Source organism: Pseudomonas sp. P135 (assembly GCF_020312125.1).
Lineage (GTDB): Bacteria > Pseudomonadota > Gammaproteobacteria > Pseudomonadales > Pseudomonadaceae > Aquipseudomonas > Aquipseudomonas fragariae.
On the sequence record NZ_JAGPYR010000018.1, the window covers coordinates 1 to 57,671 of the forward strand.

Annotated in this window: 50 protein-coding genes and 2 pseudogenes (1 of these 52 running past the window's edge); 17 read left to right on the top strand and 35 right to left on the bottom strand. The window is 61.1% G+C overall.

Going from position 1 to position 57,671, the window contains the following annotated elements; translation table 11 throughout:
• Positions 1-303: 303 nt before the first annotated feature.
• The 3 genes from KBY08_RS21620 to KBY08_RS21630 form a co-directional block, all read right to left on the bottom strand.
• On the bottom strand, positions 304-798 hold the full coding sequence (locus KBY08_RS21620) for a copper chaperone PCu(A)C (protein WP_024640652.1): 495 nt from the start codon (positions 796-798) through the stop codon (positions 304-306).
• Positions 792-1,397 carry an SCO family protein gene (locus tag KBY08_RS21625; protein WP_003424002.1) on the bottom strand — a complete coding sequence of 202 codons (606 nt, stop codon included), beginning with the start codon at positions 1,395-1,397 and terminating at the stop codon, positions 792-794. Before KBY08_RS21625 ends, KBY08_RS21620 begins: the two co-directional genes overlap by 7 nt.
• 174 nt (positions 1,398-1,571) lie before the next feature.
• Positions 1,572-2,123: a TetR/AcrR family transcriptional regulator gene (locus KBY08_RS21630; RefSeq protein ID WP_003317850.1), complete on the bottom strand. Its 552-nt coding sequence runs from the start codon at positions 2,121-2,123 to the stop codon at positions 1,572-1,574.
• A gap of 177 nt (positions 2,124-2,300) precedes the next feature.
• Here KBY08_RS21630 and KBY08_RS21635 point away from each other — a divergent pair, with 177 nt between their 5' ends.
• Both KBY08_RS21635 and KBY08_RS21640 read left to right on the top strand, forming a co-directional pair.
• Positions 2,301-3,461 carry an efflux RND transporter periplasmic adaptor subunit gene (locus KBY08_RS21635; RefSeq protein WP_060400694.1) on the top strand — a complete coding sequence of 387 codons (1,161 nt, stop codon included), beginning with the start codon at positions 2,301-2,303 and terminating at the stop codon, positions 3,459-3,461.
• 33 nt (positions 3,462-3,494) lie between these two features.
• Positions 3,495-6,638, top strand: a complete 3,144-nt coding sequence (locus tag KBY08_RS21640) for an efflux RND transporter permease subunit (RefSeq protein ID WP_096135892.1) — start codon at positions 3,495-3,497, stop codon at positions 6,636-6,638.
• A 21-nt stretch (positions 6,639-6,659) separates the two neighbouring features.
• On the opposite strand, the gene KBY08_RS21645 is transcribed toward KBY08_RS21640, so the two are convergent.
• Together KBY08_RS21645 and sfnG are read right to left on the bottom strand one after the other, a co-directional pair.
• A complete protein-coding gene (locus tag KBY08_RS21645) occupies positions 6,660-8,252 on the bottom strand; it encodes a sensor domain-containing diguanylate cyclase (protein ID WP_024641312.1) in 1,593 nt (530 codons plus the stop codon).
• Positions 8,253-8,572: 320 nt separating this feature from the next.
• Complete coding sequence (sfnG, locus tag KBY08_RS21650; protein WP_225651257.1) at positions 8,573-9,673, bottom strand: dimethylsulfone monooxygenase SfnG; 1,101 nt, start codon at positions 9,671-9,673, stop codon at positions 8,573-8,575.
• Between the two features lie 323 nt (positions 9,674-9,996).
• Here sfnG and KBY08_RS21655 point away from each other — a divergent pair, with 323 nt between their 5' ends.
• Both KBY08_RS21655 and KBY08_RS21660 read left to right on the top strand, forming a co-directional pair.
• Positions 9,997-10,332, top strand: a complete 336-nt coding sequence (locus KBY08_RS21655; protein WP_003407971.1) for a hypothetical protein — start codon at positions 9,997-9,999, stop codon at positions 10,330-10,332.
• 206 nt (positions 10,333-10,538) lie between these two features.
• The gene (locus KBY08_RS21660; protein ID WP_011267558.1) at positions 10,539-11,576 is read left to right on the top strand and encodes an LLM class flavin-dependent oxidoreductase; all 1,038 of its coding nucleotides are present in this window, start codon (positions 10,539-10,541) and stop codon (positions 11,574-11,576) included.
• Between the two features lie 650 nt (positions 11,577-12,226).
• Here the strand turns inward: KBY08_RS21660 and KBY08_RS21665 are convergent.
• The 5 genes from KBY08_RS21665 to glnT all read right to left on the bottom strand — a co-directional run bounded on the left by KBY08_RS21665 (position 12,227) and on the right by glnT (position 18,407).
• On the bottom strand, positions 12,227-13,552 hold the full coding sequence (locus KBY08_RS21665) for an ammonium transporter (protein WP_024660483.1): 1,326 nt from the start codon (positions 13,550-13,552) through the stop codon (positions 12,227-12,229).
• 413 nt (positions 13,553-13,965) lie between these two features.
• A complete protein-coding gene (locus KBY08_RS21670) occupies positions 13,966-15,306 on the bottom strand; it encodes an FMN-binding glutamate synthase family protein (protein ID WP_010434814.1) in 1,341 nt (446 codons plus the stop codon).
• 15 nt (positions 15,307-15,321) lie between these two features.
• Positions 15,322-16,005, bottom strand: coding sequence for a protein glxC (locus KBY08_RS21675; RefSeq protein ID WP_003367221.1), 684 nt, complete (start codon positions 16,003-16,005; stop codon positions 15,322-15,324).
• Positions 16,002-16,922: a class II glutamine amidotransferase gene (locus tag KBY08_RS21680; protein ID WP_003408100.1), complete on the bottom strand. Its 921-nt coding sequence runs from the start codon at positions 16,920-16,922 to the stop codon at positions 16,002-16,004. The genes KBY08_RS21675 and KBY08_RS21680 overlap by 4 nt, the downstream gene beginning before the upstream one ends.
• 150 nt (positions 16,923-17,072) lie before the next feature.
• Positions 17,073-18,407, bottom strand: coding sequence for a type III glutamate--ammonia ligase (gene glnT / locus KBY08_RS21685; RefSeq protein WP_060400698.1), 1,335 nt, complete (start codon positions 18,405-18,407; stop codon positions 17,073-17,075).
• Positions 18,408-18,696: 289 nt separating this feature from the next.
• Here glnT and KBY08_RS21690 point away from each other — a divergent pair, with 289 nt between their 5' ends.
• Positions 18,697-19,302 (top strand): helix-turn-helix domain-containing protein, encoded by a 606-nt coding sequence (locus tag KBY08_RS21690; protein WP_003348330.1) that lies wholly within the window; start codon positions 18,697-18,699, stop codon positions 19,300-19,302.
• A gap of 48 nt (positions 19,303-19,350) precedes the next feature.
• On the opposite strand, the gene KBY08_RS21695 is transcribed toward KBY08_RS21690, so the two are convergent.
• From KBY08_RS21695 to KBY08_RS21710, 4 genes are all read right to left on the bottom strand, one after another.
• On the bottom strand, positions 19,351-20,517 hold the full coding sequence (locus KBY08_RS21695; RefSeq protein WP_003408090.1) for a DUF1624 domain-containing protein: 1,167 nt from the start codon (positions 20,515-20,517) through the stop codon (positions 19,351-19,353).
• A 140-nt stretch (positions 20,518-20,657) separates the two neighbouring features.
• Positions 20,658-21,218 carry a carbonate dehydratase gene (locus KBY08_RS21700; RefSeq protein WP_003408086.1) on the bottom strand — a complete coding sequence of 187 codons (561 nt, stop codon included), beginning with the start codon at positions 21,216-21,218 and terminating at the stop codon, positions 20,658-20,660.
• Positions 21,219-21,229: 11 nt separating this feature from the next.
• Positions 21,230-22,135: a GTP cyclohydrolase FolE2 gene (gene folE2 / locus KBY08_RS21705; RefSeq protein WP_003408083.1), complete on the bottom strand. Its 906-nt coding sequence runs from the start codon at positions 22,133-22,135 to the stop codon at positions 21,230-21,232.
• 174 nt (positions 22,136-22,309) lie between these two features.
• Positions 22,310-23,218, bottom strand: a complete 909-nt coding sequence (locus KBY08_RS21710) for a LysR substrate-binding domain-containing protein (protein ID WP_003408081.1) — start codon at positions 23,216-23,218, stop codon at positions 22,310-22,312.
• A gap of 206 nt (positions 23,219-23,424) precedes the next feature.
• On the opposite strand from KBY08_RS21710, the gene KBY08_RS21715 reads away from it, so the two are divergent.
• From KBY08_RS21715 to KBY08_RS21750, 8 genes are all read left to right on the top strand, one after another.
• On the top strand, positions 23,425-24,945 hold the full coding sequence (locus KBY08_RS21715; RefSeq protein WP_011267554.1) for an ABC transporter substrate-binding protein: 1,521 nt from the start codon (positions 23,425-23,427) through the stop codon (positions 24,943-24,945).
• Positions 24,946-25,047: 102 nt separating this feature from the next.
• A complete protein-coding gene (locus KBY08_RS21720) occupies positions 25,048-25,965 on the top strand; it encodes an ABC transporter permease (protein ID WP_096134882.1) in 918 nt (305 codons plus the stop codon).
• 8 nt (positions 25,966-25,973) lie between these two features.
• Positions 25,974-26,882 carry an ABC transporter permease gene (locus tag KBY08_RS21725; protein ID WP_024652363.1) on the top strand — a complete coding sequence of 303 codons (909 nt, stop codon included), beginning with the start codon at positions 25,974-25,976 and terminating at the stop codon, positions 26,880-26,882.
• A 16-nt stretch (positions 26,883-26,898) separates the two neighbouring features.
• Positions 26,899-27,900 (top strand): ABC transporter ATP-binding protein, encoded by a 1,002-nt coding sequence (locus tag KBY08_RS21730; RefSeq protein WP_111522613.1) that lies wholly within the window; start codon positions 26,899-26,901, stop codon positions 27,898-27,900.
• Complete coding sequence (locus tag KBY08_RS21735) at positions 27,897-28,919, top strand: ABC transporter ATP-binding protein (protein ID WP_010434796.1); 1,023 nt, start codon at positions 27,897-27,899, stop codon at positions 28,917-28,919. The genes KBY08_RS21730 and KBY08_RS21735 overlap by 4 nt, the downstream gene beginning before the upstream one ends.
• Entirely contained in the window at positions 28,916-30,343 is a 1,428-nt protein-coding gene (locus KBY08_RS21740) for a M20 family metallopeptidase (RefSeq protein WP_060408972.1), read from the top strand. Before KBY08_RS21735 ends, KBY08_RS21740 begins: the two co-directional genes overlap by 4 nt.
• Positions 30,340-31,491, top strand: coding sequence for a M20 family metallopeptidase (locus KBY08_RS21745; RefSeq protein WP_060408971.1), 1,152 nt, complete (start codon positions 30,340-30,342; stop codon positions 31,489-31,491). The genes KBY08_RS21740 and KBY08_RS21745 overlap by 4 nt, the downstream gene beginning before the upstream one ends.
• 118 nt (positions 31,492-31,609) lie before the next feature.
• Entirely contained in the window at positions 31,610-33,133 is a 1,524-nt protein-coding gene (locus KBY08_RS21750; RefSeq protein ID WP_111522612.1) for an amidase, read from the top strand.
• Positions 33,134-33,142: 9 nt separating this feature from the next.
• Here KBY08_RS21750 and phnP read toward each other — a convergent pair whose 3' ends face one another.
• From phnP to KBY08_RS26915, 15 genes and pseudogenes are all read right to left on the bottom strand, one after another.
• Entirely contained in the window at positions 33,143-33,895 is a 753-nt protein-coding gene (gene phnP / locus KBY08_RS21755) for a phosphonate metabolism protein PhnP (protein WP_024642918.1), read from the bottom strand.
• Positions 33,886-34,452, bottom strand: a complete 567-nt coding sequence (gene phnN, locus KBY08_RS21760; RefSeq protein WP_003403600.1) for a phosphonate metabolism protein/1,5-bisphosphokinase (PRPP-forming) PhnN — start codon at positions 34,450-34,452, stop codon at positions 33,886-33,888. Before phnN ends, phnP begins: the two co-directional genes overlap by 10 nt.
• Positions 34,452-35,597: an alpha-D-ribose 1-methylphosphonate 5-triphosphate diphosphatase gene (locus KBY08_RS21765; RefSeq protein WP_111522611.1), complete on the bottom strand. Its 1,146-nt coding sequence runs from the start codon at positions 35,595-35,597 to the stop codon at positions 34,452-34,454. Before KBY08_RS21765 ends, phnN begins: the two co-directional genes overlap by 1 nt.
• Positions 35,591-36,307, bottom strand: coding sequence for a phosphonate C-P lyase system protein PhnL (phnL, locus tag KBY08_RS21770; RefSeq protein ID WP_111522610.1), 717 nt, complete (start codon positions 36,305-36,307; stop codon positions 35,591-35,593). The genes KBY08_RS21765 and phnL overlap by 7 nt, the downstream gene beginning before the upstream one ends.
• Before the next feature lie 41 nt (positions 36,308-36,348).
• Positions 36,349-37,170 carry a phosphonate C-P lyase system protein PhnK gene (gene phnK / locus KBY08_RS21775; RefSeq protein ID WP_003403603.1) on the bottom strand — a complete coding sequence of 274 codons (822 nt, stop codon included), beginning with the start codon at positions 37,168-37,170 and terminating at the stop codon, positions 36,349-36,351.
• Complete coding sequence (locus KBY08_RS21780) at positions 37,167-38,039, bottom strand: alpha-D-ribose 1-methylphosphonate 5-phosphate C-P-lyase PhnJ (RefSeq protein ID WP_170855885.1); 873 nt, start codon at positions 38,037-38,039, stop codon at positions 37,167-37,169. The genes phnK and KBY08_RS21780 overlap by 4 nt, the downstream gene beginning before the upstream one ends.
• Before the next feature lie 11 nt (positions 38,040-38,050).
• The gene (locus KBY08_RS21785) at positions 38,051-39,130 is read right to left on the bottom strand and encodes a carbon-phosphorus lyase complex subunit PhnI (RefSeq protein WP_024638435.1); all 1,080 of its coding nucleotides are present in this window, start codon (positions 39,128-39,130) and stop codon (positions 38,051-38,053) included.
• The gene (gene phnH / locus KBY08_RS21790) at positions 39,130-39,726 is read right to left on the bottom strand and encodes a phosphonate C-P lyase system protein PhnH (RefSeq protein ID WP_057457582.1); all 597 of its coding nucleotides are present in this window, start codon (positions 39,724-39,726) and stop codon (positions 39,130-39,132) included. The genes KBY08_RS21785 and phnH overlap by 1 nt, the downstream gene beginning before the upstream one ends.
• The gene (gene phnG, locus KBY08_RS21795; protein ID WP_004418042.1) at positions 39,726-40,190 is read right to left on the bottom strand and encodes a phosphonate C-P lyase system protein PhnG; all 465 of its coding nucleotides are present in this window, start codon (positions 40,188-40,190) and stop codon (positions 39,726-39,728) included. Before phnG ends, phnH begins: the two co-directional genes overlap by 1 nt.
• 14 nt (positions 40,191-40,204) lie before the next feature.
• Complete coding sequence (gene phnF / locus KBY08_RS21800; RefSeq protein ID WP_111522609.1) at positions 40,205-40,924, bottom strand: phosphonate metabolism transcriptional regulator PhnF; 720 nt, start codon at positions 40,922-40,924, stop codon at positions 40,205-40,207.
• A 36-nt stretch (positions 40,925-40,960) separates the two neighbouring features.
• The gene (gene phnE / locus KBY08_RS21805) at positions 40,961-41,749 is read right to left on the bottom strand and encodes a phosphonate ABC transporter, permease protein PhnE (RefSeq protein WP_003403611.1); all 789 of its coding nucleotides are present in this window, start codon (positions 41,747-41,749) and stop codon (positions 40,961-40,963) included.
• Positions 41,750-41,777: 28 nt separating this feature from the next.
• Positions 41,778-42,788, bottom strand: a complete 1,011-nt coding sequence (gene phnD / locus KBY08_RS21810) for a phosphonate ABC transporter substrate-binding protein (protein ID WP_003403613.1) — start codon at positions 42,786-42,788, stop codon at positions 41,778-41,780.
• 44 nt (positions 42,789-42,832) lie between these two features.
• Positions 42,833-43,666 carry a phosphonate ABC transporter ATP-binding protein gene (gene phnC, locus KBY08_RS21815; RefSeq protein WP_104653194.1) on the bottom strand — a complete coding sequence of 278 codons (834 nt, stop codon included), beginning with the start codon at positions 43,664-43,666 and terminating at the stop codon, positions 42,833-42,835.
• A gap of 227 nt (positions 43,667-43,893) precedes the next feature.
• A complete protein-coding gene (locus KBY08_RS26910; RefSeq protein WP_370661143.1) occupies positions 43,894-44,658 on the bottom strand; it encodes a methyl-accepting chemotaxis protein in 765 nt (254 codons plus the stop codon).
• Positions 44,659-44,751: 93 nt separating this feature from the next.
• A pseudogene (locus tag KBY08_RS26915) lies at positions 44,752-45,783 on the bottom strand (cache domain-containing protein); the annotation flags it as partial.
• Between the two features lie 333 nt (positions 45,784-46,116).
• Between KBY08_RS26915 and KBY08_RS21825 the strand changes: the two are divergent.
• The 3 genes from KBY08_RS21825 to KBY08_RS21835 all read left to right on the top strand — a co-directional run bounded on the left by KBY08_RS21825 (position 46,117) and on the right by KBY08_RS21835 (position 49,550).
• Entirely contained in the window at positions 46,117-46,944 is an 828-nt protein-coding gene (locus tag KBY08_RS21825; RefSeq protein ID WP_024638442.1) for an HDOD domain-containing protein, read from the top strand.
• A 170-nt stretch (positions 46,945-47,114) separates the two neighbouring features.
• On the top strand, positions 47,115-49,085 hold the full coding sequence (locus KBY08_RS21830; protein ID WP_111522607.1) for a DNA topoisomerase III: 1,971 nt from the start codon (positions 47,115-47,117) through the stop codon (positions 49,083-49,085).
• Between the two features lie 63 nt (positions 49,086-49,148).
• A complete protein-coding gene (locus KBY08_RS21835; RefSeq protein ID WP_003403629.1) occupies positions 49,149-49,550 on the top strand; it encodes a RidA family protein in 402 nt (133 codons plus the stop codon).
• Between the two features lie 7 nt (positions 49,551-49,557).
• On the opposite strand, the gene KBY08_RS21840 is transcribed toward KBY08_RS21835, so the two are convergent.
• The 4 genes and pseudogenes from KBY08_RS21840 to KBY08_RS26925 all read right to left on the bottom strand — a co-directional run.
• Positions 49,558-49,869 (bottom strand): DUF6482 family protein, encoded by a 312-nt coding sequence (locus KBY08_RS21840; RefSeq protein ID WP_024638445.1) that lies wholly within the window; start codon positions 49,867-49,869, stop codon positions 49,558-49,560.
• A 178-nt stretch (positions 49,870-50,047) separates the two neighbouring features.
• Complete coding sequence (locus tag KBY08_RS21845) at positions 50,048-51,844, bottom strand: methyl-accepting chemotaxis protein (RefSeq protein ID WP_011267534.1); 1,797 nt, start codon at positions 51,842-51,844, stop codon at positions 50,048-50,050.
• Positions 51,845-52,006: 162 nt separating this feature from the next.
• Positions 52,007-52,870, bottom strand: a complete 864-nt coding sequence (locus tag KBY08_RS26920; RefSeq protein ID WP_373605097.1) for a methyl-accepting chemotaxis protein — start codon at positions 52,868-52,870, stop codon at positions 52,007-52,009.
• Positions 52,865-53,620: pseudogene (locus KBY08_RS26925) on the bottom strand (MCP four helix bundle domain-containing protein); the annotation flags it as partial. The gene KBY08_RS26920 and the pseudogene KBY08_RS26925, both read right to left, overlap by 6 nt.
• A gap of 205 nt (positions 53,621-53,825) precedes the next feature.
• Here KBY08_RS26925 and KBY08_RS21855 point away from each other — a divergent pair.
• Complete coding sequence (locus tag KBY08_RS21855; protein ID WP_003407890.1) at positions 53,826-54,770, top strand: DNA/RNA non-specific endonuclease; 945 nt, start codon at positions 53,826-53,828, stop codon at positions 54,768-54,770.
• Positions 54,771-54,867: 97 nt separating this feature from the next.
• Here the strand turns inward: KBY08_RS21855 and KBY08_RS21860 are convergent, their stop codons facing one another.
• Positions 54,868-55,788: a substrate-binding domain-containing protein gene (locus tag KBY08_RS21860; protein ID WP_111522605.1), complete on the bottom strand. Its 921-nt coding sequence runs from the start codon at positions 55,786-55,788 to the stop codon at positions 54,868-54,870.
• A gap of 18 nt (positions 55,789-55,806) precedes the next feature.
• Positions 55,807-57,671, bottom strand: partial view of a methyl-accepting chemotaxis protein gene (locus tag KBY08_RS21865; RefSeq protein ID WP_060409718.1) — the 3' portion only. It continues 121 nt past the right edge of the window; only the last 1,865 of its 1,986 coding nucleotides appear in the window; the start codon falls outside the window, past its right edge — the gene reads right to left on this strand; it ends in the stop codon at positions 55,807-55,809.

Consider the following 57,671-nt stretch of genomic DNA (forward strand, 5'->3'; position numbering starts at 1 on the left):
ATCAAGCTGAAGCTAAACGGCTTGAGCCCCGTAAAATACAGGGCTCAGGCGGCGAGCTAAAACTGTCCAACTTTCGGGGGGCAGTCCACCGGAGCGTGAGGAACGATAGTCGTCAGGCAGATCATATCGTGCCGACGCTCCGCGTGGGCATGCCGTTCTGGACGCTCTGCGTCCTCTCTTGAATGAGCAGCGTGGCACAGAGTTGTAACGCAGAGCGTCACGAGAGGAGTTCTCACGCTGGAGCGTGAGGAACGATAGTCGTCAGGTAGATCACTCGACGCTCCGCGTCCGATTCTGCAAGCCTCAATGGCCGCTGTGATCGCCGTGGCTGCTGTGCTCGTCGCTGGTCAGTGACTTGGCGACTGCGGTGACCTGGATCGATTGCTTCGCGCCCTTGGCGTCTTCCACGGTCAGGGTCAGAGGCACCTGGTCGCCTTCTTTGACCTGGGCGGCCAGGCCCATGAACATCACGTGGTAGCCGTCGGAATCGAGCATCACCGGTTTGCCGGCTGGCAGGTCGACCGAGTTGACGCGCTGCATGCTCATCACATCGCCTTTCATGCTCATCTCATGGATCTGCACGGTTTTCGCAACAGGTGAAGCAACGTCGACCAGCTTGCTGTCGGTGTCCGCAGTGATGCGCATGAACGCGCCCGTGGCTGACTGGCCTGGCACAGTGGCACGCACCCAGGCGTCATCGACGTGTGTTTCGGCCAGGGCCTGAGCGCTCAGGCCCAACAGCGAAAGGGTCAGCAACAGCGGTTTTGCGACGTTACGAATCAGAACGGTCATCAGCATACTTCCATCAAAGTGAGCAGATCTTCGGTGCATTGTTGGGCGGACAGCCTGTGCGACAACCCCAGGCGCAATACACCGCGGGTGTCGTAGACGTAACTGGTGGCAGTGTGCGAGATCGTGTAGGTGTCACCCAGCGGGACCTTCTCGAAGAATACGCCGAACTCCTTGGCCGTTGCCGCCGTTTCTTCAAGCGTGCCGGACAGTGCGACAAAGGTCGGATCGAAGGCCTTCACGTAGGCGTCGATCACTTCGGGCGTGTCGCGCTCCGGGTCCAGGGTAATGAACACCACCTGCAGCGTTTTGCCCTCCTCGCCCATCAGTTTCCTGATCTGCGCAGCCCGCGCCAGCGCCGTGGGGCAGATGGCCGGGCACTGGGTGAAACCGAAGAAGATCATCGGCATGAGGCCGCGAAAGCTGGACAAGGTCTTGACGTTGCCTTGCGAATCCTTGAGCCGGAAGTTGCGGCCGACAATCTCGTTGCTCATGTCCTTGCCGTGCTTGAACGGCAATGCGTTGGAACTGCCGCAGCCGGTCAGCAGGCCAAGGCTCAGCAACGAGAGGCCGGCGACCACCTCGCGGCGTGTCAGATGTTGCGTCATGTCATGCGTCCCCTGAGGATAAGGCGCGTGGATTCAGACAAATTCAAAGGCGGCGAATTTACCACTCAAGGACAATGGGGAATACCGCCAATCCTGTATCAAGGCATGAGCAGACGCGCAAACGTCGCGCTCATGGGCTGCAATAGGTCATGCGACAAAACAGCACAGGCCTGCTTATCGTGCCGCCGCGCCCTGCAGGAAAAACTGGGTCACCAAAGCGCCCATGCCGACGCGTGCCACACGGCCGCGGCGTTCGGCGTCGACCATCCCGGAGAGCAGCGCTGCGAACATTTCGGTAAGGACAGCGGCACCGACGTCGATCCGGAACAAACCTTCACGCTGACCGCGCAGGAAGAACGCATCGAGGGCGTCGGAGTAAGGCAACCAGCGGCGCCCACCGCTGCTTTCATCGAGCGAATCCGGGCGCCACTGGAATACCAGAAAGACCAGCATTTCGCGGTGCATGAGGTGGTTGTCGACCAGCCGCTGAAGCGCTTCCAGCGGCGGAGCATGCTGCAGATCCGCGTCGGCAACCATCTGGTTCATCAGGTCCGAGGCGTGATTGAGCAGCAGTTCCACGAGGTTGGCGCGGGTGCCGCAGAAGCGGTTGAGCGTCGCCTTGCTGACGCCAGCTGCCTGAGCAATATCCTTGAGCGTACCGTTGGAATGGTCGACCAGCGCAACGGCCAGGGCCTTCAGAAATTTGTCGTCAGCAGGTAATTCCATTGGTACGTCTTCAACTCGTCTAAGTGGCAGGCGGCGCATTGTGCAGAAACCTTACCGCGTTCTCAAAGCCTATACACAATTAGTCACTAAAGCCTCATGTGAGTCAATATTGACTCATCGCCTTTCAGAGTGGATCATTCTCGGCTTTAGCATCTGATGGCTGCGGCCGGGTGAACGATGAGTAGTTTCAGCGATTGGCGTGTCATGCCTGCAGTAGCCTTGCTGGCAGCGTTGGGTCTGTCCGGGTGCGAGCAGAAACAGCAGCAGGATCACGCTGCATCGACAGCGCCCAAAGAGGTGGAAGCCATTACCGTCAACACCGAATCGTTCACAGTGGTTGACGAATTGCCCGGCCGTATCGAACCCGTGCGTGTGGCGCAGGTTCGTGCCCGGGTGGCCGGTATCGTGCTGAGCCGCAACTTCGAAGAAGGCGCCGACGTGAAAGCCGGCGCAGTGCTGTTCCAGATCGATCCGGCGCCGTTCAAGGCCGCGCTGTCCAAGGCGCAGGGAGATCTGGCACGGACCCAGGCCACGTTGTTCGAGACTCAGGCTACGGTCAAGCGCTATGAGTCGCTGGTGGAAATTGAAGCGGTGAGTCGTCAGACCTTCGACACGGCCCGCTCCGCGCTGCAAAACGCTGTCGCAGCGAAGCGTTCAGCCGAGGCCGATGTGGAAACAGCCAGGCTGAACCTGGGCTATGCCACCGTCAAGGCGCCGATTTCGGGCCGCATCGGCCGCGCGATGGTCACCGAGGGCGCGCTGGTCGGTCAGGGCGAAACCACCCTGCTGGCCACCATTCAACAACTCGACCCGGTCTACGCCGACTTCACCCAGCCGGCTGCCGAGGCCTTGCAGATGCGCGCTGCAATACAGGAAGGCCGCTTGCCCAAGGGTGGCGAAGACGCGTTGTCGCTGAGTGTCGACGGCACCGACTACAAGAGCACCGGCACCCTGCTGTTTACCGATGTTGCAGTAGACCGGACCACCGGCCAGGTGTCGTTGCGGGCCCGCTTTGCCAATCCCAAGGGCGTGCTGCTGCCCGGTATGTACGTGCGGGTACGCACACCGCAACGCGTCGACAGCAACGCCATTCTTGTTCCGCAACGTGCCGTTCAGCGCTCCGGTGACGGTGCCGCCCGCGTGCTGGTGATTGCCCAGGACGGCACGGTCGAAGCGCGTCCGGTCAAAACCGGGGCGATGCAGGATTCGCGCTGGCAGATCACCGAAGGCCTGAAGGCAGGCGAACAGGTCATTGTCGGCAACATGACCGGGCTCAGCGCCGGTGACAAGGTCGCCCGCAAATCGCCCTCCGCCCAGCCGCAGGCCAAGGCGCAATAAAGCCGCCTTCAGCGCGACCGAGGATCATTGTCCATGTCTCTCTTCTTTATCAAGCGCCCCAACTTCGCCTGGGTACTCGCCCTGTTCATCCTGCTCGCCGGGCTGATGGCGCTGCCGTCCCTGCCCGTGGCGCAGTATCCGGACGTGGCGCCACCGCAGATCACCATCACCGCGACCTACCCCGGCGCATCCGCGAAAGTGCTGGTCGATTCGGTGACCAGCGTTATCGAGGACGAGCTCAACGGTGCCAAGGGGATGCTGTATTACGAGTCGACCAGCAACTCGACCGGCAGCGCGGAAATCAACGTGACGTTCGTGCCGGGCACCAACCCGGACCTGGCTCAGGTCGAGGTGCAGAACCGTATCAAGAAAGCCGAAGCGCGCCTGCCGCAGACGGTCCTCAGCCAGGGCCTGCAGGTCGAACAGGCCAGCTCCGGTTTTCTGTTGATCTACACCCTGAACTACAAGAACGGCGCGGCCAGCAAGGATACTGTCGCGCTGGCCGACTACGCGGCACGCAACGTCAATAACGAAATCAGCCGGGTGAACGGTGTCGGCAGGCTGCAATTCTTCGCCGCCGAAGCCGCGATGCGGGTCTGGATCGATCCGCAGAAGCTGGTGGGCTTCGGCTTGTCCATCGACGACGTGAATGCCGCCATCCGGGCGCAGAACGTGCAGGTTCCGGCAGGCAGTTTCGGCAGCAGCCCGACCTCGTCACTGCAGGAGTTGACCGCCACCCTGGCGGTCAAGGGCACGCTGGACAACCCGGAAGAGTTCGGGCGCATCGTTCTGCGTGCCAACGAAGACGGCTCTGCGGTGCACCTGTCCGATGTGGCGCGTGTGGCGGTCGGCAGCCAGGATTACAGCTTCGAATCACGCCTGAACGGGCAACGCGCCGTCGCCGGTGCCGTGCAACTGTCGCCGGGTGCCAACGCGATCCAGACGGCCAGAGCCGTCGAGCAGCGGCTCACCGAGCTATCGGTCAATTTCCCGGAAGGCGTCGGGTTTTCGATACCGTACGACACCTCGCGCTTCGTCGACGTGGCCATCGACAAGGTGATCTACACCCTCATCGAAGCCATGGTGCTGGTGTTTCTGGTGATGTTCCTGTTTCTGCAAAACATCCGTTACACGCTGATCCCGACCATCGTGGTCCCGGTGTGTCTGGCAGGGACACTGGCGATCATGTACCTGATGGGCTTCTCGGTGAACATGATGACCATGTTCGGCATGGTGCTGGCCATCGGTATTCTGGTCGACGACGCCATTGTGGTGGTGGAGAACGTCGAGCGGATCATGGCTGAAGAAGGCCTCTCTCCCGCCGCCGCCACGGTCAAGGCGATGCAGCAGGTTTCCGGAGCGATTTTCGGCATTACGCTGGTCCTGGCCGCCGTGTTCCTGCCACTGGCGTTCATGGGCGGCTCGGTCGGGGTCATCTACCAGCAGTTCTCGCTGTCGCTGGCCGTGTCGATTCTGTTTTCGGGTTTCCTGGCCCTGACGTTCACCCCGGCGCTGTGTGCCACGCTGCTCAAGCCGATCCCGGCCGGGCACCATGAAAAGCGTGGTTTCTTCGGTGGTTTCAATCGTCTGTTCGGCAAGTTCACCCACCGTTACGAGCGCGTCAGTTCCAGCATGATCAAGCGCGCCGGCCGCTACATGCTGCTGTACGTCGGTATCGTCGGTCTGCTGGGCTTTTTCTACCTGCGCCTGCCGGAGTCCTTTGTACCCGTGGAAGACCAGGGCTATCTGATCATCGACGTGCAACTGCCTCCCGGTGCCACCCGGTCGCGTACCGACCTCACCGCGCAATTGCTCGAGAACTACATGCTGTCCCGCGAAGCCACGGGCGCGGTGACCATGCTGCTGGGGTTCAGCTTCTCGGGCATGGGTGAAAACGCCGGTCTTGCGTTCCCGACCCTGAAGGACTGGTCGGAGCGCGGCAAGGGCCAGTCGGCGGCTGAAGAAGCGGCGGCGTTCAACCAGCATTTTGCCGGGCTTGGCGACGGCACGGTGATGGCGGTAACGCCACCGCCCATCGATGGCCTGGGCACCTCGGGCGGTTTCTCGCTGCGTCTGCAGGACCGCGCAGGCCTGGGCCGTGAAGCCTTGCTGGCGGCACGCGACAAGCTGCTCGGCGAGGCCAACGGCAATCCGAAGATCCTCTACGCGATGATGGAAGGTCTGGCCGAAGCGCCGCAATTGCGCCTGAGCATCGACCGCGAAAAAGCCCGGGCGCTTGGCGTGAGTTTCGAGTCGATCAACAACGCCCTGTCCACCGCCTTCGGATCCTCGGTGATCAGTGACTTTGCCAATGCCGGACGTCAGCAGCGCGTGGTCGTGCAGGCCGAGCAAAGTGCGCGAATGACCCCGGAAAGCGTGCTCAAACTCTACGTGCCCAATAGCAGCGGCACGCTGGTGCCGTTGGGTGCCTTTGTTTCGACGCACTGGGAACAAGGCCCGGTGCAGATCGCCCGCTACAACGGCTACCCCGCGTTCAGGATTTCCGGCGACGCAGCGCCGGGGGTCAGTACCGGCGAGGCCATGGCGGAAATCGAACGGATCGTTTCCAAGCTGCCGCAAGGCATCGGTTACGAATGGACCGGCCTCTCCTATCAGGAAAGAGTCGCCAGCGGCCAGGCCGCCGGACTGTTCGGCCTGGCGCTGCTGGTGGTGTTTCTGCTGCTGGTCGCACTGTATGAGAGCTGGGCGATCCCGCTGGTGGTGATGCTGATCGTACCCGTCGGCGCGTTGGGTTCCGTGCTGGCCGTGACAGCCGTGGGCATGCCCAACGATGTGTATTTCAAAGTCGGCCTGATCACCATCATCGGGCTGGCGGCGAAAAACGCGATTCTCATCGTCGAGTTCGCCAAGGAGCTGTGGGATCAGGGCCATTCACTGCGCGACGCGGCGCTTCAGGCTGCGCGACTGCGCTTTCGGCCGATTGTCATGACCTCGCTGGCCTTCATCCTTGGCGTGGTGCCGCTGACCCTGGCCACCGGTGCGGGGGCGGCGAGCCAGCGCGCCATCGGCACCGGCGTCATCGGCGGCATGCTCAGCGCGACGCTGCTGGGCGTGGTTCTGGTGCCGATATTCTTCGTCTGGGTCCTGTCCGTGCTGCGCCGCAAACCGCATGCGCAACAGGCTACCGAAGACCAGCAGCTGCCTGAGAAGCGCTAGGCCAGAGACGGCCGGCGGGCATCAATCCCGCTGGCCCGACCTTGGCTCCGTGTCGGCTTGCGCGTCCGTAGCGGACTTGACGCGGGTCCAGGCCGGTAACGTACTGGTCGCGATTTCCGACGCCACATTCACCCGGTTGCGCCCCTGCGACTTGGCGGCATACAACGCTCGGTCGGCAAGCTCGATCAGGCCGCGCTGATCCAGTTGGCGATCCGTGCCGACGAATGTCGCAACACCGAGGCTGATCGTCACGATGCCAAACGGGCTGGCGGGATGCTCGATCTGCTCGTCACGGATCGCCCGCAGGATCTTCTCGGCCACCTGGCGAGCGTTCGACTCATCAGTACCGGGCAACACCACCGCAATCTCTTCACCGCCATAACGGGCGGCGACGTCACTGGGACGACGAATGAACTGCTCGACCACTCGGGCCAGCGCAATCAGGCATTCGTCACCGGCCAGGTGACCGTAATGATCGTTATAGCGCTTGAAATGATCGGCATCGATCAGAATCAACGACAGCGGGCTGCGCTCGCGTCTGGCGCGCTTGAATTCGACTTCCAGAAACTGATCGAAACGTCTGCGATTGGCCAGCCCGGTCAGTTTGTCTTCGGAGGCGATCAACTCCAGGTGCTGGTTCAGCTGGATCAGGGCCGCCTGGGAATCGAGCAACTGGTCTTCTGCGCGTATGCGGCTGTGAATATGCCCGATCAGACGAACGCCAAGTCCGATCACCAGTCCGAGCAGCACCAGCATGACCAGAATGGACTGCTTGGTCTGACCCAGCCAGTCGAGCATGGCTTCTTTCTGACCCAGCGCAACCACGGTGACGATCGGGTACACATCACTGCGTTTGAACGCATAAAAACGCGCAACACCGTCAATCCTGGAAACGAACTGGGCGGTACCGGACACTCGCCCGCGTTCCGACTTGAAAATGGGCGTCGATGACAGATCGCGACCGATCTCCTGCTCCAGATGGGGGTAGCGCACCCGTAGTTGCCCGGCGGTCGACGTCAGACTGATGATGCCGGTTCGACCAACCTTTATATCCGAGTAGAACTTCAACAGATGGTCGACACCGATGGTCGCGACCATCAGCCCGGCAAAACTGGCGTCGGGATTATTGATGCGCCTGCTGACTGATATGACCCATTCGCCGGAAGCGCGACTGCGAATCGTCGGGCCGATATAAGGGGTTTTGTCAGGCATCTGCAAGTGGTGCTGAAAGAACTCGCGCTGCCCGCTGTTGATGCCAATGACCTTGGGATTGCTAGAGAAGATGCAGTACCCGTCGGCGTTGTAAAGCGACACGGTATCGATCTGCGGCAGCGCGCCCATTTCACGCGCAATGACCCACCTGAGACGCTCGATCTGTTCAGGCCCGACGCCGTCCTTTTCGACACGCTCCGTCAGGCCGATCAGCATCAGCTCGCTTTGCTTGAAAATACCATCCGTGTAGGTGCTCAGCGCTCCAGCCAGATTGATCGTGCTGGTCTGGATGTTTTCCAGGGTGTTGCGGCGTGCGGTCCATGCTTGCCAGGCCATCAACATCACCACGCAGGCGCACACTACGAAGATCAGCCATGACGCAAGCCGAAGGTCGCGTTTCAAAACTTGCCTCCACAACAGGTGAGAACCAGTGCATCTGGTTTTTCTGAAAACCGGACCTGATTGCTCAGGGGCCATCGACAATCCTTTCGCTATCAACTGCCGCTGTCGGCAAGTGCTCGGCCATACCTGGAAGGCCTGGCATCGATAAAAGCATGCCAGAGAGTGGCATCATAATGCCACGTACAACTGTCTATGGGTTGATCGGGGTTGAACATACGGACACAGGCGCACACTGGATCACAGTGGCGCCTGATTTTATGGCGGGCGGTAAGCGCGACCGGCTTACCGGGGCAAAGCGGGGTTGTCGGTATTGGCCGGGGTCAAGCCGTCTCGGCGACAGGTTTGCGTTGTGCAGCAGCTTCCAGTTCGCGTACCAGAGGCAATACGTGCTGGCCGAAATAGGCGACTTCTTCCTGGAAATGCAGGAACGCTGAAAGCACCAGGTCTACGCCAACGGACTTGAGCGCCACGATACGCTCGGCAATCTGCCGGGGTGTGCCAATCAGGTTGGTCTTGAAGCCATCGTTGTACTGCACCAGATCCTGAAAGGTGGATTTGGCCCAGTTACCCTCGCCTTCCGGACTCGACTGGCCGGCCTGTTTCGCGGCATCGCCAAAGGCGTTGACGGCTTCCGGGTCAGCCTTGTCGACGATTTCGGCCAGCACGGCCCGCGCCTCCTCTTCGGTATCCCTGGCAATGATGAAGGCATTCACGCCGATCTTCACCGAATGCCCGTTCGCGGCTGCCTTGGCTCGAATGTCATCGACCTGCGCCTTGATACCTTCGACAGTATTGCCGTTAGTGAAATACCAGTCTGACACCCGCGCCGCCATGTCACGTGCAGCACGGGAGCTGCCGCCCTGAAAGATCTCCGGGTGAGGACGCTGGATCGGCTTGGGCTTGAGGGTGTAATCGTGGAAGCGATAGAAATCACCCTTGAAGGTGAAGTTGTCGGTGGTCCAGATCCCCTTGAGCGCGCGAATGAACTCCTCGGAGCGCCGATAACGTTCATCATGCTCCAGCCAGGGCTCGCCGATGGCCTGAAACTCGCCCTTGAACCAGCCGCTGACAATATTGACCACCACGCGCCCGGCAGTGAGCTGATCAATGGTCGCCAGTTGCTTGGCGGCAACCGACGGGGTCCATGGCCCGGGCAATATCGCGGCAATGACCTTGAGCTTTTCGGTCGCCGCCAACAGTGCGTGGCTGAAGGCTACGGATTCGTGCTGGAATTCGGCGCCATAGCCGGCGGTAAAGCGGATTTGCGTCAGCGCGTAGTCGAAGCCGGACTGCTCGGCGATCTGCGCCAGCTTGCGGTTGTAGTCGATGGTCCAGCTGGTGCGCTGTTCGATCTTGCTGACGACCAGCCCGCCACTGACGTTCGGGACCCAGTACGCAAATTTTATGGACGATTGGCTCATATCGGTACTCCTCTTGCTGCAAGCTTCCCGAGCGCATTAAGCACAAGGGCCTGCACATCCACAGAGCAGCAACCGTGCCATTGAATAAAATACAGGCAGATCAAGGCGTTGCGACGGCTAAGGTGCGGCGTCAACTGTCCGTGCCATGCCAGGGTGTGGAATTGCTGTTGCCGGAGCAACAGCTTCACGGTTTTTTTGGCATGGCGCAGGGTGTGATTTGTTGAAAACAAGCCGACGAGAGGCAGCTCTCCCGGCTATCCAGAATCGTGTTGCAGTAGTAAATTTTGGATCCAACGAACCCGCATTCATCCGCAGGAGCACTGATGAAATTGCATGCCTGTTTTCTGGCCCTGATGATCCCTGCCCTGTCGGCGCATGCCGAAGGCAAAACCCTATCCATCCCCCATGATCCGACCGGTCATCACGCACTGGTAGAAAAAAGCGGCAGCGCAAAGGAACGCGTGGTGATCACCCGGCGTGAAGGCATGCTTGGGGTGATCTACTCCAAGCGGGTGTATAACTGCGCCAACCATACGGTGAACCTGGTCGGCACCGGTTCCACGCTGGAAATCATGGAGCAGGCTAAGGCCGTGAGTGGCATGGGACCGGTGATTCGCGACTCCACGGCTGACTATATTGAATCCGAAGCCTGCAGTTGAAGCCGACTGATCGAGCCTGCCCCGGCTGAATCCGCAACATCCGAAAGCGCCTCCTTTGAGGCGCTTTTTTCGTTTCTGCCGTTGCATTTTGCAACGAGGAGCAGCGGCGCAAAAAACACTTGCACCGAAAGTATTACGGTATACCATCAGACAACAATAACTCATCACGCCGGTGCAGGCGCCAGGATTTAAGCGAGGTAAGTGTCATGAAGTTTTCGTTGTTCGTGCACATGGAACGCTGGGATGACAGTGTCAGTCATCGCCAGCTTTTCGAGGACCTGACCGAGCTGACGCTGATGGCCGAGCAAGGTGGCTTCAGCACCGTCTGGATCGGCGAACACCACGCGATGGAATACACCATCTCGCCAAGCCCGATGCCGCTGCTGGCCTATCTGGCGGCCAGGACCACGCGTATTCATCTGGGCGCCGGCACCATCATTGCGCCGTTCTGGCATCCATTGCGGGTCGCGGGAGAATGCGCGCTGCTGGATGTGATCAGCAACGGGCGAATGGAAGTCGGCCTGGCACGCGGCGCCTATCAGGTGGAGTTCGACCGCATGGCCGGTGGCATGCCAGCCTCCGAAGGTGGCAAGGCGTTGCGTGAGATGGTCCCGGTGGTACGTGCGCTGTGGCAGGGTGACTACGCTCACGATGGCGACATCTGGAAATTCCCGACCTCGACTTCCGTGCCCAAGCCGATCAGCACGCCACCGATGTGGATCGCTGCACGCGACCCTGACTCGCACAATTTCGCCGTGCAGAACGGCTGTAACGTGATGGTCACCCCATTGATGAAGGGTGATGAAGAAGTTGTCGACCTGAAGAACAAGTTCGAAGCCGCGCTGGCCAACAATCCCGAAGTGCGCCGCCCGCAATTGATGGTATTGCGCCACACGCATGTGCATGCCGCAGATGATCCTGAAGGCTGGAAAGTGGGCGCCACCGCCATCGCGAAGTTCTACCGTACCTTCGACGCCTGGTTCGGCAACAAACAGACGCCGGTCAACGGTTTTCTGGCCCCCAGCCCGGAAGAGAAATTCAAGGAACGTCCGGAGTTCGAGCTGGAGAATATCCGCAAGAACACTATGATCGGCACCCCGGAGGAGATCATTCCGCGCCTTCGTCACTATCAGGAGTTGGGTGTCGACGAGTTCAGCTTCTGGTGCGACAACAGCCTGCCGCATGCCGAGAAGAAAAAGTCGCTTGAGCTGTTCATCAAGCACGTGGTGCCGGTGTTTCGTTGAGTGTTGAGATTGCCTGAGAAGCCCAGGAAAATGCTGCTCAGACCACAATATTGATCCTCCACACGCTCTGCACTCATCGTTATGCGCAAGTCCTGGAGGCTCCAAATAAAAAGCTTCCAGGCTTCTGCCCGAAGGGCGTAGGAGCGAACTTGTTCGCGAAAGCGCGAGTGTAATCGGCAAAAATACGTCGATTGAGAAGCCTTCTTCGCGAACAAGTTCGCTCCTACGGCCTTCGGCCAGAATCAAAAATCACATTGCGACTCTCGTTCCCACGCGTGGTAATGCCTTTCGTGACGCTCTGCGTCACAGAGCGGTTCTGTGATATCAGGTAGGTTGGGGTCCGGCTCAGATCACCTTTTCGCCCCTCGGCGACCTACTTTGATGGGGCCAAAGTAGGCAAACCCCCTCGCTCCGGTTTCCGGCCCGACTTCGTCGGGTTCCTTCGCCCTGTCACTGATCCGGGGGTCGCTGCAACGGGCCATCCATGGCCCGGTGCAGCTAGCCTGGCGTCCTGCCAGGCTACCCCCGGATCAGCGCCAGGACTCAGCCGTCACTAACGTCGCACTCTGCGTCGTCTGTGCCATCGCGATAGAAAAGCGCTTGTATATGCAGCGACCTCGCGCAAGGCATGACATTGGCCGGCAGCCCTCTCAATGGTTGTAGGCCCGTTCGTTGTGCTCGGCCAGGTCCAGGCCCATTTCTTCGACTGACTCGTGAGCGCGCAGGCCGATCAGTGCCTGCACGGCTTTGAGGATGATCCAGCTGACCGCGAAGCAGTAGGCGGTGGTGAACAGCACGCCTTTGATCTGGGCAATCACTTGGGCGCCCATGCTGACATCGGGCACCAGACCGCCCAGTGAGGGCACGCAGAACACGCCGGTCAGTATTGCACCGATCATGCCGCCGATGCCGTGCAGGCCGAAGACGTCGAGGCTGTCGTCATAGCCCAGGCGTTTTTTCAGCACGGTCACGCTCAGGTAGCAGGACACTCCGCACAGCACGCCGATGGCCAGTGCCCCGCCGACTCCGACGTAGGCACACGCCGGGGTGATGCCGACCAGACCCGCCAATGCACCGCTGGCCAGACCCAGCGCGCTGGGTTTGCCGACCTTGAACCACTCGGTGAACATCCAGCCGAGTATCCCGGCGCACGCCCCCACTTGCGTGTTGAGCATGACGATGCCGGACGTGCCGTTCAGGCCACCACCGGAACCGATATTGAAACCGAACCAGCCGACCCAGAGCATCGCTGCGCCGGCCATGGTCAGGCTCAGGTTGTGCGCCGGCATCGGGGTGTTCTGATAACCCTTGCGCTTGCCCAGTACCAGACATGCCGCCAGTGCCGCGACACCGGCATTGATGTGCACCGCGGTGCCGCCAGCGAAGTCCAGCACGCCCCAGTTGTGCATCAAGGCGCCGGCGCCCCCCCAGACCATGTGCGCGACCGGCGCATACACCAGGGTGAACCACAGCGCCATGAACAGCAGCGCCGCAGAGAACTTCATGCGTTCGGCGAAGGCCCCGGCAATCAGCGCCGGGGTGATGATGGCGAAGGTCATCTGGAAGGTTACGAATACCCCTTCAGGGATATCGCCGACCAGGCTGTCGGGGGTCATGCCGGCCAGAAACGCACGACTCAGACCGCCCACGAAACTATTGAAACTCACTTGTCCTTCGACCATGTTGCTGGTGTCCACCACCATGCTGTAGCCATAGATGACCCACAGCACGCCCACGACTCCGGCAATGCCAAAACACTGGGTGAACAGCGAGAGCATGTTCTTGGCCCGTACCAGACCGCCGTAAAACAGTGCCAGCCCCGGAAGGCACATGAACAGCACCAGCACGGCTGCGGTGACCATCCAGGCCGTGCTGCCGGTGTTCAGAACGGGGGCGTCAGCTGCCTGCGCAATCGGGGCAAAGGCGCCGAGCGCGAGTAAGGCTGTAAGGGATTTGCCGTGTAGACGATTGACCATGTTCAAAGCTCCCGCAAATGAATGGAAAGTGTCTGGCAGCAAAGAGGGTTATTCAGAAAGGCGAGGCTCTTTGGCCTCTTGAGGGTTCATCGTCCTGGAGGCTACAAATAAAAGGCTTCCAGGCTTCTGCCCTTCGGCCAGAATCAAAAATCACATTGCGACGCTCGTTCCCACGCTCCGCGTGGTAATGCCTTTCGTGACGCTCTGCGTCACACAGCGGTTCTGTGATGTCAGGTGGATTGGTGTCTGGCTCAGGTCACCTTTTCGCCCCTCGGCGACTCACGTTTAGGGACCAAAGTGAGCAAAATCCCCGCTCCGGTTTCCGGCCCGACTTCATCGGGTTCCTTCGCCCCGTCACTGACGTCGCACTCCGCGTCGTCAGTGCCATCGTGATCGAAAAGCCCGGTATGGCGTCAGTAACCAGAACCAGACCCCGGAATCCACGATGTCCCGGCCAGGGGCACGCGGGCCATGGCTGCTGACTCGACGGTCAGTGCCACCAGATCTTCCGGGTCGAGGTTGTGCAGGTGTGATTTACCGCATGCGCGGGCCATGGTCTGGGCTTCGAGGACGAGTACGCGCAGGTAGTTGGCCAGCCGTCGTCCGCCTTCGACCGGGTCAAGACGTTTGGACAGTTCCGGGTCCTGGGTGGTGATGCCCGCCGGGTCGCGGCCGTTTTGCCAGTCGTCGTAGTAACCCGCTGCCGAGCCGATCTTTCTCAGTTCTTCGTCGAGCCGCGGATGGTTATCGCCGAGTGCTATCAGGGCCGCTGTGCCGATCGCCACTGCGTCGGCACCCAGCGCCATGGCCTTGGCCACGTCGGCGCCGTTGCGGATGCCACCGGAGACGATCAACTGCACCTTGCGATGCATGCCCATTTCCTGCAGCGCCTGCACGGCTTGCGGGATGGCAGGCAGAATCGGGATGCCGACGTGTTCGATGAACACTTCCTGAGTCGCCGCCGTACCGCCCTGCATGCCGTCGAGCACGATCACGTCGGCGCCGGCTTTCACGGCCAGTTTCACGTCGTAGTAGGGACGGCTGGCACCGATCTTCACGTAGATCGGTTTTTCCCAGTCGGTGATCTCGCGAATCTCGGCAATCTTGATCGCCAGATCGTCAGGGCCGGTCCAGTCCGGGTGACGGCAGGCCGAACGCTGATCGACACCGACTGGCAAGGTACGCATGCCAGCCACCCGTTCGGTGACTTTCATGCCCAGCAACATGCCACCGCCGCCCGGCTTGGCGCCCTGCCCCAGCACGATCTCGATCGCGTCAGCCTTGCGCAGGTCGTCCGGGTTCATGCCATAACGCGATGGCAGGTACTGATAGACCAGATGCTGCGACTGGCCACGCTCTTCCGGGGTCATGCCGCCGTCGCCGGTGGTGGTGCTGGTGCCCGCGATGGTTGCGCCACGGCCCAGTGCTTCCTTGGCGTTGGCCGACAACGCGCCGAAGCTCATGCCGGCAATGGTTATCGGGATTTTCAGGTACAACGGCTTCTTGGCAAAACGATTGCCGAGCACCACGTCGGTGCCGCATTTCTCGCGATAGCCTTCCAGCGGGTAGCGCGACACGCTGGCACCGAGCAGCAACAGGTCGTCGAAATGCGGCAGCTTGCGCTTGGTGCCGCCACCGCGAATGTCGTAGATGCCGGTTTCCGCAGCACGCTGGATTTCCTGAATGGTCAGGCGATCGAAGGTGGCCGACTCGCGCAGGACTGGAGCAGGTTTGTGGCTGATAGGGTCGCTCATGGTAATGCTCCTGGATCAGTACGCGGAGGCGTTATCGACTTTGAAGTTGTACAGCTGACGGGCCGAGCCGTAGCGTTTGAAATCCGCTGCCTTCTCGTTGAAGCCCGCGCGATTGAGCAATTCCTGCAGCTCCTGCAGATGCTCTTCACGCATCTCCTTGGCGATGCAGTCGGAGCCCAGTGACTCGACCTTGCCTTTGACGTAGATCCGCGTTTCATACAGCGAGTCGCCCAGCGCATCGCCGGCGTCGCCGCAGACCACCAGCCGACCGGCCTGGCCCATGAAGCAGCTCATGTGGCCGATGCTGCCGCCGACCACGATGTCGATGCCTTTCATGGAAATCCCGCAGCGCGCCCCGGCATCGCCTTCAATCACCAGCAAGCCACCGTGTGCCGTTGCGCCGGCTGCCTGCGAGGCGCTGCCCTTGACCCGCACAGCGCCGGACATCATGTTTTCCGCGCAGCCGACACCGACGTTGCCGTGCACGGTGATCGACGCTTTCTGGTTCATCCCCGCGCAGTAGTAACCCGCGTGGCCCTGGATATCGATGGAGATGGCTTCGTTGACGCCGACCGCCAGGTTGTGCGCGCCATCGGGATGCGTGACCAGCCATTCGCGGTCCTGCAGTTCCTTGACCTGATCGTGCAGGGCCTGATTGAGATCACGCACGGTGGCGCTGGAAAGATCGACGGTTTTCATGGGCGTGCTCCCTCGGCTGGCTCGCGTTCCCAGATGTACATGGTGGCCGGGACCGGTTCCCAGACCCTGGCGTTTTCGATCCCCGGCAGGCTGGACAGCGCCTGATATTCCGAGGCCATGGCGACGTAGTCATCGGTTTCGGCAAGGATCGCCGGTTTGCAGGCGATCGGGTCGCGAATCACCGCAAAGCCATTGCGTGTGCCGATGGCGAAGGTAAAGAAGCCATCGAGGTCTTCAAGCGACTTGTCGAGCGCCTGTTGCAGGCTGTCGCCCTGTTGCAGACGCCAGGCCAGATAACCGGCGGCCACTTCAGTGTCGTTGTCGGTCTCGAAGTGAATGCCTTCGCGGCGCAGGTTCTGGCGCAGACGAAAGTGATTGGACAGCGAGCCGTTGTGCACCAGGCACAGGTCGGAGCCCGTGGAGAACGGGTGACTGCCTTCCATGGTCACGGCGCTTTCGGTGGCCATGCGCGTGTGGCCGATGATGTGACTGCCTTTCATGGACGCCAGACCGAAGCGTTCGGAAATCTCCCGCGGCAGGCCCATGCCCTTGAGGATCTCGATGCTCTGCCCGGCACTCATGATGCGCACGCTCGGTGCCAGTTCCGCCAGCGCAGCGCGCACCGGGGCTTCTTCTGCCTGAATCTTCAAGACCACGGCGCTGGCGTTCTGAAACCAGTCCAGCTGCGCGCTCAACCTGTCTTGCAGCGCCGCAATCAGCGCCGTGAAATCATACTGTTCGCTGGTGGCCTGCAAGGTCAGCTTGACCCAGCCCTGCGCCACTTCATCGCCATAGATGGCGAACCCGGCACTGTCCGGTCCGCGGTCGGTCATGGCTTCGAGCATCGGCTCGAACAACTTGCCGAGTTGCGACTCCAGCGCCGGGTTTTTCAGATACAAACCAACGATTCCGCACATACGCCTCACCTTGTTCGGGAGCGGCAAGCTTTTAGCTGCAAGCTGCAAGCTAAAACCAACCGCATAGACAGAGAAATCAAATACGCCGCAATCCAGCTTCCTCTTGCAGCTTGCCGCTTGAAACTTGCAGCTGCTCTCTGAAGCTTGCCGCTAGAAAAATTCGATATAGCGCTTCACTTCCCAATCGCTCACGTGGCGGCTGTACTCCACCCACTCCATGCGCTTGAGGCGGATGAATTCATCGACAATCTCGCTGCCCAGCACTTCGGCAAACAACGGGTCGGCCTGCAGCGCGTCGCAGGCTTCGTTGAGCGACTGCGGCAGGGTCTTGATGCCCCGTGCGGCAATCTCTTCGAGGCTCAATTTGTAAAGGTTCTCGTTGCAGACGTGATCGATTTCCAGTTGCCGGTCGATACCGTCCAGCCCTGCGGCAATGATTGCGGCGCTGACCAGATACGGATTGCAACCGGCGTCGGGCAGACGAAACTCCAGGCGGCCATAGGGCACGCGCACCATCGCCGAGCGGTTGTTGGCGCCGAAGGCAATAAACGCCGGGGCCCAAGTGGCGCCCGACAGTGAATTGCCGACCACCAGGCGTTTGTAGGAGTTGACCGTGGGTGCCGCAAAGGCGCACAGCGCAGGCCCGTGAGCCAGCAGGCCCGCAGCGAAGTGATAGGCCAGCGTCGACAACCCCATGCCGCTCGGATCGCTGGCATCGTGGAACAGGTTCTTGTTACTGACACTGGCGATCGACAAGTGAAAGTGCATGCCATTGCCGGCCCGTTTGGGATCGGGCTTGGGCATGAACGAGCAGATCATGCCCATGTCATTGGCGATCTCTCCGGCGGCCATGCGGAAGAAGGTGAAACGGTCAGCCGATTCCATGGCGTCACTGTAGGTGTAATTGATCTCGAACTGGCCGTTGGCGTCTTCATGATCGATCTGATAGATGTCGAAACCCACCGGCTGCAATGCTTCGGTCAGGCGCTCGAGAAACTCGCGAGAGCGCGACAGCCCCTTGTAGTCGTAGCAAGGCTTGTCGAGGTTATCGCTGGCATCGACCATCTGCAGGCTGCCGGTGACGTCGCGCTTGAACAGGCTGAACTCGGGCTCCAGGCCGGTATTGAGGGTCCAGCCACGCTGGCTGAGGCGTTCGACCTGCTGCTGCAGCACATAGCGGCTGTCATAGGGCCAGGGTTTGCCATCCACATGGCCGATGCACACCACCCGTCCATAGCCCGGCTGCCATGGCACCGGTGTCAGCGACGACAGGTCGCCCCTGGCCATGAAGTCCGGCCCATGAGGCTCCATGCCCATGCCGCAAATCGCGAAACCGGCAAAGCCGGCACCGTCCTCTGCAACCATTTCCAGACCTGTCACAGGAACCGATTTGGTCTTGGCCGAACCATGAATGTCGACGAACTGAGCCAGTACGTACTTGATGCCGTGCTGTTCGATCAGACGCTGTGTTTCGGGTGGCAACATGGGACGTGTCTCCTGGCAAAAGCAAAACGTTTCAGGGAAGGACCGCTGTTCACTGCCTTTCTGGATATATTCCGAGTAGGAAAGTTACTTTCTCTTTAGGAATGCAAGGCGCTTGCCAGTTTGGTATGCCAATCGAACGAAGCCACTCAGGAGGGGTAATTCGGCTGTTTATATGGGAAACTCGTTTTCCCTCTGGGAATAATCTGCAACCCGGCCACACCACGGCCGCATCGAAATGCACATTCCCAGTGCGAAATAAAATTTATTGAACGGAAACCGTGCAAAGCCGATGAATATGCCGACCGAACCGCATCCGAAGTTGAAGCTCGAGCAGTACCTGGGCATTCAGATCAAGCGTCAGCGCCAGGCTCAGGAACTGAAGCTCGCCGACGTGGCGCGCATCGCCGGTATCAGCCAGGGCATGCTGAGCAAGATCGAGAACGCGCAGGTCTCGACCAGCCTCGACAACCTCAGCCGCCTGTGCGACGTGCTGGGCATGCCCATGTCCAAACTGTTCAGCCAGTACGACCAGCAAGGCAGCAGCGCCCTGCTGGTCAAGGCCGATGAAGGACTCGAAGTGGTGAGGCGCGGCACCGAGAAAGGCCACACCTATCACCTGCTCAACCATACCCGTGGGCCGAAGAAGAGTTTCGAGGCGTACATGGTGACGATGGACGATGCCAGCGAAGAGTTTCCGACCTTTTCACACCCCGGCACGGAGTTTCTGCACCTGCTGGAAGGCGAACTGATCTACCGCCACGGCAACCAGCTGTATCCGATGCAGGCCGGTGACAGCCTGACCTTCGACGGCGACATCCCCCATGGCCCCGAGCAACTGGTGCAGGTGCCGATCAAACTGCTGTCGATCATGAATTACGGGGCGCACGGAGACTGACGCCAGGCGAGAAGCGGTACGCCAGCAGGCGCACCGCTGTTGCGGGGACTAGAAGTACTTCAGCCAGCTGATATCCCGACGCCGGGCCTTGAGCGCGGCGAACCAGCGCACCGCCGGGAACAGCAGAACAGCCAGTACCACCGAGGTCAGCCAGACGCCCCACATGTGGTCAAAGCCGAAGTATTTGCCCTGATTCGCGCCCCAGATGGCCAGAGCGATCAGGTACAGAATCTTCAGCACGTACAGGTGCAGCAGGTAGAAAAACATCGGTGCTGAACCGAGTACTACCAACGGCCGCAACCAGCTTTTCTCCTGACTGCGCTCGAACCCGATCAGGATCAGCATGCCGATCCCCAGCGTCAGGCTGATGAACAGCAACGATGGCGGGTATTTGGTGATGTTGAAAAAGCTCATGACGGTTTGCAGGCCGGTCTCGCCAACACTCCACGGCTTTTCGCCGTAGCCGTTGATCATGCGCAGAATCACGAAACCCGCCAGCGCACCCAGGCCCCAGGTCCAGAGTTTCGCCTGACGCGTTGCGGCATCGAAACCGGAGACAAACCATGGCCCGGCAGCGTAGCCCAGCGCAATGATTCCGATCCACGGCAAAAGCGGGTATGAGGTACGGAAACGCAGGTTGTCCGACACCTCGATCCAGCCGCGATCATGCAGAATCGCCCATGGGATGTGCATGGCCGACTCGACGCCGAAATGCAGCGTGTCCAGCAGGTTGTGTCCGGCAATGATCACCACACCGATGACCACCAGCGCCCAGCGCGGCAGGAACACCATTAGCGACAGCGCCACCATGCTCAGGCCGATGGCCCAGATCACTTGCAGGTAGATGACGGTTGGCGGGAACTCGAAGGTCCAGGCGAAGCTCACCAGGGTGAATTCCAGCGCGATCAGAAACAGCCCGCGCTTGAGCAGGAACGCCGACACGTCGCTTCTGCCCTGGTATTTCTCGCCGTAGAGGTACGCGGAAAGCCCGGTAAGCAGCACGAACAATGGCGCACACAAATGCGCCAGCGTGCGGCTGAAGAACAGCTCAGGCTCGGTGGCCGTGATGTCCATAGGGTCCAGCACCTGACGGTGCAGAAAGAAGGTTTCCCGCACATGGTCCAGCAACATGAAAAGAATAATCAGCCCGCGCAGAGCATCGATTGAGCGAAGCCGGGATGCCGGCGCTCGAGGGGGGTGAACAGCTGTTGTCATGAAAAGTCCAAGGTCCGTGATGGGGGGCTAATGGCTTGTAGCTGCAAGCTGCAAGTGGAAAGCTTCAAGCTTCAAGCTTCAAGCTTTTAGCCTCTAGCTTGCAGCTTATAACTTGCCGCTTGCAGCTGGCGCGCAGCGCTTCAAAACTCGTTCTGAAGCGCCTTGTAGCCGCGTACCAGATCAATGTTGGTGCGCGCCACATCTTCGGAAAATTCCGAAGCCGAAATGCTCACCGGCGGAAATTGCGAAAGGTCAGTGCCCGACCCGATCCGGGTGGTGGACGGCACATAGAAGTGCTCCGGCAAATCGCGACCGTCGACCACCGAATTGTGCCTGACCACGCTGCCCTTGCCGACCTGGCAATTGAACAGCACGCTATTGAAACCGATGAACACGCGATCTCCGACTATGCAAGGTCCGTGCACGATAGAGCGGTGGGCAATCGAGGTGAACTCGCCGATGGTGACTGCAGCACCTGATTTCGAATGGATCACCACGCCATCCTGGATGTTGGAATTGGCACCGATGACGATCGGTTCCATGTCCCCGGTGGCATCGACTTCGTCGGCGCGGATCACGGCGTAGGGGCCGACAAACACGTTGTCCTTGATGATCACCTTGCCGCAGATGATCGCGGTTTTATCGATGTAGGCGGACTCGGCAATGACCGGCAGATGGCCGGAAGGATTTTTACGGATCACGGAATGAAACCTCAGGACAGGTAGTTGGAAGTCTGGGCGGCTGCATCGTGCGGATGCAGGCTTTCAAAGTGACGGACACTGACGCTAGAAGCTGCATAGCGGCCTTCGAGTGCTTGCTGGACCTTGCGTGCGGCGTCTTCGACGTACATCAGGTTCTGGCCGTTGAGCCGCGCAAAGGCCTGTTCGTCGGCACGCTTGACGGCGGTTTGCACCGGGGTGCCCAGCGCCTGCTCTACCAGGTCGATCAGCGTCATCAAGCCCAGTTCGGCCGCCTGCTCTGCCACCCGTACCTGCACCGTCGCAACGCTGCGCTGGCTGTGCGGCGTGGCGAACGATGCGTTCTCGCGCAGCCAGGTCGCGACCTGCATCGGATCGACAAACGACTGCCTGCCGAAGCGCGCCGCAAATGCCTCTTCCAGCAATTGGCGAGACAGTGCGGCCGAGCACGGGCAGGTGGACGAGTAGGTGATATCCACCGAACTGTCGAGGCACAGCCGACCGGCATGCCAGGTGGCATCGAGCTTCACGGGGTAGGATTTCCAGCCGCTGAGCCCTTCGGTAATCAACGCCGGTCGACGGCACAGCAGATTGAAGCTCAGCGTCAGTCGGGCGTGACTGGAATGGCAGTCGAGGTGACTCTCGACCATGGCTTCCAGCAAGGCAGCCAGCGTATCGGGGCTGACGATCTGGCGCTCGGCATAGCCGTCGAGCAGCCGATAGAGTCGCGACATATGGATACCCTTGACGCTCGGGTCGGCCAGATCGACCTGCAGATCGACGTGCGCGTGTACAGGATGACGAATGCTCGCTTCGGCCAGTCTGATCGGCACTTCCACACCTTGCATGCCGACCCAGTCGAGTGACACCAGCGCCGGGGAAATTTCCGTCAGGGCAACATCCGGGAGAGGTTTGTTCATGTGCGTCGTTCGTCTCGTTGGCGAACTTCACCACGCGGGCGAAGCCTGAAGTTGGCGGTTCACAGCAGTACAGTGCAAAACCATAAATTCGTTACACTATAACATTAAGCTCGCCAACTTCATCAACCAAAGGTTACTCACTCCACACAGCGCTCCCGCACTACCGCCTGCGGTTCAAGTCTTTGCCAGCTCCTCGATCAGAAAATCGCGAAAGGCCGCGACTGCCGCCGGCAGGTTGCGCCCGGCCATGCTTTGCAACTCGATACGCCGTGCCTTCATGCCATCGTCACTGATCGGCAGCGATTTGAGCTGTTTTTCATGGGCGCGTTTGTCCAGCGTCATCTCGCTGGACAGGCTGATCCCGCCCTCCTCCCGAACAAACCGCAACAAGGCGCCGATGTAATTGCTGGTCAGCACCGGATCGAACAGCAGACCTTGCACACCGCAACAGATATCAAACAACTGGCGCAAGGTCGTGTCGGTATTGGTCAGGGCGATGGCATAAGGTTGCAATTCGGCCAGCGTGACCTCCTTGCGTGCGGCCAGCGGATGGTTATGACTGACCACTGCGCAGATCGCGCCGCTGTGGATGTGCTCGACCTTGATTTCGTTCTGCGGCGTCAGGCTGAAGGTCAGGCACAGGTCTGCATCACCCGAGCGCACCCGTTCGGTGGCCTGCGCCGGGGCACAGACCTCCATCGAGAAATGGATGCCCTGATACTGTCGCCGAAAGCGCGCAATGCACTGCGGCAGAAAGTCCAGGGCAAAGCCCTCCGAGCAGGCGATGCGCACATGCCCACGCTGCAAGCCCTGCAACTCGGTGATCTCCAGCACCACCTGCTCGGCCTCAAGCTGTGATTTGCGCGCATAGGCCGCCAGGCGGACGCCCGCCTCGCTGAGCATCATGCCGCGCGCCTGACGCTCGAAAAGCACCGCATCCAGTTCCCGCTCCAGTTTGCTGATCTGTCGACTGACCGCCGAAGACGCGACATTGAGGCGGATCGAGGCTTCGCTGATCGATCCGCACCGCGCCACTTCGAGGAAGTAGCGCAAGGCCGTGGACTGTACGCCGTAGAGTTGCATCGATGCTCCTGCGTTGCCTTTTCAGCAATGAAAGGTTCGAAATATTGTGCTTGTGGCATTGATACGCTTTGCCTAGAGTCGTGTCGAGGCGCAATTCATCAAAACAACCCAATCAAAAGAACACTGCGGCCTTGTTGCTTCTTCCTTCTCGCATTTGCGACCCACTGCCCTTTGATACATCCACTTTGCCTTTTGGAGACGACGGCATGGGAATCAAGGGTTTCGCTCGCAGCATCGCGCTATTGAGCCTGTTCAGCAGTTTCTCCGTCCTGGCCGGCAAGGCTGACGACACACTGGTCTACGCCTCCGACAGCGAACCGGAAAACATCAGCCCCTATCACAACGACTTGCGCGAAGGCGTGATCCTCGGTCGCCTGATCTGGGACAACCTGGTCTATCGCAACCCGGACAATGGCGAGTACCAACCGATGCTCGCCACCAGCTGGAAACAGGTCGACGATACGACCATCGACTTCCAGCTGCGCCAGGGCGTGAAGTTTCACAACGGCGACCCGTTCACTGCAGATGACGTGGTGTTCACCCTCAATTATGTGGTGTCTCCCGAGTCCAAGGTGGTCACCGTCCAAAACGTCGACTGGATCAAGAGCGCCGAAAAACTGGGCGATTACAGTGTTCGTCTGCACCTGAAAAAGCCCTTCCCGCCTGCGCTGGAATACCTCTCCAACGCCGTACCGATGTTTCCGAAAAAATATTTCGAAGAAGTCGGGCTGGCAGGCTTCAGCCGTAAACCGATCGGCACCGGGCCTTACAAGGTGACGGCCATCGCCACCGGCGAAGGCGTGAAAATGGACAAGAACCCGGACTACTTCAAGGACAGCCCGCAAGGTCAGCCAAAGATCGGGCACATCAACTTTCGGGTGATCGCCGATGCCGAAACGCGTCTGGCCGAGCTGATGACCGGTGGCGTCGACTGGACCTGGCGGGTGGCGCCGGATCAGGCGGAAAACCTCAAGGCCATGCCCAATCTGGTGGTCACCAGCGGTGCGACCATGCGCATCGGCTTTCTGATTCTCGACGCGCGCGGCACCTCCAGCGCCGATTCGCCGATGAAGCACCTGAAAGTACGTCAGGCGATCAACTACGCGATCAATCGGGACGGGCTGGCTTCGCAACTGGTCGGCGGCGAAAGCAAGCCGTTGCAAGTCGCCTGCTACCCTGGCCAGTTCGGTTGTGACACCACCGCCGCCACGGTCTACAACTACGACCCGGCAAAGGCCAAGGCGCTGCTCGCCGAAGCCGGCTACCCGAACGGCTTTGAAACCGAAATCTTCGCTTACCGCGACCGCGACTACGTTGAAGCCATCATCGGCAACCTGCGCGCCGTGGGCATCAACGCCAAGCTGCGCTACCTGAAATACGCCGCCCTGCGTGATCAGCAGCGCGGCGGCAAGGTACCGATGTCGTTCCAGGCCTGGGGATCGTTCTCGATCCTCGACACCTCGGCGTCGGCCGGCACCTGGTTCAAGGGCAACCCCGACGACAACATCAAGGACCCGCAAGTCCAGGGCTGGCTGCAGACCGCCGATAACGCGCTGGACCCGCAGGTGCGCAAGGATAACTACCGCAAGGCGTTGCAGCGCATCAGCGAGCAGGCCTACTGGGCGCCGCTGTTCAACTACTCGATGAACTACGCCTACGTCTCGGACCTGAACTTCAAGCCTTACCCGGACGAGCTGCCGCGCTTCGTACTGTCGAGCTGGAAATAAGCACTTGCCCAAGCCAGTCGGCCAGCCTGGCTGTAAGGCGCATGCCGCGCCTTGCAGAAGGGTCCGCCACCCCGTCATTCCCTGAACACAAGGTCACTTGCCATGTTCGGATTTCTCTTGCGCCGCCTGGGTATTGCCCTGTGCGTAGCGATTACCGTGTCGGTGATCAGCTTTTCCCTGCTGCACCTGTCCGGCGATCTGGCCACTGCCATAGGCGGGCCGGAAGCCAGCAGCGAGCAGATCGAACAGATCCGCGTGCAGTACGGCCTCAACAAGCCGTTGGTTACGCAGTATTTCGAATGGCTGGCCGACGTGGTGCGTTTTGATCTGGGCGACTCGTTCTTCTTTCAGGAGTCGGTCTACAACCTGATCGCCTCACGGCTGTCGATCACCCTCGGGCTGGGTGCGATGGCCCTGAGTATTGCGCTGCTGATCGCCATTCCGCTGGGCGTGCTGGCCGCGGTGAAACGTGACACGTGGATTGATCGCCTGGCACTGAGCATCGCAGTACTGGGTCAGGCCATGCCGAGTTTCTGGTTCGCACTGATGCTGATCGTGGTGTTTTCGGTCACCCTGAAATGGCTGCCGGTATCCGGCAATTCGACCTGGGCGCACTTCGTGATGCCGGCCATCGCCCTCGGTTATTACGCCACGCCGGCGATCATGCGCCTGACCCGTGCGGGCATGCTCGACGTGCTCAACTCCGATTACATCCGCACCGCACGAGCCAAGGGCCTGCGCCCTGCCACCGTGCTGTTCAAGCATGCGCTGCGCAACGCGCTGATTCCGGTGGTGGCCCTCGCCGCCGTGGAATTCGGTTTCATGCTCGGCGGTTCGGTGGTCATCGAGACGGTTTTCTCGCTGCAGGGCATTGGCCAGCTGGCCTGGGACGCGATTGCCCGTGACGACTTCCCGGTGGTGCAGGCGGTCGTGCTGTTGATCGCGGTGATCTACATCGTCCTCACCCTGCTGGCCGACGTGCTCAACGCACTGCTCGACCCGCGCATCCGCGTGAAATAGGAGGCCCCATGAGCACAACCACCTCATCGCCGCTGCTGATCAACGATTACCAGCCTCCGGCGCGCAGCGTCTGGCGCACGTTACGCAGCAGCTTTGCGCATCGCGGCTTCGCCATCGGCGCGGTACTGCTGCTGATCATCCTGCTTGGCGCGCTGTTCGCGCCCTGGCTGGCCCCCTACGACCCTTATGCGCAGGACGTGATGCTGCGCATGAAACCGCCGGTGTGGATGGCCAACGGCACCTGGGACTACGTGCTGGGCACCGACAAACTGGGCCGCGATTACCTGTCGCGCCTGCTCTACGGCGCACGCATCTCGTTGTTCATCGGCTTCTCGGCCGCGCTGATCTCCGGGATCATCGGCACCATCATGGGCCTGTTGGCCGGCTACTTTGGCGGCAAGACCGATGCGCTGATCAGCTACCTGATCACCACCCGCCTGGCGATGCCGGTGGTGATGATCGCGCTGGCCTCGGCATCCTTGATCGGTGGCTCGCTGAAAGTGGTGATCGTGTTGCTTGGCTGCCTGCTCTGGGACCGCTTTGCCGTGGTGGTCCGCGCTGCCGTGCAGCAGATTCGCGACGCTGAATACGTCGCCTCGGCCCAGGCATTGGGCTGTTCGACGCTGCGCATTCTGGCCAGTGAAATCCTGCCCAATCTGGTCGGTGCACTGATCGTCGTCGCTACGCTGGAAATGGCTCACGCGATCCTCCTCGAATCTGCCCTGTCGTTTCTCGGGGTCGGCGTGCAGCCGCCCATTCCTTCATGGGGGCTGATGATCGCCGAGGGCAAACCGTACATGTTCTTTTCCCCTTGGGTCATCGCCATCCCCGGCGTCGCCCTGATGGTGCTGGTGCTGGGCATCAACCTGGTCGGTGACGGCCTGCGCGACCTGATCCTGCCCGACGGGCGCAACTGACAGAGGAGATACGCACATGGCGCTGTTACATGTTGAAAACCTGCGTGTCGAGATTCCTCTCGGGCAAGACACGCTTCACGCAGTGCGCGGCCTGGACTTTCAGGTCGAGCGCGGCGAAATGCTGTGCATCGTCGGCGAGTCCGGCTGCGGCAAATCCCTGACTTCGCTGGCGCTCATGGACCTGCTGCCGCGCAAGGCCCGGCGTACCGCAACGACACTGAGCCTGGACGGCATCGACATGCTGAGCCAGAGCGAGCGGCAGATGTGCGACCTGCGCGGCAACCGTCTGGCGATGATCTTTCAGGAGCCCATGACCTCGCTGAACCCGGCCTACAGCATTGGCGATCAGCTCAGCGAAGTGCTCACCCGACATCGCAAGGTGTCGCGCAAGGAGGCCCTGCAGCGCGCCGCGCAAATGCTCGAGAAAGTCGGGATCAGCAACGCCGGCGAGCGCTTGCGCCAGTATCCGCACCAATTGTCCGGCGGCCTGCGCCAGCGGGTGATCATCGCCATGGCCCTGATGTGCGAACCGGACGTGATCATCGCCGACGAACCGACCACTGCGCTGGACGTGACCATTCAGGCGCAGATCCTGCGCCTGATCCGCGACATTCAGAAGGAGCTGGGTCTGGCCGTGATCTTCATCACCCACGACCTGGGGCTGGTGGCACGTATCGCCGACCGGGTCGCGGTGATGTACGCCGGACAGATCGTCGAGACCGCCCCGGCCATCGAGTTGTTCGAGAACCCGCAACACCCCTATACCCGCGGCTTGCTGGCGAGCATTCCGATCCCCGGACGCACTCAGCCGGGCCAGCCGCTGGGGTCGATTCCAGGGCTGGTGCCCAGTCTGGTGGGCGAGCAACACGGCTGCGCATTTCGCAATCGCTGCCCGCAGGCGATCCCGGCCTGCGCCGACGACGTCCCGCCGATCAATAGCCACAACCACATGACTCGCTGCCTGTTTGCCGCAGCGGGCGCCGAAACTGTGTTTCACCGTGAGGGCGTACCGTCATGAATACCGCCGTGAAACAGATTCCGACTGCCAGCGTCAAGAAAGACATCGCGCTGGAACTGTGCGATATACGCCGCGAATTCAGCATCAGTCGTGGTTTTTTCAAACCCGATGCCACGCTCAAAGCCGTCGATGGTGTGTCGTTGCGCCTGATGCGCGGCGAAACACTCGGGCTGGTCGGCGAATCGGGTTGCGGTAAAAGTACCCTGGCGAAGATGCTGCTGGGGCTGCTTGCGCCCAGCAGCGGCGACGTACTGGTCAACGGCAAGCACCTCGCCGGCACCGACCGCAAGGAGATGGCGCGGCGCATTCAGCCGATCTTTCAGGACCCCTACTCGTCACTCAACCCGCGCAAGACCCTGCGCGAGATCGTCACGCTGCCGCTGATCGTGCATGGCATCGGCACCCCGGCAGAACGTCGCCAGCGCGCCGAAGCGATGATGGACGTGGTCGGCTTGCCCAAGCGTGTGATCGACAGTTACCCGAGCCAGCTTTCCGGTGGTCAGCGTCAGCGTGTGGCGATTGCCCGGGCGCTGGTGATGCGTCCGGATGTGTTGATCTGCGACGAGCCGACTTCGGCGCTGGACGTTTCGGTGCAGGCGCAGATCCTCAATCTGTTGCAGGACCTCAAGCAGGAGTTCGGCCTGACTTACCTGCTGATCAGCCACAACCTGGCCGTTATCGAACATCTGGCCGACCGCGTGGCGGTCATGTACCTGGGGCGGATCGTTGAAGAGCGCAGCCGCGAATCCTTGTTCGCCCGGCCCGGCCATCCCTACACCCAGGCGTTACTGGACTCGGTGCTGACCCCGGACCCGCACCTGGGCATTCCCGATCTGGGTTTGCACGGGACCTTTCCCAATCCCATGTCGCCGCCGTCCGGCTGCGCCTTTCATCCGCGCTGTCCGGCATGCATGCCGGTGTGCAAGGAAAAAGCCCCGGCCATTGGCCGCATGGAAGGCGGAACCGTTCGCTGCCACCTGCACGACACCTCGAAACCTCTGGAGCAGATGCCCTCATGAGTAGCCGTTCGCACGCCATCGAAAACGTCACTGAACAGTTCGACAACGGCGCGTTTTTCGCCCTGCTCGGCAAAAGCGTTGCCTACCCGACCCAGAGCCAGGAGGCCGAGAGCCTGCCCGAGCTGTATCGTTATCTTCATGAGTTCATCACCCCGCATGTCGAGCGTCTGGGTTTCAGCGTTACCGTGCATGACAACCCGGTCGCCGGGCGTGGCCCGCTGATGATCGCCACGCGCATCGAAGCCGCTGAACTGCCGACGCTGCTCAGTTACGGCCACGGCGACGTGGTTCGCGGCTATGACGCACAGTGGCAGACCGGCCTGTCGCCATGGCAGGTGATTGAACGTGGCGAGCGCTGGTACGGGCGCGGCACCGCCGACAACAAGGGCCAGCATCTGATCAACCTGACGGCACTGGAGCAGACCCTCAAGGCTCGCGATGGCAAGCTGGGCTTCAACGTCAAACTGCTTCTGGAAATGGGCGAAGAAGATGGCTCTCCCGGCCTGAGCGCGTTCTGCCAGGCCCATTCTGAAGAACTCGCCGCCGACATCTTTATCGCCTCCGATGGCCCGCGCCTGGCGGCGGCACGCCCTACCCTGTTTCTCGGCTCGCGCGGGGTGTTCAACTTCGAGCTGACGGTGAACCTGCGCGAAGGCGCGCACCATTCCGGAAACTGGGGCGGCCTGCTGGCTAACCCGGGCATCATTCTGGCCAATGCCATCGCCAGCATGGTCGATGAGCATGGTCGGGTGAAAGTTGCAGGGCTGATGCCCAAAGCCATCCCTGACGCAGTGAAGGCCGCGTTGGCGGATATCGAGGTCGGCGGCGGCCCCGGCGACCCGGACATCGACGCCGACTGGGGCAACCCGGCGCTGTCGCTCAGCGAAAAAGTCTTCGGCTGGAACACCCTCGACGTGCTCGCTTTCAAGACCGGCAACCCGGACGCCCCGGTACACGCCATTCCCGGCAAGGCTCACGCGTTGTGTCACATTCGCTTTGTGGTCGACAGCGATTACAACGCCTTCATCCCCGCGGTGCGCGCGCACCTGGATGCCCATGGCTTCGATCGTGTCGAGGTCAGGCAGACGCGTATGGACGTGATGCACGCCACGCGCCTGTCGCCGGACAGCCCGTGGGTCGGCTGGGCGCTGGATTCGCTGGCCGCCACCACTGGCAAGAAACCCGCACTGCTGCCGAATCTGGGCGGTTCGCTGCCCAATGACGTGTTCGCTGAAGTGCTGGGCCTGCCGACGGTCTGGGTGCCACACTCATACCCGGCGTGCTCGCAGCATGCACCTGACGAGCACTTGCTGGCTACGGTGGTCAAGGAGAGCCTGCAAATCATGGCCGGACTGTTCTGGGACCTGGGCACGGACGGCGCACGACTGACCCGGGAACAACGGGCACAGGAGCTGAGTGAATGAATGAAGCACAACTGCACGCCACTGCGTGGCTGGCTGAGCAATATGAGGCGATGGAAGCGCTGCTGCAGCGCCTGGTCGATACCGATTCCAACAGTTATGACAAGGTCGGCGTCGACGCAGTCGGTGGCCTGCTCTGCGCGCAATTGCAGGCTGACGGAATCAGCGTCCAGCGTATCCCGGTCGAGGGTTTCGGCGATGTGCTGCTAGCTGAACTGCCCGGTGGACCCGGCAAGCCGGTGCTGTTGCTTGGGCACCGCGACACGGTGTTTCCGAAAGGCACCACGTCCACCCGCGGCTATACCAGGGACGCCGAGCTGGCCTACGGCCCTGGCGTGGCCGACATGAAAGGCGGACTGGTGCTCAACTGCTTTGCGCTGAAGGCGTTGAAGCGCGCAGGCCCGCTGCCGTTCCCGGTGCAGATTCTGTATACCGGCGACGAGGAAATCGGCTCCGCCAGCGCTCGCAATCACATCGAACACTACGCCCGCCAGGCGCGCGCGGTGCTCAACCCCGAGCCGGGACGCGCCAGTGGCAATGTGGTCAGCGCGCGCAAAGGCGGTGCCACGCTGATCATCGAAGTCAGCGGCCGCGCGGCGCATTCAGGGGTCAATCATGCCGACGGCGCCAGCGCCATTCAGGCGCTGGCGCACAAGATAATCAAGTTGCATGCGTTGACTGATTACGCGGCGGGCATCACCACCAATGTCGGGCTGATCTCCGGCGGTACCTCCAGCAATACGGTAGCGCCCAGCGCCACGGCGAAGCTCGACGTGCGTTTTGTCGAGCTTCGCCAATGGGCGGAAATACTTGCAGCCGTGCAGGCTATCGTCGCCGAAGAGGAACTGTCCGGCACGTCGGCCAGACTGCTGGAAGCCACCACCTTCCTGCCGATGGAAGCCCGGCACAGTACCGAGTTGCTGAGTATTTATCAGGGCCTCGCGCAGGAGCTGGGTTTTAGCGTTGAGGGCGAATTCACCGGAGGCTGCGCCGACTCGGGCTTCACCGCCAGCCTGGGGATCCCGACCCTGTGCGGCCTTGGCCCGGTGGGCGGCAAGGTCCACACCGACCGCGAGTACCTGGAACTGAACACCTTGGTGCCCAGAGGCCAGGCACTGGTCGCGACGATTCTGGCGCTGGGGGACGTGTGACGCAGAGCGTCACGAACTGCATTCCCACGCGGAGCGTGCGGAACGATGAACATTCAGGCCAGTATCGTACCCATACTCCGCACACAGCGTTATACCTAAGTCCAGCGAGGAACACTCCATGCAAAACTCGTCCGAGCTGCTCGGTAAATCCGCCACCGAACTGCGTGCGCTGATCGGCAACAAACAGCTCTCTCCGGTGGAGTTGCTGGACGCCTGTATCGAGCGGATTGAAAGCCTGAACCCGAAGATCAATGCCTTCGCCGCAACCTGTTTCGAGCGCGCCCGCGACGAGGCACTGCTGGCCGAACAGGACGTTATGCAAGGCAAGCCGCTGGGGCTGCTGCATGGCCTGCCAATCGGCATCAAGGACCTGGAAGAAACCGCCGGGGTCCTCACCACCTACGGCTCGCAACTGTTTCGCGACAACATTCCCGCGCAGGACAACCTGTTCGTCGCGCGCCTGCGTGCGGCCGGGGCAATAATGGTCGGCAAGACCAATGTTCCGGAGCTGGGCGCAGGCGCCAATACCCGCAATGTGGTGTGGGGCGCGACCGGTAACCCGTTCAATCCCGAGCTGAATGCCGGCGGTTCCTCGGGCGGATCAGCCGCCGCACTGGCCGTGGACATGGTGCCGTTGTGCAGCGGCTCGGACACCGGCGGTTCGCTGCGCATTCCCGCGGCGCTGTGCGGTATCGTCGGCCTGCGTCCTTCGCCCGGGCTGGTGCCGAGTGAGCGCAAAAAGCTCGGCTGGACACCGATTTCAGTCGTAGGCCCCATGGGCCGCAATGTTGCCGATACCCTGCTGCAATTGCGCGCCAGCGCCGGGCTGGGGCAGTCCGACCCGTTGAGTTATGCCATCGCCGCTGACGAGTTCGCACCGCGCCCGATCGACCTCAGCCAGCTGCGCGTCGGCTACAGCGAAGACTTCGGCGCCTGTGCTGTGGATGACAGGGTCCGTGCCGTCTTTCGGGAAAAGATCAGCGCCCTGAAATCGCTGTTCAAGTCCTGCGAAGCCATCGACCTTAACCTGACCAGCGCCCATCGCACATTCGACGTCCTGCGTGCCGAAGCCTTCGTCGCCGGGCTGCAGGACGCTCACGACCGCGATCCTGACGCACTGGGACCTAACACCCGCGCCAATTTCGACATGGGTGCCGCGATGTCGCTGCAGGACTGCGTCAAGGCGCATGGCGAGCAAAGCCGGATTTTTCGCGGCTTCCAGAAACAATTCGAGCACTACGACCTGATCCTCGCGCCCACCACGCCAGTCTCGCCCTTCCCCTGGAGCGAGCTGTACCTGCGCGAAGTCAATGGCGTGCCGCTGGACAATTACTATCGCTGGCTGGCGCTGTGCTACACCATCACCCTGACCACCAACCCGGCGCTGTCCCTGCCCTGCGGCACCGACCACAACGGCATGCCGTTCGGGCTGCAGGTGATCGGCGGATTTCGTGGCGATGCGAAACTGCTGGCCTGCGCTGCAGCGATCGAGCAGGCAACACTGAATGATCCACGCCTGTCACGTCCGCGTCCCGACCTGCAGAAACTGCTGGCCTCGGCGGTCGACCTGACCCACATCGTCACGCATCCGCCGATTTATGGCGGGTCGAGAACGGGCAAGCCGGAGATCGGGGCGATGTGAAGACGTCGCTCAGACCACCGTCATACCATCCCGCCCCACCACTACATTGCCCGGCAACTGTTTGGAGTGCCTCATCAACCACGCATCCAGCGTATGGCCGACGTGCGTCAGCACCGCCCTGCCCGGTCGCAGCCACTCGATGGTTTGCAGCGCCAGGGTCAGGTCGTTGTGATTACGCGGCGGCTGAGGCTGTGGAGGCATCGAGCAGTCGAGCACCAGCAGATCCAGCGGTGCACGTTGTAGATACTCGCGGGTGTCGTCGGGCAGGCCGACGGTGTCGGTCAGGTAGGCAAAACGTTGCCCGTCACCTTCGAACAGGTAGCCGAACGTAGGCTTTGAGTGCGTCAGTGGCAGCGCTGTGACCTGCAACGCGCCCAGTGCACGGCGTTCGAAGGCCGCGAATGGCTGGCTGAAATCCAGAATGCCAGGGTGCTTGTAGAGGTCGGCCAGGCCTTCCGGATCCGCCGGGCCGTGCACCGGAATCACCAGCCCCTGGCCCCAGCGCAGGTGCAACAGCCCCTGCGCATGGTCGGCGTGGTAATGCGTCTGCAGAATCCCGCTCAGGCTGCGCGGCGGGAAACGCTCGGTGAGGTCGGTCAGGCCACTGTCGATCAACCAGCGCTGGTCGGCGCACTCGATCAGCGCGCTGCACGGCAAGCGGCGCAGATCATGATTGGTCCGCGCGGCAGCACACGCCACACACTGACAACCGTAGACCGGCACCTGCCGGGCGTCACCGGTGCCCAACAGGGTCAGGCGCATGCGTGACGCTTGTCGAGCAGGCCGAGCAGCGTGGCAACGGTGTGTTGCAGGTCAGCGGAATTATCCAGCGGGAAGACCTGCGGGTTGCTCGCCAGCAAATCTCCGGCAAAGCGCGAGTTGCGCGCAAGGCGCTCCTCGATTTCCGCGAGGCTTTCCCGGTTGCGTGCCAGCAGGCGCTTGCGCAACACCTCCTGATTGACCGTCAGCAACACCGCCAGCAGCGTGGGATAGCGCGCCTGCGCCTTTTGCAGATGCGCCCGGGAGCCGTTGATCAGGACGTCATGGCCTTCCAGCAGCCACTGATCGATCTCGACGGGAATGCCGTAGTGCAGACCATTGGCCTGCCAGCTCAGGGCGAACGCGCCTCGCTCGCGCATCTGCTCGAACTGCTCGACAGTCACCGCCTGCGCCGCCTCGCCCACCGCTTCGGCGGAACGGGTGATGACCCGCCGAACGATCCGGCAATCACGTTGCGCCAGGGTATCCCGGGCCGCGTCCAGCAGGCTGTCCTTGCCTGATCCGGACGGCCCGATGAGATAGATCAACCTGCCAACCATCAAAACACCCTCTTGCCTTGTCGCCAGACCTTGTCGATAACCGGCAGGCCGGCATGATCACGTGCCTGGATCAGATCTGCGCGCAGCCCGACACGTATTTCACCACGATCCGCCAACCCGGCAGCCACGGCCGGCGTGTGGCTGACCATGTTGATCGCCTGCGGCAGGTCACATGCGTTGTCCTGAGCGGCGAGCATGAATGCAGCCTGCAACAGGCTGGCCGGGTAGTAATCGCTGGACAGAATATCCAGCAGCCCGTCCGTGGCCAGCGATGCTGCCGCCACGTTACCGGAGTGCGAGCCGCCGCGCACGATGTTCGGTGCGCCCATCAACACGCTCATGCCCAGTTGCCGACAGCTACGGGCCGCTTCGAGCGTGGTCGGGAACTCGGCGATGTTCATGCCGAAACCCGCCGACTCCTCGACATGCGCCATGGTTGCATCGTCGTGACTGGCAATCGACAGGCCGCGCGCCAGGCACAGTTCGACGATCGCACGCCGGTAACGGTCGGCGTACTCGTTGGAGTTGGCCACCTGTTCAACGATGAAACGGTCCATTTCCTCGTTGTTCATGTGGTACTTGCCCATGTAGTACTCGCGGTACTTGGACTCCAGGGCAAACTGACGCTGGCCGGGCGCGTGGTCCATCACCGAGACCAGTTGCACCAGTGGCTGGTCCACCAGATCGCGAAACACGCTCAAGGTATCCGGGTGGCTGACCTCGCAGCGCAGGTGCAGCAGGTGCTCGGCACGAGTCAGGCCTGCCGCGTTGGCGTCGGCAATCGCCTGCAGCATGGCGGGCAATTGTTGCATGCGCTTGCCTTTGGGGTTGATGTCGCCGATCGACAGCGCGTCGAACACCGTGGTGATGCCCGCTGCGACGATTTGCGCATCGTGGCTGATCACCGCGGACATCGACGGCCAATCAACGCCCGGACGCGGCGACAGGTGCTTTTCGAGGTTGTCGGTGTGCAATTCCACCAACCCCGGCAGCAGGTAATCGCCCTGCATGTCCTGAGCCTGACTCAACTGGCTGCATCCACTCTCGACCTCGGCAATCAGGCCGTCACGGACCACCACAGTGCCGGTGAATACCTGCTCGGCCGTCACCACGCGGGCGTTACTGAAAACCTGTTCGTTCAGCATTGCAGCAACTCCTTGGCGGTGAGGTCCACCGGGGTCATGTCGAGTTGACGATTGGCGACTGCCTCGCGGGCATCGCGGTCATGGAAAATACCGATCAGGGCGGCACCGGCCCGTTTGGCCTCGTCGACCAGCTCCAGCACCACCCGGCGGTTGGCGTCGTCCAGCGACGCAGTCGGTTCGTCGAGCAACAGCACCGGCCATGGCACCATGAATGCGCGCGCGATGTTGATGCGCTGCTGTTCGCCACCGGAAAACGTACTGGGCGCCAGCGGCCACAAACGCTGCGGAATGTTCAGCCGCCCCAGCAGCAGTTGCGCGCGCTCCTGCGCCTGCTCACGGGACCAGCCGCGCGCCAGGGCCGGTTCCATGACCACGTCCAGGCTGGACACACGCGGGATCACGCGCAGGAACTGGCTGACGTAGCCGAGCGTCTTGCGTCGCACCTCAAGCACCTGGCGCGGGGTTGCGCCCACAAGCTCGGTCCACTCGCTTTCATGCTGCACGCGAATGCTGCCGGCGGCAGGCAGGTAATTGCCGTACAGGGTGCGCAGCAGCGTGCTTTTGCCCGCGCCGGACTGCCCGCTGAGCACCAGGCACTCGCCAGCGCGCACCGAGAAATTCAGACCGCGCAGCACATTGAGGACTACACCGTTGTGCTGATGCAGGGTGAAGGTTTTCGACAGGTCACGGACCTCGATCAAGGTTGTCATCGGGCTCACCTCTTCTGTACAGGCTGTTCGGACAGTGCGGCTCATGGCTGCAATACCGAGGACACCAGCAGTTGCGAATACGGGTGTTGCGGGTCATCGAGAATCTGGTCGGTCAGGCCGCTTTCGACCACCTCCGAGCGACGCATGACCATCAGCCGGTCAGCCAGCAGCCGCGCGACTGCCAGATCGTGAGTAACGATGACCACGGCCAGATCCAGTTCGCGCACCAGCCCGCGCAACAGATCGAGCAAGCGGGCCTGCACCGATACGTCGAGCCCGCCGGTGGGTTCGTCCATGAACACCAGTCTGGGGCTGGAGACCAGATTGCGGGCGATTTGCAGGCGCTGCTGCATGCCGCCGGAAAAGGTCCGCGGCAGGTCGTCGATGCGCTGCGGATCGATCTCCACCTGGGTCAGCCAGTCCAGCGCGGCACCCCGCAATTGCTGATAATTGCGTACCCCCTGCGCCATCAGACGCTCGCCGATATTGGCGCCGGCCGACACGCCCATACGCAGGCCATCGCGCGGATTCTGTTCGACAAAGCCCCATTCGGTGCGCAGCAAGGTGCGCCGCTGCGCCTCACTGGCGCTGTACAGGTCGAACCAGTCGCCCTCCTTGCTGCGATAGTCGATGCTGCCGCGGTCCGGCGGGCAACGTCCGCTCAACAGCGAGAGCAGCGTGGATTTCCCCGAGCCGGACTCGCCAACGATGCCCAGCACTTCGCCGGGGTACAGATCGAAACTGACGTCCTGACAGCCCTTCTGCACACCGTACAGACGGGTCAGGCCGCGTACCTTGAGCAGCGGCTGCACAGCCTCGGGAAGGCGCTCGCCCGCCGGGTCCAGTGAACGTGCACTGATCATCGGTCGTTCTCCTGCTGTTTGACGCGCTGGGCGCAGTAATCGGTGTCGGAACAGACAAAGCTCTGCGTCCCGGCATCGTCGAGAATCAGCTCGTCGAGAAAGGAATCATGGCTGCCGCAGATCGCACAGCACTGCTCCCAGCGCTGCACCTCGAACGGGTGATCTTCAAAGTCCAGGCTCACCACCTGCGTATACGGCGGCACGGCGTACAGACGCTTTTCGCGCCCCGCGCCGAACAGCATCAGTGCCGGGCTCATGTGCAGCTTGGGGTTATCGAATTTGGGAATCGGCGACGGGTCCATCACATAGCGTTCATCGACCATCACTGGATAAGCGTAACTGGTGGCGATATGGCCGAAAGTGGCGATGTCCTCGTAGAGTTTGACGTGCATGACGCCGTAATCATCCAGCGCGTGCATGGTCCGGGTCTCGGTTTCCGAGGGCTCGATGAAACGCAGCGGTTCGGGAATCGGCACCTGATAGACCATGATCTGATCGGCGTGCAGCGGTGTTTCCGGGATCCGGTGACGGGTCTGGATGACCGTCGCCTCAGGCGTGCGCTCGGTGGTGGCGATGCCGGCCGTGCGGGCAAAGAAACGCCTGATCGAGACCGCGTTGGTGGTGTCGTCAGCGCCCTGGTCGATGACCTTGAGCACATCATCGGCGCCCAGAATCGCGGCGGTCAGTTGCATCCCGCCGGTGCCCCAGCCATACGGCAGCGGCATTTCGCGGCCGCCGAACGGCACCTGATAACCGGGGATCGCCACCGCCTTGAGCAAGGCGCGGCGAATCATGCGTTTGGTCTGCTCGTCCAGATAAGCGAAGTTGTAGGCCTCGTCCCGTGCAGGCCTTTGCTGTGCGGTGTTCATCGGTGCATGAGTCATTGGTCGCTCCCCGGTTTCGGTGCAGACGTGCGCAGCTTGCGAATCAGCTCCAGTTCGGACTGAAAGTCCACGTAATGCGGCAGCTTGAGGTGCGAGACGAAACCCGCCGCTTCAACGTTGTCGCAGTGCGCCAGGACGAACTCTTCCTGCTGGGCTGGTGAGACGATCTCTTCATTGAATTCCTCGGCGCGCAGCGAACGGTCCACCAGTGCCATGCCCATCGCCTTGCGCTCCGCGTTGCCGAACGCCAGACCGTAACCGCGGGTAAACTGCGCGGGTTCGCTGGCCGAGCCGACGAACTGATTGACCATCTCGCATTCGGTGACTTCGATGTCGCCAATCACGATCGGGAAGCCCAGTTCTTCAGGTTCTATCCAGACTTCCACCTCACCGATACGGATTTCCCCGGCGAACGGGTGATTGCGGCCATAACCGCGCTGGGTCGAATAACCCAGCGCCAGCAGAAACCCCTCATCGCCACGCGCCAGTGCCTGCAGGCGCTGGGCACGAGTGGCGGGATACTCCAGGGGCTCGCGGGTGATGTCCGCTACGCGCTCGCCATCGTCGACTTCGGGCTTCATCAGCCCTTCTTTGGCCAGCAACCCGAGCACTCGCGGACAGGGCTCCAGCGTGGCGTGCGGGGTGACTTCCGGGCCCGGGTGCTCACCTTCGGCCAGCAAGGTGAAATCCAGCAAACGGTGGGTGTAGTCGAAGGTCGGCCCCAGCAATTGACCGCCGGGGAGGTCCTTGAACGTGGCCGACAGGCGGCGGTTGAGCTGCATGTCCGAGGTGTCGATGGGCAGGCTGGCGCAGAAGCGCGTCAGCGTGGTGCGGTAGGCGCGCAGCAGGAAGATCGCTTCAATCAGATCGCCCGCCGACTGCTTGATCGCCAGTGCAGCCAGTTGCGGGTCGTACAGCGACCCTTCGCTCATGACCCGTGCTACCGCCAGCGGCAGTTGCTGACGGATCTGCTCGACGTCGAGTTCAGCGATGCCGGTGTCGCCACGACGCCTGCTGGCCAGCAGGCGGTGAGCGTTATCGATGGCCTGTTCGCCACCCTTGACCGCGACGTACATCAGGCACACTCCTGCACGCGAGTGCTGCGTGGCAAGCCGAGCAGTCGATTGCCCGAGACAAAGAACACATCCAGCCCGCAAGGGAAGACATTGCGGGCTTCACGTGCGGCCCAGAAACCTTGATCCAGCGGCAGGGCCACCGAATGGTGTCGCTCGATGCCCGGACCGCTCCAGGCAAGCATCCGCCCGCCTTCCAGGTCAGGCAGCTGGATCAGCAAGGTGCAGGACTGATCCGGGTAGCGGTCATTGCCGGTATCGAAATCGTGCAGTTGCAGGGCCGTCGCCGCACCGAGCAACGCGAAGCGCGCTGCGTGCCGCTCAGTGACAATCGGGCTGCCGCAATGAAAGGCAATGTTCGCGCGAATCGCCGGGGTATCGAATGCCGGTGCCAGCCACACTGGCGTGTCCAGGTCCAGCAACGCCAGGCACAAGGCGTGGGTTGCACTGTCCAGGCCCTGCAAGGCCGGCGGCTGATGCGCGGTAGGCAAGGTCTGGATCACGCCCGGCCCGGACAACGCCTTTAGGGCGACACGAAAACTGCGCTGGGCATCCAGTACCGGATCGGTGAAGGCAGGTTGCAAAAGGACGGCATTCATCAGTCTTCTCCTCGGACCAGGGTAAAGAATTCGACTTTGGTGGCAGCAGCCTCGGCGTCCTTGCGCGCCCGACGCTCGGCTTGCGCACGCGCCAGGGGCTCGATCAGCTCGGACAGCCACCAGGCCTGCTGCGCGCCTTGCAAATGTGCGTCGGCCAGCGCCGCCAGTTCGGCGTGGCGCTTGTCGCGTCCAGCCAGATAGCTGTAGCCGGTGCGCCCATCGGCCAGACGCACCACACAGCGCGTCACGCTCATTTCGCCGAGGTTGAAAGCTGAACCGGTGCCGCCCATACGGCCGCGCACTAGGGTCATGCCGATTTCCGGGGCGCGGATCATCTGGTAATCGGTGTCGCGTAGCGCCGCTTCGTGGCGGTTCAACTGCTCGCGGCTCGGCTGATCGGCATGAGCGCGGGCCAGTACGCCCATCCAGTGCTGACGCGCCGTTGTTTCGGGAGTTGCTTGCATGGAACACCTCGGTGTCAGGTCGTCTTGAAAGGAGTCGCCACTTGATACTGGAAGCGATCGGCGCGGCTGACCGAGCGGGAAAGCTCCACCGGCTGCCCCGCCGGGTCACAGGAAACCGTCAGTACGGTCAGCGCCGGCATGTGTCGGGGCATCAGCAACCACGCGGCCTCTTCGCGGGACGGCAGGCGTGCGCCGATCAGGCTCTGCGCACGGCTCAACGGCAACTCGCGCTCAGCCAGGTACTGGCGCACCGAGCCGCCGCGGTAATCGGCCAGCAAATCGCTGTAACGGGCGCTGTAGCGGTGGAAGATCAGGCTGACCGCCTGGCCGTCCAGTTTGCGCAGTGTCTGCAGTTCGATCAGCGGCGCGTGCTCGTCCACTCCCAGATGCTGGGCATCTTCACGGCTGGCCTGACATTCCTGACGACGCAGCAGGATCGCTTCCACGCCCAGGCCCTGCGCCGACCAGGATTTGCTATAGGCGCTATCAGCCTGCATCGGATAAATCAGCGGACGCTCCAGCACTTGAGTGCCTTTGCCCTGACGTCGCAACACGCTGCCCTCACGCACCAGTTCATCGACCGCGCGGCGAATGGTGTGGCGGTTGACGCTGAAGCGCTCGGCCAGCTGAAATTCGGCGGGCAGGAAATCGCCGGGCTGATAGGTGGTCAGCTCTTCACGCAAAATGTTGGCGAGCTCGCGGTACATCGGACTATCTTGTCTAGACAACTGCATGATTAAAAAAAGTGTTCATTGAACACCCCTCTTCTGTCAGATGAATTGCTTGCGCAGGCGCTGCGACATGATGTCGATGACGCTTACCACAACGATGATCACCAGCAGCACGGCGCTGGTCTGGACGAACGCAAAAGCGCGAATGTTTTCCCAGAGAATAACCCCGATGCCGCCTGCGCCGACCATTCCTACCACGGTTGCCGAGCGCACATTGGATTCGAACCGGTATAGAGCATAGGAGATCCACAGCGGCATGACCTGCGGAATGACCCCGTAGATGACTTCCTGCAAGGCGCTGGCACCGGTGGCCCGCACGCCTTCGACCGGTCCGGGCTCGATGGCTTCGACAGCTTCGGCGAACAGTTTGGCGAGGACCCCGGTGGTGCTGATCCACAGCGCCAGCACCCCGGCGAACGGCCCCAGACCGACGGCGACCACGAACAGCATCGCAAAGACCATCTCGTTGATCGAACGAAAAGCGTCCATGCAGCGCCGCAGCGGCAGATGAATCCACCACGGCGTGATGTTCTCGGCGCACAGAATGCCCAGCGGTATGGAGCAGACAATCGCCAGCGCCGTGCCCCACAGAGCGATCTGGATAGTCACCAGCATTTCCTTGAGGTAACTGCGCCACTCACGGAAGTCTGGGGGAAAGAAATCGGCGGCGAATGTGGCCATGTTCGACGAGTCGCGAACCAGTGCCATCGGGTTCATTTCTGCGCCGTGCCAGGCCCAGGCCAGTGCAGCGAGCAACAGGCCCCAGCCCAGATAACGGGACCAGTTGGGTTTGCCCGCAACCTGGGTATAGGCAACGTGAGTGGTCATGACGAACTCCTGATCGTGAACGGCGGGCTCAACCTGCGGAGCTGCCTGCGGTTTTCTGGTTCAGCTCGGTGATGCGCTCCTGCAACTTGCTCAGGCTGGCATCGATATCCTTGAGACGGGCGGCTTTCTCCTGCTCATCCAGCGTGGTGCTGGCCACCACTTCGGTGCGCTGCTTGAACAGTTCGAGCTGGCGAATGGGCAACAACTGGTCATCGCTGGACTTGAGAAACTTGCCCATCTGCATGTTCTTCAGGACGGTTTTCTCTTCATCGGTATCGCCGTAACTGGTGAAGAACTCACGAATCCTGGCCTTGTCCTGGTCCGACAGGGCCTTGCTCCAGACAATCGGGTCGGCCGGGATCAGCGGCGATTTCCAGATCACCTTGAGTTGCTCGACCTTGTCGGGCTGGGTCACGGCCAGGCGATCCCAGCTTTCGGTGTTGAAGGTCGCAACGTCCAGCTGCCCCTTGGCAACACTGAGGGCGTTGACTTCATGACTGGAGTTCAAGGTGCGCTTGAAGGCGGTGGACGCATCGACGTGGTTTTTCGCAAACACGTAATAACCTGGCACCAGATAGCCCGAAGTGGAGTTCGGGTCACCGTTGCCGAAGGTCAGGCTCCTGGCGTTCTTGAGCATGTCTTCGACGCTATTGATCGGGCTGTCCTTGCGCACGATCAGCAGGCTCCAGTAGCCCGCGTCACCGTTGGCGGCAGAGGTCTGGGCAAAGATCTCGCCGTTGGAGCGGTCCACCGCTTCCATCGCCGCCTTGTTGCCCAGCCAGGCCACGTCCACCTTGTTGAAGCGCATGCCCTGAATCAGGCCGGCGTAGTCCGAGGCGAAGGTGGCATTGACCTTCAGACCGGTCTTGCGGCTCATGTCATCGAGAAACGGCTGCCAGATACTTTTCAGGTTTTGCGAAGACTCGGTGGACATGACGCCGAAATTGATGGTTTTTTCTTCTGCGGCCTGGACCGTGCCCAACGCGCAGGCAGTCAGCAAGGCGGCAGAGGCGAGAAGACGACCGATACGCTTGAACATGCAGGCTCTCCGGAAAATGTCAGGTGGTGGATGTCGAAAGGACGTCAGACTTTGGCCAGCGTCAGGCGGGCTTTTTGCCGCACGCGCCAGCTTCGTTCGGTGATCATCAGACTCGCGTCCGCGTCTGCACCGTAGAGGTCGTTGAGGAACTGTTTGCTGAGGTCATGCGCCTGTCCATCAAAATGGATGCGCCCTGACTTGAGGGCCACCGCACGCGGGCAATAGCGCACGGCATAATCGACCTGATGCAGGGTCACCACGACCGTCTTGCCGTCGCGGCGGTTGATGTCGGCGAGGATTTCCATGACACGGCGGGCCGATTCCGGGTCCAGCGAGGCAATCGGTTCGTCGGCGAGGATCACTTCGGCGCGCTGGGTCAAGGCACGGGCTATCGCCACCCGCTGCTGCTGGCCGCCGGACAGGGTCGAAGCCCGTTGCGCGGCAAGATCTGCCAGCCCTACCCGCTCCAGCGCGGCCATTGCGCGCTGCTTTTCTTCGTTATTGAACAGCGCCAGACTGCCGCGCCAGCGCGGCATGCGCCCCAGGCAACCGAGCAGGACGTTGTCCAGCACGCTTAGGCGATTGACCAGATTGAATTGCTGGAAGATATAGCCGATATCGGCGCGCAAACGTCGCACCTGGCTGTTCAGGCGACCGGAGGACTGAACCTCGCGCCCCAGCACCTGAACCTGACCGCCATTGCTGCGATCGCAGCACGCCAGGCCGGCGAGATGCCGGAGCAGCGTTGACTTGCCCGAACCGGAAGCGCCAATCAGCGCGACCATCTCACCGGGTTGTATAGACAACGCAAGGTCAATGAGCGCGCTTTTGTGGGAAAAGGTCTTGTTCAGGCCCTGTACATGAATGGCTTCGTTCATGAGGCTTCTCGGTCTGTGCACGACCCGGGACAGGTCGCATTCGGTTGTCAACCAAACTGAACCTGTGTTGTTGCAGCCTCATGAAGCTCGAATGACGGGGTCATAACAGTTTGTCGCAGATGTTGTTGCGATGCGCACATGGTTAGCGATGCAGGGCGTCGGGATGCGATTCCAGACGCTCTGTCTGCGCCGCCCGGGTATGAGCAGCGGCGCAGAAAGTGGCCGGATCAGATCCGGAAGCTGCCTACCAGTTGCTGCAGGCGGGCAGCCTGCTCTTCCAGCGAGTTGCAGGCTTCCAGGGTCTGGCGCAGGTTGTCGACACCCAGCTGGTTGAGGGTGTTGATGTGAGTGATGTCGACATTGATCGACTCGACCACCGAGGTCTGTTCCTCGGTTGCCGCCGCGACCGACTGGTTCATGCCGTTGATCTCTTCGATGCGGCGGGTCACGCTGCCCAGACGCTCGCCGGCCAGGTTGGCGATGCCGACGCTGTCCTCGCTCTGACGCTGGCTCTCGGTCATGTTGGTCACTGCGTCGCGAGCGCCGACCTGCAGCTCTTCGATCATGGTCTGCACTTGCTGGGCAGAATCCTGAGTGCGATGCGCCAGGTTGCGTACTTCGTCGGCCACTACCGCGAACCCGCGCCCTGCTTCACCGGCACGCGCTGCCTCGATGGCTGCGTTGAGCGCCAGCAGGTTGGTCTGCTGGGAAATGCTGGTGATCACCTCGAGAATCTGCCCGATGTTGGCAGTCTTGCCATTCAGGCTTTCGATGTTCACGCACGACTCGCTGATCTTCCCGGACAGCTCGTTCATCGCCTTGATGGTCTGCTGCACGACGTTCTGGCCGTCGCTGGCCAGGCCGCTCGCATCACTCGACTGCTGCGAGGTGCGTGCCGCATTCTGGGCGATTTCCTGGGCTGCTGCGCCCAGTTCGTTGATCGCCGCCGCCACGCTTTCGGTACGGTTGGCCTGCTGGTCGGAGTTACCCATCGAGGCGTTGGAGACCTTGACCACCCGGGTGGCAACCTCGCCCAATTGCGCGGCAGTCGAGGCCACTTCACGGATCGAGGTGTGAATACGCTCGACGAAACGGTTGAACGACTCGGCCAGTTCGCCGAACTCATCCTGCGAGGTGATTGCCAGACGCTTGGTCAGATCGCCCTCGCCGTCAGCGATGTCACGCATCGCCCGACCCATCTGATGCAGGGGTTGCATCAACACGCGAATCAACAGGCCCAGCAGCAGGATGATCACCACCACCACAACCACCATCGCCGTGATTGCCGAGGAACGGAACTCGGTCAACATGGCATAGGCGGAATCCTGCTCGAGCACCAGTGCCACGTACCAGTTGGCCGTCGAAACACCTTGAACGGGCGTGAAGGAAATGATCTCCGGCTTTTTACCGGAGTCGATTTCAGTCACGCCGGTGGTAATTTTCGGAGTATTGGTCGGGTAGGCTTCACTGATGTTCTTGAGCACCAGTTTGCTGTCCGGATGCACCAGAATCTTGCCGTCGGCACTGACCAGGAATGCATAGCCATGGCCATCGAAGTTCAGCGAGTTGATGATCTTGGTGACGTTGTCCAGAGCGATATCAGCACCGGCCACGCCCACGAACTGATTCTGAAACTTGACCGGTGTGGCCATGGTCATGACCAGCTTGCCAGAGGATGCCGCGATGTAGGGTTCGGTCACAATGGTGCCCGGCGCATTCTGTGCCGCCTTGTACCAGCCACGCGCACGCGGATCGTAGTCAGCCGGGCGATTGGCCGACGGCACCGAGAACATCACGCCTTCGGTGCTGCCAAAGTAGCTCAGTTGAAAGCTTTCGCTGTAGGCAGGCAGACCGATGGCGCGCTGCAGCTGGGGCAGTTCCTTGCCATCCACGGCGATTTGCTGCGACATCGATTGCAGCAATTGCATGCGGCTTTCCAGCCAGGTCTGAATGTTTTGTGTGGTGAGCGTACCCAGTTGTTGCAACTCGGACTTGACGCTGGATTTGAGCGACTGACGTTGTCGATAGTCATTGACGACAATGAACACACTGAACGCCACGACCACAATCAATGCGGCGGCGAGAAGGATCTTTTTGCTGAAACCCAGACTTTTCATAGCGGTTACTTCCACGGCAAAAAACCAATAAGGACGATCTCTGGATCGCCAATCAAACTTCACAACAGTGCCGTCTATTTCACGTTACAACCCACAGGCCGTTCAGCAACCGGAGCCGATACACCTGCCGCGGCGTCAATCACCAGGCAGGTCCGAGTATCGAAACCTTACAGAGACGCTTGTATCGCCATATCGGCGCGATCCACGAGTCCTTGATTATTTTTTTCATCGTGTGTCGAGACATCCCTCCCACAATTGACACTCAAGCGTGCAGAACAGGAAAAACTGGCTATGGTTGAAATCATCCCCCGCCCTGCACAGGATGGCCTCGCCATGCCAAGTATCGAGCAACTTTTTGACGGTTTGCACAGCCTCCCGAGTATTCCCAAAGTGGCTCAGGACTTGATGCTGCAATTTGACAATCCCTCTTCGAACCTGGAAAGCATCGCCCGCAACATCGAGAAGGACCCGGTGATTGCCGCCAAGGTACTGCGCCTGGCCAACTCGGCACGCTTTCGCGGCTCGAGGGAATCCTCAAGTATCGAAGACGCGGCCATGCGCCTGGGTTTCAATACGCTGCGTACGCTGGTCATGGCCTCGGCAGTGACCGGTGCATTCAAGGCCGGGCCGAGTTTTGATCTCAAGGGGTTCTGGCTCAAAAGCTTTCAGGTGGCAGGAATCTGCCGGATGCTGGCGAAACAGACCGGCGTCGACCCTGAAATCGCCTTTACCTGCGGGGTCATGCATAACATCGGTGAGTTACTGATCCAGACTGGCGCACCCGATGTTGCCGAGCGTCTGAACAACGCCGCCAAAGCCGGAACGCCAGGGCGTGCGGCCAGCGAAACCCTGCAACTGGGTTTCAGCTACCCGGAGGTCGGTGCAGAACTGGCCAGTCGCTGGCATCTGCCCAAGGTCATTCAACAGGCTATCGCCTATCAGGCAACGCCGATGAAAGCACCGGCTGACGCATCGCTGCCGAGGATCGTCGCCCAGGCCATCACCATTTCGGATGCCCTGGAAGCTCACGGCGGCGCGACACCTCAGGCGCAGCAGGCGTCAGGCGGGCCGCTGATGGAAGGCATCGATCTGGACGCGCTGTTTGCCGGGCTGCCGGCGGTGCTGGAAGCCGACAAGGCATTTTCCGAATTGTTGAGCTGAGCCACCGGCAACTCTAGAGGCTGAACCGCGCAAGCGGGCATGGCGTCAGGCGGTCGATTGCAGCGGCCGCACAGCGCGTTTATCTGTATATCCATACAGATAAAACTTGCCCGCCGCGCATTCAACGTTCATCCTTGCAGCCCTTGCACCGGTAATCGACGACGGTAGTCATGCGGCTGTTTCTCTGCGAAAAACCCTCCCAGGCCAAAGATATTGCGGCTGCGCTCGGCGCAACCCGGCGTGGCGACGGCTGCTGGGTGGGTGCCAATGCGACGATAACCTGGTGCATCGGCCACCTGCTGGAAACCGCCCCGCCCGATGCCTACGATGCACGTTACAAACGCTGGGTGCTGGAAGACCTGCCCATCGTGCCGGAAAAATGGAAGATGCTGGTCAAGCCCAGAACCGCCAGCCAGTTCAAGGCAGTCAAGCGGCTGCTGGGTGAAGCGACGGAGCTGGTGATTGCCACCGACGCCGACCGTGAGGGCGAAATGATCGCCCGCGAACTGATCGAGCACTGTCGCTATCGCGGGCCGATTCAGCGTTTGTGGCTGTCGGCACTGGATGACGCCTCGATCCGCAAGGCACTGGCGGCGCTCAAGCCCGGTGCCGATACGTTCAGCCTGTATCACTCGGCACTGGGCCGATCACGCGCCGACTGGCTGATCGGCATGAACATGAGCCGCCTGTTCACCCTGCTGGGTCGGCAATCCGGTTATCAGGGCGTCCTTCCGGTCGGCCGGGTACAAACCCCGACCCTGCGACTGGTGGTGGACCGTGATCGCAGTATCGCCAACTTTGTCCCGGCGCCCTATTGGGCTATCGACGTCAGGCTGCTGCATGACAATCAGGCGTTCATTGCCCAGTGGCGCGCACCCTCGGATGCCTGCGACGATCAGGACCGCTGCCTGAATCAGGCGCTGGCGCAACAGGCTGCGCAAGCGATGCGCGGCGCTGCCAGCGCACGGCTGGTCAAGCTGCGCACCGAGCGCATTCGCGAAGCGGCGCCCTTGCCGTTCGACCTGGGCACCCTGCAGGAAATCTGCTCGAAAAAGCTCGGCCTCGGCGCGCAGGAAACCCTGGACATCGCCCAGTCCCTGTATGAAACCCACAAGGTCATCACCTACCCGCGCAGCGATTGCGGATACCTGCCGAACAGTCAGCACGCTGAAGCCGCAGGCATCATCGCGGCGCTGTGCAAGGCCGACCCTGCGCTGGCAAACCTGTCGCCGCACCTCGACCCACAACGTCGGTCACGGGCCTGGAATGACAGCAAAGTGACGGCCCACCACGGCATCATTCCCACCGCAGCTGTACGCGGCGTAGAACGTCTGAGCGGCAAACCGCGAGCGGTGTACACCCTGATCAGGGCGCGTTATCTGGCCCAGTTTCTGCCCAACCATGAATACGACCGCACCCAGGCCGACTTCGACTGTGCAGGCCACGCGCTGCGTGCGGTGGGCAAGCAGATTGTCGAGCCGGGCTGGAAGCGTGCGATGCCCGAAGCGCTGGCCCCGGCCAAGGGGCGCGAAGCGCCTGCCCCGCAGCCGTTGCCGGCATTGTTTCAGGGCTGCGAGTGTGCAATCGCCGAGGTCATCCTCAAGGACCTCTGGACCCAGCCGCCCAAGCCGTTCACCGAGGGAGACCTGATCAAGGCGATGAAGAACGTCGCCAAACTGGTGGAAGACCCGCTGCTCAAACAGAAGCTCAAGGACACCACCGGCATCGGCACCGAAGCCACCCGCGCCGGGATCATTCAAGGCCTGCTGGACCGTGGCTACCTGACCAAGCAGGGCAAGTCGCTGTGCGCAGCTCCGGCAGCCTTCAGCCTGATCGACGCCGTGCCCCGTGCCATCGCCGATCCGGGCACCACCGCCATCTGGGAACAGGCGCTGGACATGGTCCAGAGCGGCGAAATGAGCCTTGAAGAGTTCGTCGCCAAACAGGCGGCGTGGATGAGCAAACAGATCAGCCGTTGCGTCGGCATGCGTATGAGCATCAGCGGACCGGCCAGCCCGGCAGGCGTTAAACCGCCCTGGAAGAAAAAACGCAAGACCACAACGCGCGTCGCCAAGACCGCCACAACGGACACTGCGGCGAAAAAGCCGCGGCGTGCTGTCAGACCGGCCGCCAAGGCGTAGGCCGCAACAGCGATAGCCAGACCAGCCATTGCACATTCAAGCGTTACGAACAGGTGTTACAACATGTCAGACCGAGAGCTCATCATCCCGCCCACCATGCAGTCGATCATGGACCGTGCAGGCTATGCGCCTGCGGTCAGGGTTGGCGATACCCTGTACTGCGCGGGCCAGGTGGGACGTACACGGGATATGGAGGTCATTCTCAACCCCGAGGCGCAATTCATCGCCTGCTGGGAGAATCTGCGCACGGTACTCGCCGAGGGCGGCTGCACCTTTGAGGATATCGTCGACATGACCACTTATCACGTCGCCATGAGCGAACACATGGCGGTGTTTCGCGAGGTGAAAAACCGCATCTTCCCGCGTGGCCAGTGCGCCTGGACCTGCATCGGCGTGGCTGAGCTGGCACATCCAGGGCTGCTTCTGGAGATCAAGTGCATTGCGGTCAGGCGCAACAACGCCTGATCGGCAGTTACAGGCTGGAGCGCAAGGGTATCTCGTGCCGCGAAGCCTGTGCCCGAACGTCATCCAGACCGACCATCTCGTCATGCGCCACGGCCTGGGTCATGAACAGCTTCACGTCAGACACCGAAGACAGCACCTTGCGCGCTTCTTCCACCGAGGCAACGTGCAGGGTTTTTCCACTCGAATCCTCCACCGGCACGGACTTGCCGTCGATCTTCGCGTGGAGCACGTAGGAACCGCCTTCCATGGAGATCAGATCGAGTTCACGAACCGTTTGATCCTTTACATGCTTGGTCAGGTCTTGAATGTTCAAAGTCACACCTCCGGTGGCGTTCTGGAAATCAGCGCCGCTTGAAAATGGAGCTTTTATTGGCACAAACGTTCAGTCGTTTCGGATCAGGCCAGCCTGCATGCGTTCTGCCATGGGTACATGAAACGGGTTAGGCGATGTTACTGTGGGTCGGCATCGAGCGTCGGGCGCGCACGTCGCGCCCCGCTTATTTCCCCAGCAGCAGCGCGGCATCGAAGCCCATCCGCAAGTTGCCCCAGTGGCGCCCTTCAAAGAAGAACGGCACATCGATTTCGGTCATGATCTCGCCGGTATCGCGCAAGTAAGTCTGCAACAGAAAACGCTGCTTGTTGCCTGCAGCACGCAGGCCGATCGGGTCGGAGAACATGCGTTTGTTGCGGCACACCGGCAGGTCGACTTCGCGATTGCCGGTAGGTTTTTGCGATACCCAGCTGTTATTGACCGGGCAATAGCCTTTGCTGTCGACGATGAAGGTAACCTTGCCGCCGCGTGTGCCCTTGGTCAGCTTGTCGCATTCTTCCTGGCAGATTTGCGCAAAACGCTCGGTGTAACCGGTCGTGTATTGTTTGGGGTCTGTGCCCGGAATCAGCTTGTAACTCTGATCGAACAGATTGACACCCTGCTTGTGCAGCTCGGCCAGACGGACTTGCAGAATGTCACGGCACTGACTGGCGCGAGTAATCGCCGCATCCAGTTCGCCATGCCCAAGCACAAATCGCCCCAGCAACGCCTGCACCTGCTCGGCCACACTGGACAGATCCCGGGTGGCCGTCGCGGAGTGCTGCATGCGCTGGTCGATGGCCTGGCTATCGGAATAAATCCGCGTTACCCGTTCATTGATCCCCGTGTTTGTAGAGGCAAACTGCTGAATGTGCGCCGCGATGTCGGCGAGCTTGTCGTTGGTCGACTCGAAATCGCCGATCATGCTTTCGAAATGGCCGGACGCACGCTCCACCACCAGCTGGGTTTCGCGGGCGCTTTGGCTGATCTGAATGGTCTGTTCGTGTGTGGAACTGACTTCCTGAAGCATGGCGTCGATGTTGCGCGAGATGTCGTCAGTGGCTTTACTGACATTTTGCGCCAGCGTGCGCACTTCGTCGGCCACCACCGCAAAACCTCGACCACTCTCCCCCGCCCGCGCCGCTTCGATGGCCGCATTGAGCGCCAACAGGTTGGTTTGCGAAGAAATCTGCTGAATAAGCCCGACAATCGACTTGATGCTTGATGAACGCTCATTCAAGCCGGAGACCAGCCCACCGAACTCATTCAGGCTGCTGGATATCTGGCTGATGTTTCCGGTCACTTCCAGCAATTCGGCGTAAGAGTCGCGCGCCATGCTCAGGTTCTGCGCGGTGGTGCTGGAAATGCCCTGAGTCTGCTGCGAGACATCCTCGATGCTGCCCACTGCCATGTTGCTCTGGTCCATCACTTCTCTGGCGAAGCGGGCCTGATCGGTCGCGCTGTCGCTGGAATCACTGATGTTCTTCAGCGAACGCGCCGACTCGACGGCAATCTGTACCGTCAGCCCCTGAATGCTGCTGATGATCTCGCGCTGTTTGGCCAAAAAGAGATTGCAGGTACTGGCCAGCCCGCGAATTTCATCGTGAGTGAGCAACGGCAGATCCCTCGACAGATCACCTTCACCGCTGGCGACCTCTTCGAGCGCACGGGTCATGGACATCACCGGGCGCACGATCAGGTGGCGGAAATACCAGACCATGAAGCTGACCATGACCAGCGTGAACAGCGTGCTCAGCAAAATCGCATTGCTCAGCAGATCGAGCTGACTCTGGATCACGCCCAGCGCGGCCGGGTCCGTTTGTGTGCCGCGCAATTGCAGCATGATGTCGGAACGAATATTCAGCGCCACCCAATACAGCAAGGCGCTGACCAGGACCAGCAGGAAAAGGCTTGATAGCTTCTTGGTCAGCGTGTTGAAAAACTGCTTTTCAACTGACTCGTACAAAGCCTTTAACGTCTGCATTTTGCTGCTCCTGGGTACAAGGGTGATTCCGGTGCGATGGTTAACGTCTGTCGCTACCAAAGCTTTAATGCGTTCGCCTTCAGCGCAGGCGGAAAAACTTCAGCCACGCAGTTCACGGCGCTTTTCGCGGCGCAGAGTACTGCAGACCTGGGCAATTTGATATCACAGCTGAAAGCGATCGACCGATTGTGAAAGCTGCCCGGCCATTACCGACAGTTCGTCGGTGGTACTGGCGGTCTGGCCGATGACCCGGCTATTGCCCTCGGACATGCTGGCAATCATTTCCACCTGATGGGCGATTTCATTACTGGCCAGACTTTGCTCGCCAATGGTACGGGTGATGTCGTTGACCAACTGCGTAGTGCTCAACGTAGCATCCAGGATGTCGCTGATCGCACGCTCCACTTCGGCGGTGACCGCCATGCCCTTGTCGACCTGAGCGACACCGGCTTCCATGCTGGTAACCGCTTCGCGGGTGCTCTGCTGGATGCGCGCAACCATGGCGGTGATTTCCTGGGTAGACGCACTGGTGCGTCCGGCCAGGCTGCGCACCTCATCGGCCACCACGGCAAAACCACGGCCCTGCTCGCCGGCACGGGCAGCCTCGATGGCCGCGTTGAGCGCCAGCAGGTTGGTCTGGTCGGCAATCCCCTTGATGACCTGAATAATATTGAAGATGCCTTCCGAGTCCTTGTCCAGCGTGCGGATCACCTGAGCCGACTGCTGTGCCGAACGGGCAATGCTGTCCATGTCACTGACCACCTGATGAATCACCCGACCGCCGTTCTTGGCCAGGGATTCGGCCTGACTGGCCATTTCCAGTGCCTGCCCGGCATGCCGGGTGATTTCTTCGATACTTGCGGTCATCTCGCTGGTCGCCGCCGACATGGTGCCGGCTGCCGAACTCTGTTGCCGGCTGCTGTCGGCCACCTCATGGCAACCACTGCTGAGCTGACGGCTCATGCCGCTGACGTCATTGGCATTGCTGCGCACCACTTCGATCATGCTGCGCAGGTCACGCTGCATGATCGCCAGGCTGCGAATCAGCATGCTGGCTTCGTCACGGCCACGGGACTCGGTAATGGGTTCGCTGAGGTTGCCATGAGCAATGCTGTCGGCAATACGACTGGCGGACGCAAGCGGGATCATGATGCTGCGCGTCACCCAATGCCCTTGGACCAGCAGCAGCAAAATACTGATCGAAAGCACGACCGCCAAGGTGAGATTGGCACTGCGGGTGGTCTGACGGGTGCGTTCGCCGCTGGCTTTGGAGTTGTCCTCGATCAGGTCACTCAAGGTCGACATCTGCCCCTCCAGTTGCGTGAAGGCGCTGGAGAACGTACCCAGATCTTGCTGCGCACGGTCCGGGCTGTCGATGGCCAGCCCGACAATCCGCTCGCCTGCGCTGATATAAGCGTCGAGGCTTGGCTTTATCCTGCTCAGCTCCGCCTTGATGGCATCGGTGAGCGGCAGTTGCAGGTTATCGCTCACGACCTTGCGAAACAGTGCGGCATGCTCTTTCAGGGATGTCTGCACTTCGTCACGCGTGCTGTTGCTCCTGCCCAGACCAAACAGCATCGCCGACAGCACATCGGCACGCAGCGCGTCATGCATCATGTCGGCTTCCAGGTGATTGCCCAGCGCAGCCATGCTGACTTCACTGTCGAGCATCGCCGCCTCCATGCGCGTGTTACCCAGGTAGTTGACCAGGCTGATGATCATGACGGTCAGTACACTGGTGCCTATCAGCAAGAACAGACGTAGCTTTATCGACATCCTGTAGCCCTCCGGTCAATGAAATAACGCGAGCTGCGGATTGCTCTTATCAACAGCTTATCGACGCACGTTGCCAGATACTTAAGCCTATTTAACGGAATTTGCCGAATCGGCAGTCAATCATGTCGAACGTCCGGCCTGACGCCACTCTGTAACGCGTCTATGGTGAACTAAACACATTCAATCCCCCACAGGAGCAAGCACTGTGCCTGACAAGAAGTTCGCCATCGATCTCGCCTACCGTCCCCGCCTTGCCGACCTCAAACCGCTGACGTCGACGACCCCATTGCTCGAACCACAGGCGCTTGCCGCAGGACGCACCACACCAGCAAGCGACTTGAAAAAACGCACCGGCTATGCAGAGAACTTCCTCGGCGATTTCATCGTGCCCTGGCCGACTGCCGACGAGGAGCTTGCGCCTGACGTCTATCCTTTGAAGAACGCCGGCGATCGCCTCGATTACACGCACTTTTCCATCACCATGTCGCGCAGTCGGCGTCTGGCGCTGTATGTCGGCGTCAACATTGACGGTGCCAACAGCGTAGAGGTCAAGCGCAGCAAGGATTCCTGGGCATTTGACGGCCGTCTGCCCGCCGAGGCGCAGATTGGCGAGAGCGTGTATGCCGACAACCTGCTGGATCGCGGCCATCTGGTTCGGCGTCAGGACCCTAACTGGGGCAAGGAAGCCGAAGTTGCCAACAGCGACACCTTCCACTTCACCAACTGCTCGCCGCAGATGGGCGCGTTCAACCAGAAGACCTGGCTGGAACTCGAAGACTACATTCTCGACAACACACGACGCTGGAAATCACGGGTAACGGTGTTCACCGGCCCGGTGCTGCGCGACGACGACCGCAGCTACCGCAACGTCAAAATCCCTTCTGCATTCTGGAAGGTCGTGGCGTTTCTCGGTGATGACGGCAAGCCTTCGGCCAGCGCCTACATGATCGACCAGACCCGCGAGCTGGGTAAGCTGGACATCATGTTCGGCCCACTCAAAACCTGGCAACGCAGCGTCGCGCAGATCGAACAACTCACCGGCATTCGCTTTGGCGACCTGTCCAGCTACGACGGCTTCTCCAACGAAGAACGCCTGACCGGCACACGCATCGAAGCCCAGATCCGCGGACCGCAGGATATTCGAGTCTGACTTGCCGGTAAGCGCGCCCTGCTCCATGTTCGACCCCGAGTGTGCAGCAAGGACACAAACGTGTGACGCCCAGCGCCACACGTTTGTAACCTGAGCACTACTCGAACTGCTGACGATTTTCCGGAGTAATGAGCTTGAACGGCACCCAGATGACCGGGGACGCCAGGGTTTCGCCGCGCGCCATGCGCATCGCGGCATCCACTGCGCCGTTAGCCTGCCCGAGCGCATCCTGGAACACGCTCACCGCCATCTTGCCTTCGGCCATCAGCTTCAAACCGTCCGGGGTGCCATCGATCCCGCCCACCAGGTAATCACCCGCCTTTTTACCGGTTTTTTCCAGCCCCATGATTGCCCCAATGGCCATTTCGTCGTTGTTGGCGGCGATGATGGAGAAGTCAACGCCCTGCTTGACCCATTCAATCACGATGGTCGCAGCCTGACTGCGCTCCCAGTTGCCGATTTTCTCCTGCACAACCTTCATGTCCGGGTACTTGGCGACCACCTTTTCCACGTCCTCGGTGCGCATGACCGATGATTTGTTGCTCGGGTCGCCGACCAGAATCACCACATTGCCCTTGTAATTGGCACGGCGAGCCAGCTCTTCCATCTGCAATGTGCCGGATTCCAGTTCGTCGGAGCCGACGAACGCCGTCAGCGCAGGCCACGTGGCAGGCTCCGGATTGCGGTTGACGAATACCAGCGGAACCTTGGCCTCGTTGGCCAGACGCATCATCTCCGGTGCACTTTTGCCACTCACCATCGCGACAACGATGGCATCGACTTTCGAGTTCACCAGATTGCGAAACTGCCGCATCTGCAGCTCCACGTCGTCCTGGCCGTTTTCCATGAAAATGTCGGCGTCCAGCAGGGCTACCTGTTTTTCCACGCCGTGGCGCAGGATGGTCTGGAAGTTGTCGTTATATTTGGCCATGCCCACACCGATCAGCGGCGTGGCCGCCTGCGCCAGGCCAGCGAACAGCAGGCTCGCACTCAGGGAAATCGATAACCACTGTTTCATGTTCTGACTCCCGGGGCGTTAAACGCTGAAATGATGGAGCAGCTCGCGCTGATCCCTGGCCATTTTCGACAGGTCCTGACTGCTGATTGCCGATTGCTCGGCACCGTCGGCGGCCTGCTGGGCGGAATCGTTGATGTGCGTGACCATGCGACTGGTCTCCTGCACGGTCGCGCTTTGCTGTTCGGTGGCCGCAGCGATCTGAATGTTCATGTCGCGAATCACATCCACCGCCTCGCCCATTTCCACCAGCAATTGATCAGCGCCGGAGGCGAGTGTCACGCAATGGTCGGACTGGATCTGGCTTTCGTTCATCACCTCTACCGCCGAATGGATCTTGCTCTGCATCTGCCCGATCATTTCCTGGATCTCGCTGGTGGAGGTCTGGGTGCGACTGGCCAGCGAGCGCACCTCATCGGCCACCACCGCAAAGCCCCTGCCCTGCTCGCCAGCCCGCGCCGCTTCGATGGCTGCGTTGAGCGCCAGCAGGTTGGTCTGTTCGGCAATGGTGCGAATGGCGTCGACGATGCCGTCGATGTTCTGCCCGTATTTCTGCAACTCGTCGGTCACCGCAGACGCCTTGTTGACCTGCTCAGCCTGCTGGCGAATGTTGACGATGGTCTCAGCCACGCGCTTTTGCACTTTCCCGGTCAACTCACTGGTGCTGTCCACCGCGCCACGGGTGTCCTGAGCCCGACGGGCGACTTCCTCGACCGTGCTTTCCATTTCATTCATGGCTGACGCGGCAGAGTTGAGCCGATCCTTCTGCTCGTCGACCACGCGGGTAGTCTGCTCACTGATCTGCGCGTTCTGGCTGGCGGTCAGCGCCAGGGTGTCGGCCGAGCCGATCAACTGACGAAACGTCTGTTGCAACGACTGGGTGAATTCATTGAGATAACCACCCAACTCACCAAACTCATCGCGGCGGCTGACGTCGAAACGTACCCGCATGTCGCCACTGGTGAGCGTCTTCAAAACCTCGCGGAACGCCGCCAGAGGGCGACGCAGGCTGAAGGCGACCCATGTGCCGATGATCGCTGCCGCCATGACGGCCAGCAGACAGGCGATCAGCAACAGGCTGAGGCTGGTGGCGATGGTCGAATCCGCCCCGGCCTTGGCCTCGTTGGCCACCGCCACTGACTGATTGCCGAACTCGCCGATCTTGCCCAGCGTTGCTTGAAGACGGGTTTCCGCTGCCTGGCGCTGCTTGTCGACCTGCTCGGCGAGTGCCGCTTCCTGCCTGTAGGCCTGATAAACGCCGTCGCTGCCAGTCAGATCGTTAAGCAGGCGGTTGACCATCACTGCGGCAATCCGGCCGGCGCGCGGGTCGACTGCGATGAGCTCCCGTGTGCGGGTGCTGATCACCTCATCCTGCAGGTTGAGCACGCGCTGCAAGGTCTGAATATTCGGTGTGGCGGCATGGGCAGCCAGACCTTCGTAGGATTTGCCGACGTCCAGTAACAGCTTTTCCCCCGCCGCCACCGTCTCGGCGGAGCCGGCGTTGCGCTCGCGGGCAATATAGTCACGAAGATAACCGGTCAGTTGCGCGCCCTGAGTGCTGCTGTAGCCCTGCAACACTCGGCTCTGAAGTGCCTGCAGAACGTGCTGTCGATGGCTGGCAATCAGCGTCTGCGCCTGCTCGGCATAAGCCGCACTCAGTTGGCGTTGCTGGTTCAGGTTGTCGCGCAGTTCGGCACGATCGCCAATGTAGGCAGGCGTGCTGTCCAGCAACTGATTGAACCGGGTCATGCTGTCGTTGAAGGGCTGCTTGCCATCGTCGATCTGTTTGGGATCAGTGCTGACCAGAATCCCGAGCAGTGCCTGGTTGGCGCGCAGCACATGCACGTAAAGCTCGCTCGCCGCCCTGCTCAAGGGTGCGGACTGCC

Coding starts and splice junctions, on each gene's coding strand:
- phnL (WP_111522610.1), bottom strand. CDS start 36,307: ATGACAACCTTGATCGAGGTCCGTGACCTGTCGAAAACCTTCACCCTG.
- KBY08_RS21695 (WP_003408090.1), bottom strand. CDS start 20,517: ATGACAACAGCTGTTCACCCCCCTCGAGCGCCGGCATCCCGGCTTCGC.
- KBY08_RS21725 (WP_024652363.1), top strand. CDS start 25,974: ATGAGCACAACCACCTCATCGCCGCTGCTGATCAACGATTACCAGCCT.
- KBY08_RS21735 (WP_010434796.1), top strand. CDS start 27,897: ATGAATACCGCCGTGAAACAGATTCCGACTGCCAGCGTCAAGAAAGAC.
- KBY08_RS21745 (WP_060408971.1), top strand. CDS start 30,340: ATGAATGAAGCACAACTGCACGCCACTGCGTGGCTGGCTGAGCAATAT.
- KBY08_RS21835 (WP_003403629.1), top strand. CDS start 49,149: ATGTCAGACCGAGAGCTCATCATCCCGCCCACCATGCAGTCGATCATG.
- KBY08_RS21690 (WP_003348330.1), top strand. CDS start 18,697: ATGAATATGCCGACCGAACCGCATCCGAAGTTGAAGCTCGAGCAGTAC.
- KBY08_RS21730 (WP_111522613.1), top strand. CDS start 26,899: ATGGCGCTGTTACATGTTGAAAACCTGCGTGTCGAGATTCCTCTCGGG.
- phnN (WP_003403600.1), bottom strand. CDS start 34,452: ATGGTTGGCAGGTTGATCTATCTCATCGGGCCGTCCGGATCAGGCAAG.
- KBY08_RS26910 (WP_370661143.1), bottom strand. CDS start 44,658: ATGGGTAACTCCGACCAGCAGGCCAACCGTACCGAAAGCGTGGCGGCG.
- KBY08_RS21630 (WP_003317850.1), bottom strand. CDS start 2,123: ATGGAATTACCTGCTGACGACAAATTTCTGAAGGCCCTGGCCGTTGCG.
- KBY08_RS21625 (WP_003424002.1), bottom strand. CDS start 1,397: ATGACGCAACATCTGACACGCCGCGAGGTGGTCGCCGGCCTCTCGTTG.
- phnG (WP_004418042.1), bottom strand. CDS start 40,190: ATGCAAGCAACTCCCGAAACAACGGCGCGTCAGCACTGGATGGGCGTA.
- phnD (WP_003403613.1), bottom strand. CDS start 42,788: ATGTTCAAGCGTATCGGTCGTCTTCTCGCCTCTGCCGCCTTGCTGACT.
- KBY08_RS21845 (WP_011267534.1), bottom strand. CDS start 51,844: ATGCAGACGTTAAAGGCTTTGTACGAGTCAGTTGAAAAGCAGTTTTTC.
- KBY08_RS21720 (WP_096134882.1), top strand. CDS start 25,048: ATGTTCGGATTTCTCTTGCGCCGCCTGGGTATTGCCCTGTGCGTAGCG.
- KBY08_RS21740 (WP_060408972.1), top strand. CDS start 28,916: ATGAGTAGCCGTTCGCACGCCATCGAAAACGTCACTGAACAGTTCGAC.
- KBY08_RS21710 (WP_003408081.1), bottom strand. CDS start 23,218: ATGCAACTCTACGGCGTACAGTCCACGGCCTTGCGCTACTTCCTCGAA.
- KBY08_RS21640 (WP_096135892.1), top strand. CDS start 3,495: ATGTCTCTCTTCTTTATCAAGCGCCCCAACTTCGCCTGGGTACTCGCC.
- KBY08_RS21785 (WP_024638435.1), bottom strand. CDS start 39,130: ATGTACGTCGCGGTCAAGGGTGGCGAACAGGCCATCGATAACGCTCAC.
- KBY08_RS21670 (WP_010434814.1), bottom strand. CDS start 15,306: ATGAGCGACCCTATCAGCCACAAACCTGCTCCAGTCCTGCGCGAGTCG.
- KBY08_RS21765 (WP_111522611.1), bottom strand. CDS start 35,597: ATGCTGAACGAACAGGTTTTCAGTAACGCCCGCGTGGTGACGGCCGAG.
- glnT (WP_060400698.1), bottom strand. CDS start 18,407: ATGTTGCCACCCGAAACACAGCGTCTGATCGAACAGCACGGCATCAAG.
- phnC (WP_104653194.1), bottom strand. CDS start 43,666: ATGAACGAAGCCATTCATGTACAGGGCCTGAACAAGACCTTTTCCCAC.
- KBY08_RS21825 (WP_024638442.1), top strand. CDS start 46,117: ATGCCAAGTATCGAGCAACTTTTTGACGGTTTGCACAGCCTCCCGAGT.
- KBY08_RS21680 (WP_003408100.1), bottom strand. CDS start 16,922: ATGTGCGGAATCGTTGGTTTGTATCTGAAAAACCCGGCGCTGGAGTCG.
- KBY08_RS21675 (WP_003367221.1), bottom strand. CDS start 16,005: ATGAAAACCGTCGATCTTTCCAGCGCCACCGTGCGTGATCTCAATCAG.
- KBY08_RS21715 (WP_011267554.1), top strand. CDS start 23,425: ATGGGAATCAAGGGTTTCGCTCGCAGCATCGCGCTATTGAGCCTGTTC.
- phnE (WP_003403611.1), bottom strand. CDS start 41,749: ATGACCACTCACGTTGCCTATACCCAGGTTGCGGGCAAACCCAACTGG.
- phnH (WP_057457582.1), bottom strand. CDS start 39,726: ATGAATGCCGTCCTTTTGCAACCTGCCTTCACCGATCCGGTACTGGAT.
- folE2 (WP_003408083.1), bottom strand. CDS start 22,135: ATGAACAAACCTCTCCCGGATGTTGCCCTGACGGAAATTTCCCCGGCG.
- KBY08_RS26920 (WP_373605097.1), bottom strand. CDS start 52,870: ATGCAGCGTGACCTGCGCAGCATGATCGAAGTGGTGCGCAGCAATGCC.
- KBY08_RS21635 (WP_060400694.1), top strand. CDS start 2,301: ATGAGTAGTTTCAGCGATTGGCGTGTCATGCCTGCAGTAGCCTTGCTG.
- KBY08_RS21780 (WP_170855885.1), bottom strand. CDS start 38,039: ATGAACACCGCACAGCAAAGGCCTGCACGGGACGAGGCCTACAACTTC.
- KBY08_RS21750 (WP_111522612.1), top strand. CDS start 31,610: ATGCAAAACTCGTCCGAGCTGCTCGGTAAATCCGCCACCGAACTGCGT.
- phnP (WP_024642918.1), bottom strand. CDS start 33,895: ATGCGCCTGACCCTGTTGGGCACCGGTGACGCCCGGCAGGTGCCGGTC.
- phnK (WP_003403603.1), bottom strand. CDS start 37,170: ATGATCAGTGCACGTTCACTGGACCCGGCGGGCGAGCGCCTTCCCGAG.
- phnF (WP_111522609.1), bottom strand. CDS start 40,924: ATGCAGTTGTCTAGACAAGATAGTCCGATGTACCGCGAGCTCGCCAAC.
- KBY08_RS21660 (WP_011267558.1), top strand. CDS start 10,539: ATGAAGTTTTCGTTGTTCGTGCACATGGAACGCTGGGATGACAGTGTC.
- KBY08_RS21620 (WP_024640652.1), bottom strand. CDS start 798: ATGCTGATGACCGTTCTGATTCGTAACGTCGCAAAACCGCTGTTGCTG.
- KBY08_RS21830 (WP_111522607.1), top strand. CDS start 47,115: ATGCGGCTGTTTCTCTGCGAAAAACCCTCCCAGGCCAAAGATATTGCG.
- KBY08_RS21655 (WP_003407971.1), top strand. CDS start 9,997: ATGAAATTGCATGCCTGTTTTCTGGCCCTGATGATCCCTGCCCTGTCG.
- KBY08_RS21665 (WP_024660483.1), bottom strand. CDS start 13,552: ATGGTCAATCGTCTACACGGCAAATCCCTTACAGCCTTACTCGCGCTC.
- KBY08_RS21860 (WP_111522605.1), bottom strand. CDS start 55,788: ATGAAACAGTGGTTATCGATTTCCCTGAGTGCGAGCCTGCTGTTCGCT.
- sfnG (WP_225651257.1), bottom strand. CDS start 9,673: ATGAGCCAATCGTCCATAAAATTTGCGTACTGGGTCCCGAACGTCAGT.